This window comes from Citrobacter sp. 50677481, assembly GCF_001463265.1.
Taxonomy (GTDB): domain Bacteria; phylum Pseudomonadota; class Gammaproteobacteria; order Enterobacterales; family Enterobacteriaceae; genus Citrobacter_A; species Citrobacter_A sedlakii.
In genome coordinates this window covers 1-55,588 of record NZ_LNHZ01000033.1, presented here as the reverse complement: position 1 = coordinate 55,588, position 55,588 = coordinate 1, and the positions used below count along the sequence as shown (strand labels likewise).

Sequence of the window (55,588 nt, the reverse complement as noted above, 5' to 3'; positions counted from 1 at the left end):
GCGATGTGCTTATCATCCCGGTACAGGATCGCCATATCCTTCAGCTTATTCGTTCCTGCCAGATCGAGAAACTGGTAAGCAAGGTGCGGTTCGGGTGATTCGATGTATGGCAAGTGCCAGTTATCAGCGATGGCATACGCATCGTCATCCCACAAAAATAAATGTTCGCATCCTGAGTCCATAAGGCATTCAAGGCTGGCATTTTTCGATGCGACAATCCCAAGTGACTTATCGTGCCGGATTAACTTGCACCAATCCGGCACTTTTGCTGGAGGGTTGGACCCGTCATCGATGACGAATACCACAGCGCCGGTAGGTAAATGTTTACGATGTTGCTCAAGTGAATTTGCGAGTACCTGCGGCCTGTTATGCGTAGTTATCGCGATCCCGATTTTATTGTGAGAAACGCTATCGGCGCGGACATAAGGAACCCCATCAACAATGACGTCCATTATTTCCCCTCAAATTCGCAACGTGCTTTTTCAACCGCAGCCGTTGCTTCTGATAATGTTTCAAATTCCTTTTGGAAAATGATATCGCCATTTCTTGTCAGTCTTGCCCTGAACTTTCCGCTTTCCCTGAGAGATACACCCATCACTCCAGTGGAGCTAACTGGCTTTACTCGGTTCCAAACATTTACTGTATGTGTTACCACTCTTAGATGTTTTGGGTTGACACACTTTCGGTTATGGCAGGTGTGATCAATTTCAAAACCCTCAGGAACATCCTTGACCAGTAGTTCATAACTGGCTTTGTGAGCCAGGGTCATCATCCCTTTATGTTTGAACATTCCATAGCCGTCTGGATTTATGTATGCAAGCCAGTTCCAGCATCCGGTTGACTCATCAACCATATACTTTCTTCTCAATCTATCGAGTGGTGATTTTGCTTCGTGGGATCCGGTTTTATAGAGTCGCAGATAATGCATCTGGCACATGCCTTTGCAATGCGCTGGCCGTTCACATGAATTAACGGAACAGGTTTTCCCTGCATTTCTAACAAGTCCGCTCATCGGAATTACCTTTTAGTGATGAACCTTGTCGCACAGGAGATCCGGCCCTCAGAAGGCTCCGACGCCAGCCGGTTCCTCAAGGGTCATCCTGAAAGGTTCTGAGTAGAATGTGCGCGTGCGATGCGCAGAGATGTTATTACCAGGAACTTTCGTATGTGATATTCGTCAGCTCATCTGACAATTCGCTAATGGAGTAAGCGATAGCCATCTTCTGTTCCCTGTTGAACGAAGACCATAGATGACGCAAAGATTCGCTAAGATGATATTGCCAGTGCCCGTCACCGCTTAGATCTTCCCAGCCATCAGGCAGAAGACAGAGCCCACGACCATAAAGCTCCTCTTCCGGGGTAAGGGGGGGGCGAGCGGCTGCCGTATTTACTGAGCCATCACCCCAATTGCCGACAACTATTTTCCCGCCACCAGCCATATTGACTGTCATCCCAACCTCACTGATCTCAATTGTTCCGCCCATGGGTTACCTCTCTGTATACTGGTGTAGAGTGCTCATCTGCCCACGAGCACTGGCACAATCAACAAAGGAATGATTTATGAATAAGAAAATTTTCGATGAAATGGTTCTGCTTAATGAGCAAACATGGGAAAGGCTATCTTCGATAATGCAAAGCGAAGACGACATAGGTGTCGTCTTGCGCCTTCACCTGGTAACCGAGAAAATTATTGAAGCGTGGTGCTGTGCGGCATCAAACAACGTTAATTTTTTTGATGGTTTCGGCGAAAACTTAACTATGTCATACGCGGCAAAACTCAAGCTCGCTACAAATTTTGGTTTGAATGAGTTTTCCTACCAGGAGCTTAAAGTCGTAAACAAAATCAGAAATGCACGCTCACATCAAATTGATAATTCAGAAATTACCAATGAAGAGATAAATAAATTAATCACACTCATAAGCAAGGGCGATCAAAGAGAGCTAATTGAAAACCCCAAATTTGGCATCCTGATTGGTGACAAAGGAATACATCTCAATGACGAAGGGATTTCAAATCGTGAAAAGTTCATTGCCTCTATAGCTGCGGTAATTCTCAGGATTGCCAAGCAAGTTAACGACGGCGATAAATTTATAAAATTACTCTAACCGTCCATTTTACAGCAGGCATTCATTGAGTGCCTGCTGTAATGCCTAGTCTTCCAGTTGCAATACGCCGTGCTCTTCTGAACCTGAATAGGCGACCAGACCCGTGTATTCCGGGATAACCTCGCCATCATCGGCTTCAAAAGCCGGAATTGTTGCGTGGGCGATCGTATACGCCGCTTGACCTTCTGATTCTGCAAACTCAGCGAGCGATTTAATTTGTTCAGCTGTAAGCACTATCGGAGTCATTTTTTATCCTCAGTCCATATAGAAATCGTCATTAAGTCGACGACGGTTAGCGCTGCTGGCGTTGTGCGGGCAGGCGTTAGAATTGTGACCGTTGGCGCCGCAGTAGCTACAGCGCAGATTCACCCGGCGAGCGTTGCCGCTCCATGTATGCGGGCAAATCTCACGGGTGTGTAAACCCGAACCGCAGAAGGTGCATCGCGTATAACTCATGGGCTCACCTTCTGGCAGTTTTTCTGCCACGCTTTGTTATGCGCCAGGATGTCCTTCTTCGTTTGGCGGTCCATTAGGTCCCAGTCGTGAGCCGTCCCGTAGATGGGTTTAACCCAGTCGCAAGCCGTGTCCACTACCTCAACCCTTACGGGTCCAGTTGTCCCGCAGCTCGCGATCAACATCGTCATCAGGCATGCGGTTAACAGTCTGCTGTACATTGCTGGCCTCTTTCGTTGCTTCTACCCGGCGTTCGGCTACTGCCCCAGTGGCTGCGGCTTTTTCTTCGGTGCGCTGCTTATCGGCTTTCGCTTCCGCTTTGCTGGTGCCGCGTGAATGGCCCAAGCCAAACGCGGCAGCGATAGCAGCAAATACTGCTACAACGAGTCCGGTGATCATCTCAAGCGTCATATAACCACCCGTTCCTTTACCCAGCCATAAACAAACGTCTCGTTCGCGCTGCGCTGTTCTGCCAGTTCGAGATAACGCTGACCCTGGCTGCAATTCAGGGCACGAAGCATAACCAGCTCACCCTCTTTTCCGCGCCGGGAAAGATAGCTTTTTAACGCGCTGATAGTTCGCGGACCAATAAAACCATCTGCAATCAGATCGGGATAGAGCGTACCCTGAATGTTGAACACGTTCAGCCAACGCTGAAACCATTTGGTCTGCACCGATGGGCCCATGTTTACGCCTGTGTCGCAGAGTTCGGCAGCGATGGCTGGTGATACCTCAGAAACAAGGTCGAATCGTGGCCCTGTCCAGTAGTCAGCAGTCAGGATATCCAGCGCCTGCTGGCGGGTAAGGTTGCGCATATCACCGTTATAACCGTGGGCGCGAGCTACTGCTTGCGTGATCCCCCAGTTTGTTGGGCCGCCTTTGTCGTCGGGGTGATTAACGTACCCGCCCTCTTTGCCGAGGATGGCATTAAATATTTCGTCTTTGGTCACGTTGTGCTTTCCCCTGCGATTCTTGCGATGTTGCCCCTTGCTCGCCATACAGCAATGCAGACAACGAGATTGACTACCAGCTCTCCGTAGTCGACCTGCACGTAATCACCGTGCCAGATTCGGAAAGCGGTAAACGCTGGAGCGAGGATCAGCCCATACGCCAGAAACTCCATCAGACGGCGGCGCCGTAAGCTCCGCTTCCTGAAGAACATCAGGCGTATGCTGATGAGGATGCATGCAACAGCGTTAATGTTCAGGATCAGTGTTTGCCACGTCATTCTTCCCCCTTCAATCCGGGTAAGTCTCCCGTCTTCGAGCGCTTGAGAACGCGAAGCAGGACGGTGACAGAAACCGTTGAGGCCGCCAGCGCGCCAATGGCTGGAGAAACTTTCACGGCAACTGGCGGAGAAAGGTGACTTAATGCCGCATTGATAAGCGCTGCGATTATTTCTGATGCTGTTCCAGCGCAGTAAACCCCACCGATAAATGAGATAAGCGCAAACAGTATTTGCTTCCAGAGCTTGTGGTCCTCGCTGCTCAAGACGTAAAGAGCCGCCCCAGCTAGAGAGCAGAGCATTACAGCGGGTGTCGCTTCTGGAAACATCGTCGCGAAGGTTATTCCGGTAGTGCCGGCGGCCACGCCTGCCGTTACCGTTGCAGATATCGGTTCTGCGGACATTTTGCCCCCTCTTATTGCTGTTGATCCTCTCAGAAGGTTGAGGGGAAACAAAAAAGGCTACCCGAAGGTAGCCCGTAGTAATGATTGTGAAGGCTGGAGTCGAACCAGCTTCCATCGGTGCGCTGCCGATTGGGTTACGCGCGCCTTGTGGCTACTTATCCAGAATATTCACCGCAAAACTATTCCCTAGCTCGCCGCTGAGCTTCATCACAATGGGTATCGCTTTGCCGCGCCAGGGAAGTGTGCCTGGTCTCACCGGGATGTCGTCACATACTCAAAGCGATTTCCGTTGTGTAGAAACTAAATAGCCCCACTAATACAGGCAGGGCTTAATTTATTTTATTCGTGTAGGCGTTAACGCCACATTTCAGCTTTAGCTTTCATGTAAGCCTCGTGAGCCAACTCCGCAGTTTGGAAACTACCGAGATCTTTGCGTTTCCCGTTGACGCTAATCGCAGAACGCCACAGGCTACGAGCCTTGCACCAGTTTGCTCCAATTAGCCCAGATTTCGCACCTTTTCTGGCCTTATGCCTGTTCTGCTGATTAACAAACTGGGTAACGATACGTAAGTTGTCCCATCGGTTATCTTTGGGATTGCCATTGATATGATCGACACACTTATCAGCTGGCGGCAGCGCACCATCCATGTATAAAAAAGCCAACCGATGAGCGAAGATTAATTTCTTATCGATCATTATCTGGATATAGCCGTACGAATCTGCGTTCCCGGCTATATTGCCTGGCGTAGACCGAGAGTTTGTTCGCTTGACCCAAACGAATAAACCAGTCAAAGGGTCGTACTTCAGAACCTCTTTCAGCCGTTCTTGCGTGATGCTCATGATATGCGTATGCCTTACTTTGAAATGAACCTTTGCCGCACAGGAAACCAGCCCGTCGAGGCTCGCCAGCGCTAACTGACTTCCTCAAAGGCTCATTTCAAATAGATTGGTTCGACGTATTGAATGCGCGGGCGGTGCGCGGGAAATGAGGGTACAAAAAAACCCGCAACGTGGCGGGCTTTTCGAGGTTAATTATCTACAGGCGTTATACTCCATAATCAGAAGCATACAGGACAGTTTTATGCAAAGTCAAGACTAACGTGCAAAAAATTGCCGCTATTTGCTCCGATCACATTAATAAGTTGTTGCCTTCTCAAATTCTACAGCCGCATGACGCTCCCCCTGGCGCAGCGTGTCCACCAGCATTTCATAAAAGGGTTTCCAGTTGCGTGACCATGAGGACTGATGGAGGTCCGGGAGACGCTTCAGAATGGCACGGTGTACCGTCGCCGAGGAGATAGCAGAGAAGCCATTACCAGAGCAACGTTCACACGTTTTGAAAACCGGTGCGCCACGTTCTTTGGTAGCTTTGCGATCCAGCACTTCACCTTTACCGCCACACCGACAGCGGGCGCTGATCGTTCCTTTGCCTTCGCAAGCATCACAGACTGCCGGCACAACCTCTGTTACCTCTGTCCACTGCTCCCAGTCAGACGGACGAACGGCACGGGATCGGCTGGCCCAGTATGGCGCTTTACCCCATGGGTACGAAACCTTACGGGTGACCTGCTCGAGGGTTGTTCGTCCGGTACCACTGCAACTGTGACACGTCACACTGGTAGCCGCCGAACGGGAGTAATCAGCAAAGGCAAACTGCGCCAGCATCTGCATACACCATCCGAACTGCCCACCAGCTGCTTTGCGAACATTTTTCGGTGCGACATCCATCGCATATCGCGCCAGCGCCTGAACTGCGAGCTGTTCATCCGTTTTGCTGATTCCCGCTTTACCGAAGAAAGCGGCCAGGCCGAAGCGCGCACGGCTGCTGGTGGTACCAATGGCCGCCATAACATCGGTGCCGGTGATACGATCCGGAGAGGTTCCTTTCACGTCGTCGTTGATGTGCATTCCCTGAGGACTAAAATGTTTGAGTGATGCTTCCAGTTTCATGCGACCACCTGCTGTTTTCGTGTAAATACCAGTTCCCGAACCTGATTACCGCTCAGAAGTAAATCGTTAAAATCTCCGCTGTCGCACCATCTGACGCTGACTTTTTGCACGTCATTTTTTGCCAACAGATTTTTATGGGCGCAGGCGCATGCAGCTGCGTGACCTGTTGCAGAATGTGGGTCCATATCAGTGAAAATGATTAAATGCTTAACTCCGGTCGGGGCGATAAATTTTCCCATGAAATTGGCGTTAATAACTGACCACGTGTTAACGCCATATAGCTGTTTGCAAGAGAGTGCTGTTTCAATTCCTTCTCCAATTCCTAAGGTCGAGGAAACAGGAAAGAGCCTGATAGCCACTGACGAAGCAAACTCCAGCACATTGTTTTCTTGCAGGGACATTTGTTTTTTAGTAACGCTCACATCCGCTTTGCGACTCCCATCCAGCAAAGTTCGATGAAGGTAACAGGCGTTCGAATTGCAATCTGTCACCAGTGACCATATCGCCTGATACGATCCACCACCATTTACAGGTTGGTTTGCGCAGTACCTTGAAGCGTCATTTGACGGAGTAACAAAAATTCCACGACTACGTAGATAGTCCTGGGCTGGAGTATCTTTTAGTCCAGGCATCGTAAGAAAGCGACGCAGAACAGCCTCACGTTCCTGATCTACTTTTTTTCTCTGTTTTGCCGGAGCAATGGCGCTTCTTTCCCATACGTTACCGATGATCTGGTCAACCTCTGCGTATAGTTCTGCGATGGTTTTCTTTTGCGTCAGCGTCAGCAGCTTCCAACCATCACCCGTGTCACAGGTGCAAATCCAAGTACCACGGCCATCCTTATCATCACAGCGGAATTTTCCCTTCCCTCCACATAGCGGACACTCCTTTGACCAGTGCTTTTTCCCGGTGACCGGAGGAAGTCCAAATGCCTTGAATACTTCTGGCCAGCGACCAATTACTGCTTCCGTTGTTTTCATCAGGCAGCCCCCCGTGATTTACTGAATGCAATGAATTTTGATTTGATGTAACCCCAGACCTCTGGCCCTGTTTCTATTGGAAAGTTAGATAACCCGTTCGGCCATTCTCCAAATTTGTCCCGGAAGGTATGGGCGCACCATCCATCGCTTAGAGGCTTACCCTTCATCGCCCGCTGGCGTTGATAACCCTTAATCTGACTCCACCAGGATTGCTTGTCGCTGCGGGTATAGATTTTTTCTTTACGGCTTAGCCGCTGGAGTTTGCGGGTGCTGTCGGTTTCCACATTCTCCCCACCAATCGGCTTAAATCCGCACTTCGGACAGACGTAAACCCCGGCGGGTTTTATGTAGTGGCACTGGCTGCACTCCTTTGGTTTTTTCTCTGTTTTTTCGATGACATTGCGGCTGACGGCAGCGTTCATTCCGTCGCTTTTTCCCGGCAGTTCGTCATACTCGATATCGTCCGGATAGCCCAGTCGGTGAATGCTTCCGCTGTGATCGAAGATTAGGCAGTGATCTTTTCCGGGAGCGGTACGCAATCCGCGCCCTAATACCTGAAGCCAGCGCATCTCTGATTTGGTTGGCCGGGCGTAAATGATGCAACGGACATCACTATCGAAACCTGCGGTGAGTACACCAACGTTGACGATGATTTTTGTCGCTCCCTGCTCAAAGCGGTGGATAATCATGCGACGCTCTTCCGGCGGTGTAACGTCAATCATGATTTCAGCGGACACACCTGCACGGTTGAACTCTGTGGTGATAAACCCAGCGTGAGACTGGTTGACACAGAAGCATACCGTCGGGCGGTTTTCGCCGTTCTGGAGCCAGTTCTGTACGATGTCGCCCACCAGCGTTGAATCGCCCATGATTTTTGCCAGCTGGTCTTCATCGAAATCACGACCGAAACCACCTTTGGCTGAGGTTTTAACCCCTTTCAGATCCGGTGTAGTTGGCGCGTAGAACTCATAGGGACTCAGGTCACCAATCTGGATAAGCTCCTTCATCGTGGTAGGCTTGATCAGGCGCTCATAATACTGCCCCATCCACGGAGAAAATGGTGTGCCAGACAGGCCAACAACCTTGATGTCGCTGTCACGGATAACTTCCAGCAGCCCACGACGCTTCATGTGGGCCTCATCGACAATCAGGAGATCGATATTGTCCGGGAATTCACGGCGAATCAGCGTATCGGCGCTGGCAATCTGAATCAGGCGCTCCGGGTCATGAGGTTTGAAGTCACGCCATACGTAGCTGATCTCGTCTTCCGGAATGCCATACTGGATAAAGCGATCGGCAGTCTGTCTGACGAGAGTGAGATACGGAGCAACGAACATTGTGCGCTTCCCGCTCTCCAATGCCTTGTCGGCCAGATAAGCCGAGATGAATGTCTTCCCGTAGCCCACTGGCGCGTACAACAGGAATGTGCGATAGTTGTTCCAGTCATCGTGCAGCATCTGCAGACCGGTGACTTGCTTAGCTTTGGGTTTCAAATTAAGCATTGAGCTTAGGCTCCGTAGTACGGGCGGGTTGTGTTCCGAGCACTTCCCGCCCTTTGTTTTTGGTGTCGTCCGTGAGATTTACCTGCAGGATGTTTTGACTTTTCTCCTCATCAACCGGTGCGACCCCCACGTATGCAGGCACAAGGTTTTCTGATGCAGGGTTAAACACATAACGAACCTTCTTCGCCGACTTCTGGTCCATCGTCATGTACAGCGAAGAACGCATGGCATTGTCATATCCGCCCCAGATAATCGAGGGGTTGATAGCGAAGACTGTTGCCCCAGCACGTCGAACAAATCCACCTTCTTCCAGCGACTTGATCGCCCTGCGAACATGACGATCAGAGCAGTCCAATTCGTGCGCCAGCACAGCCTGGTCAACAGCTACTGCTCCACTGTTCATGTCGGCGTTCTCAGCGAGGTACAGGAATAAATCAGCAGCTGCTTTGTTTTCGCGCAACAGCGTGCGGATCTGCTTGCAGCCCTGACGAAACAGGCGAAGAAAATCGAGTTGTTTATTGCCGCTACCACTGCTCATTTTTCAACCTCGCCGCCGCATTTTGTCCGGATTTTGGACATACAGTGTCCGCTCAGCATATCTAAGTTGCTGTTTTTAAAGTGATGCTTCAAAATGTCCGGTGACCGGACATATAGCGTCCAAATTTCGAAAAAATAATCCATTGAATCAATCACTTGGAAGTCACCCTTCTTATATCTTTTACGCGCGTACACGTAGTCTCGATCTGCCTTTGACCTTTCCCATGGGTTTTGCCCTTGTGCAAACATCACCTCGGTAACACTTGCCAGGACACACATGCCTTCGCTTTCCTTCGCCTGATATCCCATGCTCACCACCACTTCTCAGTCGTCTGCTCTTGCTGGATCTCAGCAGCAGCTCCTGTCGGGGCGTGTGTGCTGGCTAGTGTCGCTTTTTCAGTCAGCCCCATCGCCGCCTTGTGATACTTACCGACAAACAGTCGCAAGCGTGTATTGGCCTCATGGCGTGCACGGTTCTCCTGTCTGTAGCTCACTGGTTCAGAATCGAATGCCTGCTGATATACCTCCGCATATTTCACTGCAGCCCGCTGGCGCATAGATACAGGTAACTGCTGCAACTGATCATGTATCCATGCGGCATCTGCAGATGAGTGTGTTGAAGGTAAGCCAATCAGGGGTGGCACATGTGACATGTCACACCTCAGTTCCTATCTTGAAAACCAACTGTTCTTTTGTGATAACGGGCTTATCCACGAATGACTTTGATGCGCTTTCGATCGCCAAGGCCAGGCGAGGAGAGGCATTGCGATAGCCGTAGGCAATGAGATTTAGGTATCCCGAAGACGTGCCTGATTTTTTAGCAAGATCTGCCCACTGCTCTTTTGTTGAAGACTTACGCCAAGCAAGTAATTGGTTGTTCATTACGTTCTCCTGTTGCAATGAATCAACTTTAGCTTTTTGCTAAATTAAATGCAATAATCATTTAGCAGTTTGTGTATTTACCACATTGCTAAATAATGAGATTATTTTGATATGGACATAAAAAATATACGTAAATCAAACCTTGAGCAGCTCATTGTTGAGTTCCTGAAGCGCGACAGACATACGACAAAAGCAGCATTCGCAGAATTGTGCGGGATAAGCCCTGCCCAGTTGAGCCAGTTGCTTGGGGGCAATAGTCATCGAAACATAGGCGACAAAATGGCCAGAAAGATTGAGCAGGCCTTGGATCGTCCGTTTGGGTGGCTGGATAGCCCACACAATGCTCCTGACAGTATTAAAAACGAGTTGGAGTATGTCGGAACAATCAGACCGGGATCAGTACCAGTTGTAGGGGAAGCGATTCTTGGGATTGACGGAATGATCGATATGCTAGAGATCCATGCTGGATGGTTACAAATATACAGCGCGGATAGGGATGCCTATGGGCTGAAAGTGAAGGGAGATAGCATGTGGCCGCGCATACAGTCTGGAGAATATGTCGTCATAGAGCCAAACACCCAAATTCATACAGGTGATGAAGTTTTTGTACGAACAAAAGACGGGCATAACATGATAAAAATCATGAGTAAAACTCGCGATGGTGATTATCAATTCTCAAGTGTAAACAGTGATCACAGGCCCATCACGTTAAGTCCTGATAGCATTGAGAAAATGCATTTTGTTTCGGCTATTGTTAAGCATACGCGCTATGTTGACAATGATGAAATGCCCACTCTGTAAGACCTATCTTCACCCCACCCCAACCGGCCTGATGGTCGGTTTTTTTATGCCTACCAAAGAATAAAATTAAAACAATCATTCTATTTATCAAAAACATAAAAGAGTTGTGTAAATAATTTAGCATTTACCGCTTGCGCGTTTTTTACCATTTTGCTAAATTCAATTCATCGGCAAACAACGGAGCCAATGAGATGAACTTATCAACAGCAACCCCAAACACTAAAAAGTTTTACCAGCTCGTCGACATTCGTGATTTTCGCTATGACAAGAATTGCTCGGATATTGACTACGGCGACATTGCATGTGACTGCGATACTAAAACCATTTCAATCCTTGAGGCTATTCAGCATATCAGCCTAAGCATTTTCACCATGGCTGATGAAAGCAATATCAATGGTGATAAATTAAGAAAGTTCTCTGGTGTAATATCGGACTTAACAGAGATTGCCCTCGCCACTAATAAAATATCTCAAACAGCCGCCTATCTTTCTGGTGTACAGGATGGCAATCATGAAGCGTGAATTTAACTTAGAGCAGGTAATAGAGAGAGCTCATCAGGCAGAAATTATAAGCAGAATGATGGAGTCTTATCCAGATAAGTTTGCCGATTCCGAAATAACTGCAATTTCATCTCTTCTGAGCCGTCTCACAGGTAATGTTGTTTGCTGGCTTATCGAAGAACAAGCAGAACAGGAGAAGCTAAAATGACTATGTGTCTGGCAGATGCGAGCTGCCGGGTATTACAAGCAGAGGCGGTTCTTAGTATGTGGCTCGAAAGTCCACGAGATAATTACGAGGCAAATTTAGTCGCTTCAATTATGACGATTCTTTCCGGGGTAAATGAAGCCATTGAAAATGCCGATAGCAAACTGATTACTAAAAAATCAGACTAATAAACTAAACATAATTTTCACGGCTTAACCGCCGGGGCATCACACACATCAAATTCCGCGGGGCGTTATTATGAGCTTTATTAAAGACAGGGCAGCATATAAAACAGCAATTCTATATGCCACCAGTGGTTACGAGGCAATAGCTCGGTTTTATCTCAAGAAAGCTTATGGGTACTAACTATGAATATTATCGATACCTATCGACGCCGAATTGCTTACGCGGCATTAGCGCGACTCAAACGTAAAACTGGTGGAAACCTACTGATTATAAAACTGCCAGATAACAAAATTGAAACCGTAGAAGTAAATGAGCGTTTCATGAATCAGTTGTTATTACGGTTTGAAGGGTTAACTCGCTGTGGGCTTAGCAGATATGAGGGGGATTCCACTATCAAAACCGCATATCAAAATGCCATAGGAATTAATAAACACACTGAATATCTGACAGATTCAGGGAAATTAATTATCGACGAACTTCTGAATGAGGTTGTTGATTACGTGAAAAACAAATATGCAAGCGGAGGAATTAACTGATGACAGGAAATTACGAAAACATCAAGCAGCTTGTCGCCAGGCTGAAAGATATCCACGAAAGGACAGGCATGAATTTTCCTGCATGGATGATGGATGAAAAACGCAGTGGAGATCACGAGCTTACTGCTGCCGAACAGCACGAGTGGGCTGAAATCATCTGTGAGTCCATGCGCGGAACTGTCGCCCTCCTCTACCTGATTGAATGCGAAAAGCGCTGGGGGCTGCGTGAGGGTGAGTATGTGTTCAGAAGTGAAGAGAGAGTCTTAGGCCTTACAAGAGCGCTGATTGAGAACGTACTAATCAAGTACGTGGAAGAAGACCTTCTCCTGCACAAGCCAACAGAGCGCTATATGGCCGTGTTCCAGTTCTACTGGGCAAATGACCAGCGCGTTCAAGCAGGTGAAGCGTCATGGTTCAACGAATTCCTGGATGGGATTTTTTTAGATGTCGCGCGCCGGTTGCGTGCCGGTGAAAAGCCTCCAGTAAAACCAATTTTGCATTAAGGAGAAACGAAAATGGCAATGAAAACTGAATTAACGCCAGTCGCGGCTCGTGACTTGCGGATCATTGAGTATCGCGGTCAGCGGGTTGTGACTACTGAGCAGTTGGCAGCGGGATATGGCACGGATGAGGTAAACATCCGTAAAAACCTGTCACGCAATCTGGAACGGTTCGAAGAGGGTAAGCATTACTTCCTTCTGACTGGCTCAGAGCTAAAGGGATTTAAGAACCTAGTACCTGAAAGTCACTTGGTTAATAAACATACAAGCCAGCTTATTCTCTGGACCGAACGCGGCGCGGCTCGCATGTCAAAAGTCGTCGATACCGATCAGGCATGGGGATATCACGAAGACCTGGTGGAATTTTACTTTACTCAGCGTGATGCCATCGCGGCACCGTCAACACAGGTGGCTCTCAGCCGTAAACAGCTGGCGCTGATGGTGATTGAGGCTGAAGAACGAGCAGAAGCCGCTGCGCTCGAAAATAAAACCCTGAGCGTGACGGTTGAGAATCTAGAGAAGCACTTTACCAAAGGAATGACTCTGCCTGCGTTCGGCAAGGCGCTCAATGGTGTTAACACCAGCAAAATTACCTGGTGGGCATATCAGCGAGGATGGATTTACAACGAACAACCAGATCCAGAGAAAGAACCACGTTGGCGCGTTAAATCTTATGCCCGTGACAAATACCTTACTGAGCAGGACATACAGATTAAGGACGTGGGCAAAGAGCCATTCACCAAAAAGAAAATTGTTCTGCTGCAAAAAGGCACGCATCGGATTTATCAGCTCTACCTCAAAGGTGAGTTGCCGATGAAAACCACCTGGAACGGCGAGTTCAGCCACGACAAAGCGATTTATACGCCGGAGGAAAAATAATGCTCATTCATACCGATATTCTCCGTGCTGCCCTTTGCTGCGTGGCTGATGAAAGTGAAGTACGTAAATACCTGCGTGGGGTGAATATAACCCCTACTCACATTCAGGCATGCAGTGGGATTGCAATGGTTTCGATGGAACATGGTGACAACACTGAAATTGAGGGTGTTTTTCTCTTCGATGGCGAGATTCCTGATAGCGCGGAGGGAACTTACATCAACCTGTTTGATGATGGATGGATGGCGATCCACATTGATGAATTCGAGCATCCTGTTGGATCAACGAAATTAACAAAAATTGAGTGCCGTTATCCTGATTTCAGCAAGCTGTTACCTCCAGAGCCTGAGTCATTTAATGAGTTACCTATGTTCTCTTCGTCACTTCTTGAGCTTCCGTTTCGTATGTTCGGGAAGTCCGTGGTGAAGTTTAAGCCGTTCGGAAAAACCGCACCATGTCAGATCCTGCTCGACCCGGTGGTAAGTGAATTCTTTGGTAATCCATTTATGGTGATGATGCCATTACGCGAAGATGCCTTTGAGCAAGTTGCAGAGGTGCTGAATGAAAAAAATCTGTGATCTGGTGCTAATTACCTTCGTTTTCTTCAGTGTCGCTGGCATGGGGGTTACAGCAGGGTTCTTCTGCTTTATCACCGTATGCAAACTTCTTTGGAGGATTGTTGGATGAAAGCTGAATCCATTGATGTTAACCAACTGGTCACAATAAACGACCACCTGCAGGCGCTGGTCACGGCTGAAGATGTCATTGCCAGTATCAGCTCGCAGCTTGAAAACGTGATCGACAACGAATGCGGCTGGCGGCACAGGGCAAATGTAGCTCTGGTTAAGTGGCAGAACACACGAAAACGCATTACTGCCCGCCTGGCCGTACTGCGTCAACTTGAGCGAGAGAAAAATATTGAGCGTCAAAAATCGCGGGATGCATTGCTCTTCAGAGCTCTGAGAAATGAGGTTTCAGCTGAAGTTTTTCGCCGCTGCTGTGAGTCTGTAGAAAGGGAAATGGAGGTGTGTTGTGACTGAATCGAATCTGTTTGAGCTGGTTCAATTGATTAAATCTGCTGCCGGTGATCCATCGGCAATGACAGATGCTATCTGGGAGGCTGGTTATCGCCAGCCTGAACGGACTGCCGAGGAAGCCGCGCAGATAACTATCGACACGTTCTTCTACTGCAACTCCTACGATATGCCCACGGAATTCTGGCCGCGCAATTATGACAGCGTTCTCCAGAATGAACTGATGAAAGCAGTTATCGGTGAGGATGGTGAGCTTGACGGTGCTGATGCGGCAATCATCGCTAAAAACGTAATCAGCGCGGGATTCAGCAAGGAGGCGGCCAATGGGTGAAATGGTTGACATAAACGACGAGCTGGTTCGCTCAGTCGTCACCGTTGACGATGGCCGGGACTATACCGCACAGCTGGTATGGAGGATGGGTAACCGCAGAGATATGCGTAATGGTGTTTCAGTACCGATCCCTCCAGCGCCAAAGGTTTCAGCAGTGCGAGTTGAAGCGAAGAGAAAGCCCCGGAAACGGGGTTATCGGGTAGTTCAGAAAGCAATTGGTTCGGTGTGACGATGAACAGAGAATTCGAAATATGGATGCGCCTGAAATATGGCGCCCGCTACGACCTGACCCGGGACGGACACGGCTACTACTGCCGGGAAGTAGTGAAGCGCATGTTTGAGGTCTGGTGTCACTGCCGTGGCCTAAGTGTGGTGTGAGGTGGGTATGGCTGATATTGAAATGATTGACGAAAAAGAAGTGATGCAGATGATCCGGGTTTCGTCTCGTATGACTATCTGGAAGTACACCAAAAATCATAACTTCCCGAAACCGATACGTACCCACCCCAAACAGTACCTACAATCTGAGGTGGAAGCGTGGATTTTAAACGGCGGTATTAACCAGAAATCTTCCTGATGTGCCAGAATATTTTTTCTGCGTACAGCTCATAGGCGGCTTTCTGTTCTGCGATCCAGTCATGTTTGTTGTAGACAGAAAGTACGCCGCCCAGCTCATGCCCCAGCATTTTTTCAATTACGTGCGGGGCTACACCTTCCTCTGATAACCTCGTCGCCATAGTACGCCTGAAGTCATGAGCCGTAAATTCACCAATACCAAGTGACGTTTCAATTCTGCCGAGGTATCGGTTAGCACCAGCAAGGGTCATTGATTTTTTCAGATCCGGACCAGGAAAAAGAATTTTTCCGTAGGTCATTTCCGCTTTTTTAAGCAAATCATCAGCCGCGCCGAATATTGGCCGCCGTATAATCCTGTTAGTTTTGCTTTTCTCTGCTGGCACCGTCCAGACTCCTTCCTCCCGATCAAATTCATCAGTAACGGCCAGGCGAAGCTCGCTATTTCTGGCGGCATAAAGCATCAACAATTGGTGAAGAAGCTTATTAGAGGTTGATCCCCTGCTCCGTTCTATAGCCAGCCATATTTTCGCCAGTTGGTTATAGCTGAGAGTGACCTCACCGACTGATGCTTTTTTTCCGACATCTTTTGGCTGCAGCAGCATAAGCTCCACAGGGCGAATAAACTGTCTCCTGGTACACCAGCCAACAGCGGAACGAAGTTGCACCAGCAACTGCCGAGCGCGCCGTGGGTTAATACGTTCTTCTTCTGTGAAACGTTCTACCCAGAGACGAACGGGAATGTCCTCAATCGGAACGCCAGAGAAAGCAGCGCTCATATGCTTGATAACTGTCGACCTGTAGAGCGCTCGTGTTTTTTCACGGAGTGCGACGTCAACGTAGTTTTTTTCCCAATAGTCCAGGCAGTCTTTTACTGTTGGTTTTTTTTGTGCCTTATTGCCAGTTGCCAGCGTACGAGGGTCAATTCCCTTATCGACCGATTCCCTTAAATCTGCAACCATGTTGCGAGCATCACGAAGCATTATCGCCGGATAACGGCCAAGCCCAAGACGGTGTTGCTTCCCATCCCAGCGGAAACGGAACTGAAAGCTGATAATGCCTTTTGGTGTGATGCGTATACCGAGCCCGTCGGAATCAGTAATTTCAGATGGGCCGGAATATGGTTTACCATAGATAGAGCGAAGCTTAGTGTCACTGATCGCCATTTTAGTTTTCTGTACTCAATGATTTTATGGTTTATGTACTTAATCTGTACTCAATATGGCATGTACGAACATAAACAACAATATTTAATCGTGTACAGTCACAATCAATCAATGACAAAAACAGCGTTAAAAACATTTTAAATCAGTTACATATAACATCAGGCGTGTACATCAGGTGACAGTTAAAAACGATAGCATACAGAGCACATTCCTCTTTCACGACTACGAAACCTTCGGCACGCATCCGGCGCTCGACAGACCCGCGCAATTTGCCGCTCTTCGCACAGACAGCGAGTTTAACGTTATCGGCGAACCTGAGGTGTTTTACTGCAAGCCTGCAGACGACTATCTGCCGCAGCCAGGGGCCGTGATGGTTACGGGTATTACGCCACAGGAAGCGCGGGAGAAAGGCGAAAACGAGGCAGCGTTTGCCGCCCGCATCCACGCGCTGTTCACCGTGCCAAAAACCTGCATTATTGGCTATAACAACGTGCGCTTCGACGACGAAGTCACGCGTAACGTCCTGTACCGCAATTTCTACGATCCTTACGCCTGGAGCTGGCAGCATGATAATTCGCGCTGGGATTTGCTGGACGTGATGCGCGCCTGTTACGCCCTGCGCCCGGAAGGGATCGTCTGGCCGGAAAACGAGGAAGGGCTTCCCAGCTTTCGCCTGGAACACCTGACAAAAGCGAACGGGATTGAGCACAGCAACGCCCACGACGCCATGGCGGACGTGTATGCGACGATAGCGATGGCGCAGTTAGTGAAGGCGCGGCAGCCGCGATTGTTTGACTACCTCTACACGCACCGCAGCAAACACAAGCTGGCGGCGCTGATCGACGTGCCGCAGATGAAACCACTGGTGCATGTCTCCGGCATGTTTGGCGCCTGGCGCGGCAACACCAGTTGGGTCGCGCCGCTGGCATGGCATCCCGAGAACCGCAACGCGGTGATTATGGTGGATCTGGCGGGGGATATTTCACCGCTCCTCGAACTCGACAGCGACGCCCTGCGCGAGCGGCTGTACACCGCCAAAGCCGATCTCGGCGATAACGCCGCCGTGCCGGTGAAACTGGTGCACATCAATAAATGTCCGGTGCTGGCGCAGGCGAATACGCTGCGTCCGGAAGATGCCGACCGGTTAGGGATTAATCGTCAGCACTGCCTCGATAACCTGAAAGTGCTGCGCGACAACCCGCAGGTGCGTGACAAAGTGGTGGCTATCTTCGCCGAAGCGGAGCCCTTTACGCCGTCTGATAACGTCGACGCCCAGCTATACGATGGCTTCTTCAGCGATGCCGATCGCGCGGCCATGAAGATTGTGCTGGAAACGGACCCACAAAATTTACCTGCGCTGGACATCACCTTTGTCGACCCGCGTATTGAGAAGCTGCTGTTCAATTACCGCGCGCGCAATTTCCCCGGCACGCTGGATGAAGCGGAGCAGCAACGCTGGCTTGATCATCGTCGCCAGGTCTTTACGCCGGAATTTTTGCAACGCTATGCCGAAGAGTTACAAATGCTGTATCAGGAATATGCGAATGACAGTGAGAAGCAGGCGTTACTGAAGTCGTTGTGGCAGTACGCGCAAGAGATCGTCTGAAGGTTTCCCTCTGCGCGAACGCAGAGGGAAGCATGGGTCACGCTTTCTGTACGGTGATGCTCCAGGCGGCATCGCCAACCTGTTGGTAATCGGTAATAGTATGCCCCTCTTCCGCCGCCCACTGCGGGATGGCTTCCGTGGCCTGGGTGCAGTCAAACTCGATCACCAGTTCGTCGCCGCTCGCCATTTCCGCCAGCGCCGCTTTTGCTTCAATCAGGGGGAACGGGCAAACCTGCGTTACCACGTCCAGTTTTTTAATCGCCATCATTTATCCTTACGTTTAATTCGCCGCAGCGGTCGCCAGTCGGGCTTTACGCTGCGGTCGTACATACACTATCCAGGATGCGGTCCACACTCCAAGGATCATAAAGGCCAGACCAATCCAGCCCTGCCAGGTCATCATCGCCGTCATCACCAGGCCGTTACCGATCGAGCATCCTCCGGCGATGCTGGCGCCAACGCCCATCAGGATCCCGCCAAACCCGCTGCGTAGCGTGGTTGGCGCATCGGCAGCGCGTACGCGAAATTCCCGGCTGGCTTTTGCGGCAATAAACGAGCCAAGAAAGATACCGAGCACCAGGAACACGCCCCAGTTAAGGAATTTGCTGTCGCCTGCCACCAGGAATTGCAAAATATTGGCGGTCGGCGAGGTAATGCCCAGGCCAAACATCCTGCCGGTCGCTTCGCTCAGCGGCCATGCCAGCAGCGCGATCAGCCCGATAAGGACTGCGGTGACAAACGGATGCCAGCGCTTTTCAAACAGAATGTGCGCCAACCCGCGACGGCGCGGCGGTAGCGTCGCTACCTTCAGCTTCGGCTTTTTCAGCTCTTTCGCCACCACCCACAGCGTCAGCACCAGCAATAAGGCAATCAGCGGCCACACGGAAAGGTTGAGCGTGTCGGCAATCGAATTGTGTTCAGTGCTGTAGGTTTTCAGCGTCTGGTTAAGTCCGCTTGCGTGCGGTGAACGCATTACCGCACTCATTACCATATAGGTAAACAGCGCAATCCAGCTGCCGATCAACCCCTCGCCCGCGCGATACCATGTACCGGTGGCGCAACCGCCCGCATAGACAATACCAATGCCAAAAATGTAGCCACCCGCCACGGTGCCGAGCCACGGAAACGTCCCCGCGTCATAGCTGACAACCCCGGTCTGGATCAGCGTAAACACGCCCACGCTCTGAACGCAGATCGCAATCAGCAAGGCATAAAACATACGGTTGTTTTTTGCGATGTACATATCGCGGAATCCGCCGGTCAGACAGAACCGTCCACGCTGCATGACAAAACCCAGCAGCGCACCGCAGAACAGTCCGCTTATTATCATTGAAAGCATAAATTAATTAGCCTGAAGAACATTTGTCAGGAAATTATTCATGACGCGGTTGTTCATAACCAATAACCAAATTCTCTAAATTAGAACGAAAGGTTATTAAGCCAGACAGGGAATAAAACGCAGGCATAAAAAAACCGGAGAACAGGTCTCCGGTTTTATTGGATTACACGATTAAGCGATATCTTCGTATTGCGGAACCGGATTGCGGAAGCTTTTAGTCACGCAAGCCAGATACACCAGACCAATGCCGGCCCAGATCAGCCCCAGAACCATCGAGCTTTCTTCCAGGTTGATCCACAGAGCGCCCACGGTCAGCGCGCCGCAGGTCGGCAGAATCAGGTAATTGAAGTGGTCTTTCAGCGTCTTGTTACGTTTTTCGCGGATCCAGAACTGTGAAATCACAGACAGGTTCACAAAGGTAAACGCCACCAGCGCGCCGAAGTTGATCAGCGCCGTCGCCGTCACCAGGTCAAAATTGATCGCCAGCAGCGCGATGGCGCCGACCAGCAGCACGTTCCATGCCGGGGTACGCCATTTCGGGTGTACGTAGCCAAAGAAGCGCGTCGGGAACACGCCGTCACGGCCCATGACGTACATCAGACGAGACACGCCCGCGTGTGCCGCCATACCGGAGGCCAGTACGGTTACGCTGGAGAAGATCAGCACGCCCCACTGGAAGGTTTTACCCGCCACGTACAGCATGATTTCCGGCTGAGACGCATCCGGATCCTTGAAGCGGGAGATATCCGGGAAGTACAGCTGCAGGAAGTAAGAGGCGCCAATGAAGATCAGGCCGCCAATCAGCGCGGTCAGGAAGATCGCCTTCGGGATCACGCGCTCTGCGTCTTTGGTCTCTTCAGACAGCGAAGAGATGCCGTCAAAGCCGAGGAACGAGAAGCACAGAATGGTCGCGCCAGTGATCATCGGCACCACGTGCGCGCCTTCAGACCAGAACGGACGTGAGCTTACCAGCGTACCCGCGCCTTCACCGTGGGAAACACCGTAGATAATCAGGCCGACAATCACCGCCACGATGCCCATCTGCAGGATCACGATCAGGGTATTGAAGTTCGCTACCGTTTTGATGCTGCGCAGGTTAGAGATGGTCATAAAGGCCACCAGCGCGACAACAAAGATCCATGACGGTACTGACGGCACCAGCGCTTCGAAATAGATTTTTGCCAACAGGATGTTGATCATCGGCATGAACAGGTAGTCCAGCAGAGATGACCAACCCACCATAAAGCCAACGGTCGGGCTAATGGATTTCTGGGCATAGGTGTACGCCGAGCCAGCGGACGGGAAACGGCGAACCAGTTTACCGTAGCTCAACGCTGTAAAAAGAATCGCGACCAGCGCAAAGGCATACGCCGTTGCCACGTGACCGTCAGTGAGGCCCGAAACGATACCGAATGTATCGAACAGCGTCATCGGCTGCATATAGGCAAGACCCATCATTACAACCGGAATCAACGTAAGGGTTTTACGTAATTCCACGCGAGAGGTGTTTGGAGTAACGTTATGCGACATGGTCATTCCCCTTTACGGCGAATGCCGTCGCGTAAGCAAAAAATTGCCCCATTTTCTGGATTCCTCAGCGACAACAACTGTCGGTTTTTAGTAAATATCTATCCGGTACGAAGCCCGGCCTCTTGGTATGAATGATTGGTTTGATGCAAAAAAATAACCGACGCGTAGTAAAACGTCGGTTAATGTCATTTTTTGCAAGCGGCGCATTGTGCCTTAAATTGAGGCGAAATGACAAGAGAATGAGAGCCTTGTCATAAAAAATTTTTTCTTAACTGCTTGATTTGCTGGACTCGCCGCTTGTGTAAACACCAGCGATAGCACTATTTGCTAAAATCTCATCCCGCCACCAGGCGCTGGCCAGCCCGGCGGTGCGCACATTCCAGCCAACCCACACGGGTTCAGACAGTACCTGCGCGTCCACTTTCTTTTCGATGAGCGCGCCGCTTTCAAGGAATCGCTGGGCCAGATAGCGCGGCAGATAACCGCAACCCAGGCCGCTGATTTGCAGCTCCAGTTTGGTTTTAAAATCGAAAACGGTTATCGCGTCCTGATCGTCCAGTAGCTGCGTTGCCGTTGAACAGGCGGGATGTGCGCCGTCACCAACCACAATTGCCCGGTGGCGTCTGATGGTGCCGCGGCTCAACGGTTCGCTTTCTTCCGAAAGCGGATGATGAGGCGCAACCGCGAAAACGTGTTCCAGATCGCCAAGACGCGTATAGCCAAATTCGCTGGATGGCGGCGGTTGATGCATGGCGCCGACAATAATATCCGCCCGTCCCTGGGTCAGCGCATCCCACGAGCCGCCCAGCACCCCGTTAACAAATTTCAGCCGCGTGACGCTGTGATGTTGATAAAATAACTCGATCAGCGGGGCGAGCAGGGAAAACGGAAAAGTGTCGTCAACGCCAATGATCAGCTCATTTTCCCAGCCTTCGTGCAGTTTCACCGCCTGTTTTTCCAGCTCCCGCACGGTATGCAGCACTTCACGCCCTTTTTCCAGCAGCATCTGTCCGGTGCGGGTGAAGCGGGCGCGATGGCCGCTGCGATCGAGGATCTGAATATTCAGGTCGCTTTCGAGGCGGTGAACGGTATAGCTGAGCGCCGACGGCGTCTTATATAACCGCGCCGACGCTGCGGCAAAACTGCCCTCTTTTTCCAGCGCATCAAGAATGATCAGCACGTCCAGCAGTGGTTTCATACACGCCCCCTTGCGATGGATGGCAAAAGACCGCTGGCGATATGCATTACTCCATCGGCATCAGCAGCGGGTCGGGATACTGATATTCAAATCCTAGCTCATTGCAGATCCGGCTACCGTCAATAATTTTGCCTTTACCGTTGTCCGGCGAGTCCAGGAATTGCGGCGGCTCGGTGCCCAGCAGTCGCGCCATTTGCGGATAAAACACTTTTCGAGCAGGGTGGACGGGGGCACAGATATTATAGATGTGCCCCCCTTTCGGCGCCTGAAGCAGAAGCGTGATGGCGGCAATGACATCTTCAAGATGGACGAGATTGACGCCGTGTTCGCCATTTGGCGCGGTTTTTCCGGCAAAGAAACGCCCCGGATGCCGCCCGGGTCCGACCAGCCCCGCCAGGCGCAGAATATCCACTGAGGTGCCCGGCAGATGATGCAGCCAGTCCTCCAGCTCCTTCAATACTCGCCCGCTGGCTGTGACCGGATGACGCGGCGTGTTTTCTTTCACCGTGCCCGATGTATCGCCATACACCGAGGTCGAACTGGTAAAGATAATGCGCGGAATGCGCCAGGCCAGCGCGCTGTCGACCAGTTCCTGCATTGCCTGTAAATAGAATTCTTCTCCAGGACCGCTACGACGAGCCGGTAACGTGATCACCAGCGCGTCGACGTCCATCAGCGCCTCCAGATCGTCCGCCTCGCAGACCAGCTCGGGCTCCAGACGCAGTGGATACCCTTCAATACCGCTCATTCTGGCCGCTTCCACCCCATCCAGGGTGGTTTTGCTCCCCTTCACCTGCCAGCCTCTGGCCGTCAGCGACATTGCCAGCGGCATTCCCAACCATCCTAAACCGACAATTGCGACCTTTTTCATCCGTTTTCTCCTGACTCCGGCACTATTTATATAAGGCTACGCCTGCGTATTCAGACTGACAATTCATACTATAAATAGGAATGTAAAAAAGCGCTTGCTTTATCACGCCAAAGTGGTTTAGGTTAAAAGACATCAAATGAATAAGCATTCATCGAGAATTTTATGACACGCGTTCAATTTAAACACCACCATCATCACCATCATCCTGACTAGTCTTTCAGGCGATGTGTGCTGGGAGACATTCAGATCTTCCAGTGGTGCATGAACGCATGAGAAAGCCCCCGGAAGATCATCTTCCGGGGGCTTTTTTTTGGCGCGCGTTTCAGACCGGTTCAGACAGGATAAAGAGGAAATAAGAATGTTAGATAACACCCGTTTACGCATAGCTATTCAGAAATCAGGCCGTTTGAGTGATGATTCACGCGAACTGCTGGCACGCTGCGGCATTAAAATTAACTTACACACCCAGCGTCTGATTGCGATGGCCGAGAATATGCCGATCGATATTCTGCGCGTGCGTGACGACGATATCCCAGGTCTGGTGATGGATGGCGTGGTCGATCTTGGCATTATTGGCGAGAACGTGCTGGAAGAGGAACTGCTCAACCGCCGCGCTCAGGGTGAGGATCCGCGTTACTTTACTCTCCGTCGCCTCGACTTTGGCGGCTGCCGCCTTTCCCTGGCGACCCCGGTTGACGAAGCCTGGGACGGCCCGGCCGCTCTCGACGGTAAACGCATCGCCACCTCTTACCCGCACCTGCTGAAGCGTTATCTCGACCAGAAAGGCGTCTCCTTTAAATCCTGTCTGTTAAACGGTTCTGTGGAAGTCGCGCCGCGCGCGGGCCTCGCCGATGCCATTTGCGACCTGGTCTCTACCGGCGCCACGCTGGAAGCTAACGGACTGCGCGAAGTGGAAGTCATTTACCGCTCAAAAGCCTGCCTGATCCAACGCGACGGCGACATGGCCGACGCCAAACAGCAGTTAATCGACAAGCTGCTCACCCGTATTCAGGGCGTGATTCAGGCACGCGAATCGAAATACATCATGATGCACGCGCCAAGCGAACGCCTGGAAGAAGTGATCGCCCTGCTGCCAGGCGCAGAGCGCCCAACGATTCTGCCGCTGGCGGGCGACCAGCAGCGCGTGGCTATGCACATGGTCAGCAGCGAAACGCTGTTCTGGGAAACCATGGAAAAACTGAAAGCGCTTGGCGCCAGTTCGATCCTGGTGCTGCCGATTGAGAAGATGATGGAGTGATGGCCATGAGCTTTAGCACAATCATTGACTGGAACGCATGCAGCGTTGAAGAACAGCGTAACCTACTGATGCGCCCGGCGATCTCCGCGTCGGACAGTATTACCCGCACCGTGAGCGAGATCCTGGATAACGTAAAGGCGCGCGGTGACGCTGCCCTGCGTGAATACAGCGCGAAATTTGATAAAACCGACGTTGGCGCGCTGAACGTGTCCGCTGATGAAATTGCCGCTGCCGGCGCCCGCCTGGGCGACGATTTAAAACAGGCGATGGCAGTCGCGGTGAAAAATATTGAGACGTTCCACACAGCACAGCAACTGCAGACCGTGGATGTGGAAACCCAACCCGGCGTACGTTGCCAGCAGGTCACGCGCCCGGTCGCCTCAGTCGGCTTATATATTCCGGGCGGGTCCGCGCCGCTGTTTTCAACCGTACTGATGCTGGCAACGCCGGCGCGCATTGCGGGCTGCAAAAAAGTGGTGCTCTGCTCGCCGCCGCCGATCGCCGACGAAATTCTGTATGCGGCGCAATTGTGTGGAGTGCAGGAAATATTCAACGTCGGCGGCGCGCAGGCCATTGCCGCGCTGGCGTTTGGCAGCGAGTCGGTGCCAAAGGTGGATAAAATTTTCGGTCCGGGTAATGCGTTTGTCACGGAAGCGAAGCGGCAGGTCAGCCAGCGTCTGGATGGCGCGGCGATCGATATGCCTGCCGGTCCGTCTGAAGTGCTGGTGATTGCCGACAGCGGCGCGACGCCGGATTTTGCCGCCTCCGACCTGCTTTCGCAGGCGGAACACGGCCCGGATTCACAGGTGATTTTACTGACCCCGGACGCAGACATCGCCAGACGCGTTGCCGATGCGGTAGAACGCCAGTTGGCGGAACTGCCGCGCGCGGAAACCGCACGCCAGGCGCTCAGCGCCAGCCGCCTGATTGTCACCCGCGATCTGGCCCAGTGTGTCGAGATTTCGAATCAGTATGGTCCGGAGCACCTTATCGTACAGACACGTAACGCCCGCGATCTGGTGGATGATATCACCAGCGCCGGTTCGGTTTTCCTTGGCGACTGGTCGCCAGAGTCAGCCGGGGATTACGCTTCCGGCACCAATCACGTGCTGCCGACCTACGGTTATACCGCGACCTGTTCCAGCCTTGGACTGGCGGATTTTCAGAAGCGTATGACGGTGCAGGAGCTGTCGAAAGCGGGCTTTTCCGCTCTGGCGTCCACCATCGAAACGCTGGCGGCGGCAGAACGCCTGACCGCTCATAAAAATGCCGTCACCCTGCGCGTCAACGCCCTTAAGGAGCAAGCATGAGCACTGAAAACCGTTTTAGCGTCAGCGAGTTAGCCCGTGATAATGTCCGCAATCTTACGCCGTATCAGTCTGCCCGTCGCCTGGGTGGCAACGGTGATGTCTGGTTAAATGCCAACGAATTCCCGACGGCAGTCGAGTTTCAACTGACGCAGCAAACGCTCAACCGCTATCCGGAATGCCAGCCCAAAGCGGTGATTGAAAACTACGCCCAGTACGCGGGTGTTAAGCCAGAACAGGTGCTGGTTAGCCGCGGGGCGGACGAAGGCATTGAACTGTTAATCCGCGCCTTCTGCGAGCCGGGTAAAGACGCGATACTATACTGTCCGCCGACCTACGGCATGTATAGCGTCAGCGCGGAGACAATCGGCGTCGAATGCCGTACCGTACCGTCGCTTGCCGACTGGCAGCTGGATATGCAGGGCATTTCGGACAAGCTCGACGGTGTTAAAGTGGTTTACGTGTGCAGCCCAAATAATCCGACCGGCCAGTTGATCCATCCGCAGGACTTGCGCACGCTGCTGGAACTGACGCGTGGCAAAGCGATTGTCGTCGCCGACGAAGCCTATATTGAGTTTTGCCCACAGGCGACGCTGGCAGGCTGGCTGTCTGAGTACCCTCACCTTGTCATTCTGCGCACCCTGTCGAAAGCGTTCGCGCTGGCCGGGCTGCGCTGCGGCTTTACGCTGGCCAATGAAGAGGTCATCAACCTGCTGTTGAAAGTGATCGCCCCGTACCCGCTTTCAACGCCGGTCGCCGACATTGCCGCTCAGGCGCTTAGTCCGCAGGGAATAAACGCGATGCGCGAGCGCGTGGCGCAGATTCTGCTGGAGCGTCAGTACCTGATTAATGCCCTGCGCGATATCGCCTGCGTGGAGCAGGTGTTCGATTCGCAAACCAACTATATTCTCGCGCGATTTACGGCCTCCAGCCGCGTATTTAAATCTTTGTGGGATCAGGGCATTATCTTACGAGACCAGAACAAACAACCTTCATTAAGCGGCTGTCTGCGCATTACGGTTGGAACACCGGAAGAAAGCCAGCGCGTCATTGACGCTTTACGTGCGGAGCAAGTATGAGCCAGAAGTATCTCTTTATCGATCGTGACGGAACCCTGATCACCGAACCGCCCAGCGATTTTCAGGTGGATCGCTTCGACAAACTGGCCTTTGAGCCAGAGGTGGTGCCGGTCCTGCTGAAACTGCAAAAAGCGGGCTATACGCTGGTGATGATCACCAACCAGGACGGTCTGGGAACCCAGAGTTTCCCTCAGGCCGACTTCGAGGGTCCACATAACCTGATGATGCAGATTTTCACCTCGCAGGGCGTGCAGTTTGACGAAGTGCTGATTTGTCCGCATCTGCCCGCCGACGCGTGCGACTGCCGGAAGCCGAAAACCCGGCTGGTTGAGCGTTATCTTGCCAGTCAGGCAATGGACAGCGCCAACAGCTATGTTATCGGCGACCGGGAAACCGATCTTCAGCTTGCCGACAACATGGGCATTCGCGGCTTACGCTACAACCGGGAAACCCTGAACTGGGCCATGATCGGTGAGCAGTTGACGAAACGCGACCGTTACGCCCACGTGGAACGTAAGACCAAAGAGACGCAGATTGATGTGAAGGTGTGGCTGGATCGTGAAGGCGACAGCAAAATCAACACCGGCGTCGGCTTTTTCGACCACATGCTGGACCAGATCGCCACCCACGGTGGTTTTCGCATGGAGATAATGGTCAAGGGCGATCTCTATATTGACGATCACCACACCGTTGAAGACACCGGCCTGGCGTTGGGCGAAGCATTAAAGCTGGCGCTCGGCGACAAGCGCGGGATCTGCCGTTTTGGTTTTGTCCTGCCGATGGATGAATGCCTGGCACGCTGCGCGCTGGATATTTCCGGGCGTCCGCACCTGGAATATAAAGCTGAATTCGCTTATCAGCGCGTGGGGGATCTGAGCACCGAGATGATTGAACACTTCTTCCGCTCGCTCTCTTACACCATGGGCGTGACGTTGCACCTGAAAACCAAGGGCAAAAACGACCATCATCGTGTGGAAAGCCTGTTTAAAGCCTTTGGCCGCACGCTGCGCCAGGCTATCCGCGTGGAAGGTGATACGCTCCCCTCCTCCAAAGGAGTGTTGTGATGAACGTAGTGATTCTGGATACCGGCTGCGCCAACCTCCATTCGGTGAAATCTGCCGTGGCGCGGCATGGATACAACCCGCAGGTCAGCCGCGACCCGGACGTGGTACTGATGGCGGACAAACTGTTTTTGCCCGGCGTCGGCACAGCGCAGGCGGCGATGGACCAGCTGCGCGAGCGCGAACTTATCGATCTGATCAAAGCCTGTACGCAACCGGTGTTGGGCATATGCCTGGGGATGCAAATTCTGGGACGTCGCAGCGACGAGACACAGGGTGTGGATCTGCTGGGAATTATTGAGCAGGACGTGCCGAAAATGACCGATTTCGGACTGCCGCTGCCGCATATGGGCTGGAATAGGGTTTATCCGCAGGCCGGAAACCGGCTGTTTCAGGGGATTGAGGACGGCGCGTACTTTTACTTCGTGCACAGCTATGCCATGCCGGTGAACCCGTGGACTATCGCACAGTGCAATTACGGCGAACCGTTTACCGCCGCGGTGCAAAAAGACAACTTCTACGGCGTACAATTTCACCCTGAGCGTTCGGGTGCCGCAGGCGCGCAATTACTGAAAAACTTCCTGGAGATGTGATGATTATTCCGGCATTAGATTTAATCGACGGCACCGTGGTACGTCTCCACCAAGGCGACTACGCAAAACAGCGCGACTATGGCAACGATCCCTTACCGCGTTTGCAGGATTACGCGGCGCAGGGCGCGGAGGTACTGCACCTGGTTGACTTAACCGGGGCGAAAGATCCGGCAAAACGCCAGATCCCGCTGATCAAAACGCTGGTGGCGGGCGTTAACGTTCCCGTCCAGGTTGGCGGCGGTGTGCGCAGCGAAGAAGACGTTGCCGCCCTGCTGGCGGCGGGGGTCGCCCGCGTAGTGGTCGGCTCAACCGCAGTGAAGTCACCGGAGGTGGTGAAAGGCTGGTTTGAGCGCTTTGGCGCGGACGCGCTGGTGCTGGCGCTCGACGTGCGTATTGATGACGCAGGCAATAAGCAGGTGGCGGTCAGCGGCTGGCAGGAAGATTCCGGCGTTTCGCTGGAAGAGCTGGTTGAAACTTATCTGCCCGTCGGCCTGAAGCACGTGCTGTGCACCGATATTTCTCGTGACGGCACGCTGGCAGGGTCTAACGTCTCGTTATACCGTGAAGTGTGCGCAAAATATCCGCAGGTGGCGTTTCAGTCCTCTGGGGGAATTGGCGGCATTGAAGACGTGGCCGCCCTGCGCGGCACCGGTGTCAGCGGCGTGATTGTTGGACGCGCGCTGCTGGAAGGGAAATTTACCGTGAAGGAGGCTATCCAATGCTGGCAAAACGCATAATCCCGTGCCTCGACGTTCGTGATGGCCAGGTAGTGAAAGGCGTGCAGTTCCGCAACCATGAAATCATCGGCGACATTGTACCGCTGGCGAAGCGTTATGCGGACGAAGGCGCCGACGAACTGGTGTTCTATGATATCACAGCCTCCAGCGACGGACGCGTTGTCGACAAAAGCTGGGTGACGCGCGTCGCGGAAGTGATCGACATTCCTTTTTGCGTGGCGGGTGGGATTAAATCGGCGGAAGACGCCGCGCAGATCCTCTCCTTTGGCGCAGACAAAATATCCATCAACTCCCCTGCGCTGGCGGACCCGACGCTGATTACCCGCCTGGCGGATCGTTTTGGCGTACAGTGCACCGTGGTCGGCATTGATACCTGGTACGACGCCGAAACCGGTAAATATCACGTGAATCAGTATACCGGCGATGAAAGCCGTACCCGCGTTACCCAGTGGGAAACGTTGGATTGGGTGCAGGAGGTGCAAAGGCGCGGCGCCGGTGAAATCGTCCTGAATATGATGAACCAGGACGGTGTACGTAACGGCTACGACCTCGAGCAGCTGAAAAAAGTGCGCGACGTCTGTCATGTCCCGCTGATTGCCTCCGGCGGCGCCGGCACCATGGAGCACTTCCTTGAGGCCTTCCGTGACGCGGACGTCGATGGGGCGCTGGCCGCCTCCGTCTTTCACAAACAAATTATCAATATTGGTGAGTTAAAAACGTACCTGGCAACACAGGGCGTGGAGATCAGGATATGTTAACAGAGCAACAGCGCCGCGAGCTGGACTGGGAAAAAACCAACGGACTTATGCCGGTGGTCGTACAGCACGCGGTATCCGGCGAAGTGTTGATGCTGGGCTATATGAACCCGGAAGCGCTGGATAAAACCCTTGAGACCGGCAACGTGACCTTTTATTCACGCACGAAACAGCGGCTGTGGACCAAAGGTGAAACCTCCGGCCATTTTCTGAAGGTGGTGAGCATCGCGCCTGACTGCGACAACGATACCCTGTTGGCGCTGGTTAACCCGATTGGTCCAACCTGCCATAAAGGCACCAGCAGTTGCTTTGGCGAAGCCAGCCACCAGTGGCTGTTCCTGTATCAACTTGAACAGCTGTTAGCCGGGCGTAAAACTGCCGATCCGGCCAGTTCCTACACGGCAAAACTGTACGCCAGCGGCACTAAGCGTATTGCGCAGAAAGTCGGCGAAGAAGGCGTTGAAACAGCGCTTGCCGCCACGGTGCATGATCGCGATGAGTTGACCAACGAGGCTTCTGATCTGATGTACCACCTGCTGGTGCTGTTGCAGGATCAGGAACTGAACCTGACGACGGTGATCGAAAACCTGCGTAAGCGTCATCAGGAAACTTCATATGTAAAAAACCGGGCGCAAAGCCCGGTTTTGTATTTACTGGCCTGAGAAGTTGCCCCCTCCGGCAAAATCACGTTTACTGCGCTTTCGGCTTATAGTTACGCAGCGCGTTCCGTCCAAGCACCACACCCGCGCCAATCATACCGCCCAGCAGCACCGCCAGCACCAGGGTGATGGCTTTTTTCGGGCTGTCACGGCGAATCGGCAGCGTCGGTTTCATCACGTAGCGATAGGCGTGAACACTGTCCGGTTCGATTTTCAGCGCTTTCACCGCCAGCAGATTCTGGCGCGTCTGGTAGTAACCATCCGAAAGGGCTAACGGCCGGGTCGCTTCGTTCTGCACCATTGAGGAAAGCGCGTCGCTGCCCAGCATAAACATCGTATCCTGCGAAACCTGATCGGCCTGCTGAACCTGCGGCAATTTGATGTTCGCTTCTTTGGCGACGGACAGCGCCTGGCTTATCTGCGCGATACGCAACGCTTTTTGCTCCTGGGCGACTTTTTCCTGCGCTTCAAGCGATTGTTCAAAGTCTGAAGTGCGGGTAGTGATGCTTTTCGCCAGGTCCGCGTTGACTTCTTTGGAGACTGTTTCATCTACCTGCTGAATATATTCCGCCAGCGTTTTCTGCGCATCTTCCGCAGTCGGCGCCTGATACGACACTTTCAGCGGTAGCGGCTGACCTTTCACAGAGGCGTCAATGGTGAGCTTTTCGGGTTTTTCCTGATTTTCCAGTGTTTCAGATAAAGCAGAAAATGCCGAATTAAAACGACCAATCATGTTTGACTGCAGTTCATTAATCCGTGGTGCGTTGCCGCCGTACAGCACGTTCATCGCATTAGAGTAGGTCGCTAACTGGCCCGCATCAGGTTGGGTGATGATGGCAGTCGACGTCCACTTCTCTTTCGCCACGGCCAGATAACCGACAGCCAGTAAGATAGCGATAATGACACAAGCAAAGATAGTGACTTTACCGCGCCATAACTGCACAACTAAATCAATTAAATCAATCTGTTCCGGTTCGTTATTGCGACCGGTGAGGTTGTTATTTTCCACTTATATCAATACCCTGAATAGGAAAAGACTTATGGTGGTACAGTGTAACGATAAAATGCCGGGATGCTATAAGAAATTTGATAAAAAACGTAATTTTACGAGGCTTTATGAGGGATTCCTTTCCCTGGTTACAAATCCTTTAATCACTGCCAAACAGATCGCGGGTGTAGACTTTTTCTACTACATCCTTTAATTCTTCAGCCATACGGTTAGAGATAATGACATCCGTTCGCTGCTTAAACCGGGTTAAATCGCGTTCTATGCGCGAATTAAAAAAGGTGTCCTCTTTTATCACCGGTTCATAAATGACCACTTCCACCCCTTTCGCTTTAATGCGCTTCATGATCCCCTGGATGGAAGAGGCGCGGAAGTTGTCCGATCCGCTTTTCATGATCAAGCGATAGATGCCCACGACTTTTGGCTTTCTGGCCAAAATAGCGTCGGCGATAAAGTCCTTTCTCGTTCTGTTAGCATCGACAATCGCGGAGATAATATTGTTGGGAACGGACTGGTAGTTCGCCAGGAGCTGCTTGGTATCTTTTGGCAGACAGTAACCCCCATAGCCAAACGACGGGTTGTTATAGTGATTACCAATTCGCGGGTCCAGACATACGCCTTCGATGATCTGACGCGTGTTCAGTCCCAGACTTTCGGCATAGCTATCCAGTTCATTAAAATACGCAACCCGCATGGCCAGATAGGTATTAGCAAAAAGCTTGATCGCTTCCGCTTCCGTGGAGTCGGTGAACAAGGTCGGGATATCTTGCTTAACGGCGCCTTCCTGAAGAAGCGCTGCAAAGCGCTCGGCCCGTTCGGAGCGCTCGCCGATCACGATTCGGGAAGGATGCAGGTTGTCATAAAGCGCCTTCCCTTCTCGCAGGAATTCCGGTGAGAAAATGATATTTTGGGTGTTGAACTTCTTGCTCATCGAGGCGGTAAAGCCTACCGGAACGGTAGATTTTATAACCATTACCGCATCGGGATTGATTTCAAGAACATCCTGAATGACAGATTCAACGCTGGTGGTATTGAAGTAGTTCGTTTTAGGATCGTAATCTGTCGGCGTGGCGATGATAACGTAATCCGCGTTTTTATAGGCTTCATTTTTATCTAATGTCGCCTTAAAGTTAATTTTTTCAGACTGCAAAAATTGCTGTATTTCTTTATCGACAATCGGAGATATCCGATCATTTAACATTTCTATCCGGGAAGGAACGATGTCTAACGCAATAACATCATGATGCTGTGCGATAAGCAGACCGTTGGACAGGCCAACATATCCGGTACCGGAAATGGTGATTTTCATTTCATGCTCTCAGAATTAACTTATAATGATGTCATGACTAGTTGTAGCCCTGACGCGTTATTATTGTTTTAGCGTCCGAACGAATAGAGTGTCAACGAAGCCTGGCACAATTAAGATTTTCTTTATCAGACTAAAGCAATAATATTAAGTTAATATGAAGCAACAGAAATAAAGCAATAAGAATTCGGATAAAAAAAACCCGGTTAAAAAACCGGGCTTTGTAAGCTAAAAGGAATTAATCCAACCATTCGGTGTGGAAAACGCCTTCTTTATCAGTACGCTTATAGGTATGTGCGCCAAAGTAGTCACGCTGCGCCTGGATCAGGTTAGCAGGCAGGACTTCCGCACGGTAACTGTCGTAGTAAGCGACTGCCGCAGAGAACGTAGGTACAGGGATACCGTTCTGCACCGCGTAAGCCACGACGTCACGCAGTGCCTGCTGATATTCATCCGCAATGTTTTTGAAGTACGGATCCAGCAACAGGTTGGCGATACCGGCATTTTGCGCGTAGGCATCGGTGATCTTCTGCAGGAACTGCGCACGAATGATGCAACCCGCACGGAAAATCTTCGCGATTTCACCGTAGTTGAGATCCCAGTTGTACTCATCAGACGCAGCGCGCAGTTGTGAAAAGCCCTGAGCATAAGAAACGATTTTACCGAGGTACAGCGCGCGGCGCACTTTCTCGATAAATTCCGCTTTATCCCCTGCCGGCTGCGCTTTCGGCCCCGTTAATACTTTTGAAGCAGCAACGCGCTGCTCTTTTAGCGAAGAGATATAACGCGCAAAGACCGATTCGGTGATCAAGGACAGCGGTTCGCCGAGATCCAGCGAACTCTGGCTGGTCCATTTACCGGTACCTTTGTTGGCCGCTTCATCCAGGATGACATCAACAAGGTATTTACCGTCTTCATCTTTTTTGGTGAAGATGTCTTTGGTGATGTCGATCAGGTAGCTGCTCAGTTCACCGTTGTTCCATTCCGTAAAGGTGCTGGCCAGCTCTTCATTGCTGAGATTCAGACCCCCCTTCAGCAGTGAATAGGCTTCAGCAATCAGTTGCATATCGCCGTATTCAATACCGTTATGGACCATCTTCACATAGTGGCCTGCGCCGTCAGCACCGATATAGGTTACACAAGGTTCGCCATCTTCCGCTACTGCAGCGATTTTCGTCAGAATCGGGGCAACCAGTTCGTACGCTTCTTTCTGGCCGCCAGGCATGATAGATGGCCCTTTCAACGCGCCCTCTTCACCGCCGGAGACACCGGTACCGATAAAGTTAAACCCTTCTGCGGACAGTTCGCGGTTACGGCGAATGGTGTCCTGGAAGAAAGTGTTACCGCCGTCAATGATGATGTCGCCCTTATCAAGATAAGGTTTCAGCGAATCGATGGCTGCATCCGTGCCCGCACCAGCTTTCACCATTAACAGGATGCGACGAGGCGTTTCAAGGGATTCAACGAACTCTTTCACCGTGTAATAAGGCACCAGTTTCTTACCGGGATTTTCGGCAATCACTTCTTCGGTCTTTTCACGGGAGCGGTTGAAAACAGAGACGGTATAACCACGGCTCTCGATGTTGAGCGCCAGGTTGCGCCCCATCACTGCCATACCGACGACGCCGATCTGTTGCTTGGACATTACATACTCCTGTCAGGGGTGGTACTGCGATACATTATCGCAGATCAATATTGGTATCATGTTAACTCAGAATACATAAAAATTGATTATTCTTGCTATTAGCTAAAAATGCTTTCGGCTTATTTAGTCCTTTTTATAACCATTTGGATTCTTTTGCTGCCAATTCCAAGAATCTCGAATCATATCATCCAAGCCTCGCCTCGCTTTCCATCCAAGCTCTTTTTCTGCTTTCGCAGGATCGGACCAACATTCGGCGATATCTCCAGAGCGTCTTTCACTTAAAGTATAAGGTACAGTGCGAGAGGTTACTCGTTCAAAAGCGGTTAAGAGTTCCAGAACTGAATAACCTTTACCCGTTCCGAGATTATAAACTTTATGATTTGGTCCTTCGTTTCTATGATCTAACGCAGCAATATGACCTTCAGCGAGATCCATAACATGTATAAAATCACGGACTCCAGTCCCATCCTTTGTTGGATAATCGCTTCCATATACTGACACTTGCTTATGCTTACCGACAGCAACCTGACAGATATACGGCATAAGATTATTTGGGATGCCATTAGGGTCTTCACCTATATTTCCAGAGGGATGAGCTGCAACTGGATTAAAATAGCGCAAGATTGTCACTCTAAAGTCAGGATATGCACGCGCTATATCCTCAAGTATCTTCTCAACCATGAGCTTCGATGTACCGTAAGGATTTGTAGTTCCTCCAATACGTGAGCTCTCAGTTAAAGGAATTGTTTCTGGTTCACCATATACAGTTGCAGAAGAGCTAAAAATTAAATTATTTACATTTTGTTTAATCATCTCATCTATCAAGCATAAGGTTCCGGATATATTCACCTCATAGTATTTTAGAGGATATGATATTGATTCACCAACTGATTTAAGTCCTGCAAAGTGGATAACATCGGTGATATTATTTTCACTAAATATTCTTTTTAAGAGGTGTTTATCAAGTATTGAGCCCTCATAAAAGGTAGATTTTACATTAGTGATATCTTTAACTCTTATTAACGCTTCAGGTGAGGAATTATTAAAATCGTCAATGATAACAACGCTTTTACCTTTTTCAAGCAGTCTCACTACAGTATGAGAACCTATATAACCAGCACCACCTGTAACTAAAATACTCATAAACACCGACCTTATTAATTATAAAACAATTGCAATCAAATAAACCACATGATTTTATTAAAATATTTTCAGCATATAAAGCTAATCTTTATATAGAAAAAATTCATCAAATTGATTGCCTTGTGTCCACTATTTCCTTTCACATTGCTATTATTTCTTGATCAGAACGAGGAGAAATTATTTTTTACGTACAAATAAAACCCTCTGAAAGTTGAGAATAAGAAATGCAATTATTTTATTTGAAGTGCTTATATATCGAAGGCATATCATCAAACTTATTTATAATCCTTTCCATACATATACATAATATTATGCATATATTAATAATATGTAGCTATCTTTGACTGCTTATTGGATTGAGTAATTGATTAATATATTCAAAAATTACTTTTGTAAACATTTAGCCAATGATTAACTATAGAGTTTATTGAGAAATGATCAACGACTTTTCTCCTGTTTTCCTTTTCTATCTCATTTATTGATGATATTGGTAAATTACCGACTTCAATGATTTTGTTAGCCAGGGCTTTAGCATCTGAGGTAGGAACGATATAATCAGAATTCGTAAAAGCTTCTTTCACTCCGCCAGCATCTGTACAAACGGCTATTCGCTGACATGACATGGCTTCAATAACAACTAGGCTAAAACCTTCCCAAGCGGAGGATAAAACAAATATATCGCATGCAGAATAATAATCAGAAACATTACTTATACTTCCAAGTAAATTAACACGAGCCTCTAAATTGTGATCTTTAATTATCTTTTCAATTTTCGGTCGAACCTCTCCCTCACCTATTATAATAAGCTTATAGTCATCAGGTAAAAGCATGAAGGCTGATAATAAATTTGGATAATCTTTTGCAGGATTTAATCTTCCCACGCTAAGAATCAACTTATCATTAACATCGATAGACAATATTTTTCTTATGGAAAGACGTTTTTCGATGCTGAAAGAAAATTTTTCAGTATCAACACCATTATAAACAACAATAGATTTAGCTTCAGAAAAAAATTTTTTATCGATGTATTCACGGAGAGCCTCTTTACTAACGTTTGTATTTATGTCACTTAGATAATCAGTAAAGCGGTAACTGAGCATGCGTAATTTTCCACCTTCATATTTACTATGAGCTGTACATATGAGTTTATACGTACAATGTCCAAATAGCTTGGATAATCTCGACATAATATTGGCATGGAACATATGACTATGAACAACATCAGGTTTAAGTATAGAAATTATATTTCGCAGTTTAATCACACCTAATAACAATCCTAATGGATTTTTTTTCATATTAACATTGTAAATAGTGATATTTTCATTATGAGGTAGAACCGTATTTTCCCCAGTAAGGGTAATTATTGAAACGTGATGCTTCGCTTCAGTAAGTCTATCCGCTAATAAACATACCTGCTTTTCTGCACCTCCCAGACCCAAGCCTGTAATTACTAATACAATTTTCATTTTCTAAGCTCGTATAATTTACATTGGAAATAACGGATCAACATTTTCATTTTTCGGATGTAGCTCGTCTCACGCTTAAACTGATCTTTATAATAGATACCAAATCCTTTTGGATTTGCTAATAGTTGAGACTTAAAGTTCAAAGATAATCCATCTTCGAGATACTCACAGAGGTAAACTGCTTTATTTTTATGAAACTTTACTAAGGCATGATCTGTAATTTTATTCCAGATATATAACTCTGGTACAAATTTTTCATTGTGAAAGTGGGGGAATGGATGCTGCATCAATATCTCTTTCTTAAAGCAATATGCAAGATCTCCTTTAAATAGGTGACCAGCATCAGTCGCTGGAAGATAACAGATGCTGTCAGATGCTTCATTAAAAGAAATGCCTATAATGGTTTTATCTAAATAGGCTTTACGAAATGCCACGCCTGATATTTTTTTAAGATCTTTATCCGCTTGATTTAGACTATCTTCGACACAAGAAATAGCGTCATATGTTAAAATATCATCGCTATCAACTATCAGGATATGATTTCCCTCACATAATTGCACACCAGCATTAATAGCTTGTGATTTCCCTGTATTTGTCTGATAAAAATAAAAAATTCTGATTAGATTTTGTTTCTGAAATTCTTTTATTAATTTTTCAGTATCATCTATACTGCCATCATCAATAACAACCCATTCAAATGATTTAGCCGATTGGTTAATTAACGAAGTGTATAACCTCGTTAGCGTATAGGCACGATTGTAAGTAGGTGTTAATACTGAGATCATTGGCTAAAGGTCCTTCTTACTATACATTTTAACAATAGTTTTATTCTGCTATTGTTTAAGCGGAAATCATGCTTCAATAATATTATTATTTGGGAAAACTTGCTTTTTGTGTCACAAAATTTGAAGAAGATTTCAAAATCTTTTTTAATATCATCTGTTAAGAGATGGTAGTAATTTTCATAAAACGCTCTCTTCACTAAAAAATGCTCTTTCGATAGGAGGTAATTGACCTTAGATGTCAACATTGAAATGAATCTATTATTAAATTTTTTTTGCCCAGTCACAGCACCCATATGCTGTCGATATAGCATTAACTTTTTAGGTAAGAAATATACGTGTCCCATCGAATGCGCAACCAGACTAACGACATCATCATGTAAGTGAACATAACCGTGATAATCGGCCACTATACCGACCATTGCTTTATTAAATAAAATCGAACATCCCTGATAACCAGCATTGAAAAATAAAAAATCTTTCAATCGATTGGCGTGGTTATGAGATATACCACTAAAATCGATATGCCCCGTATTGTCATCAAAAGCGTACCCATCAGCATATACTATCGATGGTAACTTACTGGTTCCCATTCCTTTATTGTCAGCATAAGCAATGATACTGCTTAATTTGTTTTCGAGCCAAATATCATCTTGATCGCAAAAAATTGTATAATTTGTATTCGAAAACTTTACTAATGATAGAAAGTTTTTACCCGCACCAAGTCCTGTTATACCATCCTCAATAAGATTAATACGACTATCAATTAACTGCATTCTTTTTATAATATCAAGGGTGTTATCTGATGAACCATCATCATGAATATAAAGTATCCAGTTTTTATATTTCTGTTGCTGCAATGAAAGAATTTGGTTCTCTATAAATGCGCTTCCATTATAAGTTGCCATTAAGATCGTTACTGTTTTATCTTGCATTTGACTGTAAATCTCCATAATAAATACATGCAAATAACCACTTTAATATTACCAGCAAGATTGGTTATTAAAGTTTCAGCGAAAAATGAGGTAAACAGACCAATAGCAAAACTAGCATAAATAAGTAACGCAAGAGGATTACCTTTTTTGGCCAACAAATATATTGTTGAATATATAACTCCATATAAAATCGCGCCGAAAGCTACGCCTAACAAAGAATAATCTTGGTAAAATGGTTGCATAACTGTAAATACATTGGTCGGAACCGGTACGTTCACGTAATCTAAAATCGTTTTAACTGGTTCAGTCGATGATAATCCCGTTTTGTATAAAACTGCGATCAGAAACCTAAAAGTATATTCACCGGCTTCACCATTTGTATTCAGCTCAGATAATTTGCTTAATGCCAAAAGTGGAGAGTAAATATATATACCCAACACAGAACTCACCGTTGTGCTCTCCCCACTGGACATTCTCATAAAATGCATAAAAAGAATAGCGAAAATTATTGCAGGCGCTATAAAAAACAACTTCTTTTTATTTAATCCTACTGTCATTTCACGTATCACTAAGAAAATCAAAATTGGGGTGATTAAAGCAAATTTTCCCATAGTCCCTATACAAAATAAAATCATCCATAGCCATAATGTATACTTGTTCTTTTTGTTTCTTTCAGTAATGCAAACGATTGAAAACATTGCTATCAAAACTGGATAGACAGTTGTCATCAAGGTGAATTTTTCACCTTCATAATCTTCAATAATATTTGCGAGACGTAAGTTGAGGAGAAATGATGCAGGTCCGTTATTCCCAACGTTATATATTTCATACACTGTATAGATAGATAGTGGTATTACTATAATCCAATATCGTCCGCAAACATATTCTCTGTTTTCATAATATAAAGTGCTATTTATTTTTAAGGAGACCAGTTCGCCAGTAATTAAAATAATGTATACAATTGTATACCAAATCATTAACGCATAGAAACTAATTTCGGGAAACTCTATGAACTCATCATAAGCGAACAATCCTGTAGATGTAACAAGAAACCAAGCGAAACAATGTAATGACAGGGGTGATGTAAAATTAGATTTAACTAAATAAAGTGCAACAAAAAGCCCTAGCGTTGATATAATAGCAAGAGTGATAACATATATCATAATAAGTCAGTTCCTACTTTCTTTGAAAGCTATTATAAGTAGATTATTTTGTTACCTATCAAAGCATCTATCGATGAATGACAGCAATATGTAATCCACTGTAACTCTTATGCTCCAGGCATATGCTGCACCAACCACCCCAAAGCTCTTAATAAAATAAAACAGAACTAACAAATACGGTATCAACTCAAGCATGTGTATATAAGCGGTAATTTTTGCATAACCCCGGGATTGTATACTTGCAAAAGGAACCTGTGCTAATGAATTGAAGACAAAGCCAATTAAAAGAATAATTAAAATCGTGGCTGAAGTCCCGGAAAATTCAGGTCCCATCCACAATATCATAAATTTATCACTGACAATACTCCCAACTACAAATATTGGAAAAGTAATTAAAAACAAAATTACCGTGACGAGATTTTTATTTTTTTTCCTATCGTGGACATTCTTTGAAGAACTTAAACGAGGGAAAATGGCCCGCGCAAATGCACCGGGAACAATACCTAATCTTGCGATAATTTCTGAGGGAGCAGTATAAAAAGCAACCATAGCCGCTCCTAGCTGGTTAGAAACAATAAATCGGTCAAAGTATGCCATTAATGGGCTTATGATATTGCTTATAGTTATCCATCCGCCAAACATAAGCATCCGCTTTAATGTTATTTTGCTGAACCTAAAAAGTGACTCAACAAGTATTTCTCTGCACAGAAAAAATGCAAATACCAGACAGATTAATCTTGATATAACAAGACCGGAAATAGCATATTCTATTGTAGGAGAAACTAAAATGAAGCCGACAGGAAGAAGTGAAAGAAGGGAGCCTGTCACAGATTTGTATATGTTTAATACGCCAAATCTTTCCTCACCTTCTAGAATTGCAAGCCATATTTGAGTTATTAAAAATACAGGAATCGAGAGAGAAAGTATCTTCAAAGAATTGACAACACTTAAATGTAAACCAATACTTATTTTTAATAAATTAGTTATAGCATCGCTTGAGGAATATAAGATAAAAGAGGCGATAACGCCCATTACCATAACCAATAATGTTGCTGTAAAGATTATTTTTCTTTTTTCTTCATTATCATTTCGGAATAGCGCTATTTCACGGATAACAGCCCTCGACAATCCCACATCAAAAATACTTGCATAGCCAACAATCGCCATTGCAAGGGTAAATATACCAAAGGTTTCTGCTCCTAAGACCCTCCCCAGAATGCCTAATGCTGGTACCGTTATAATCGCTGGAATAATATAACCAGCAACGTTCCAAAGGCTGTTTTTTATAACACTCATTCAAAAAACTCATTTTTTATAATAAACGCCAAATCCGGTGCAACTTCGTCTTTAGGAGAAAGTTTAAAAGTTATATTTGGCGGCCATTTAATATTAATCTGAGGATCGGCATAATTTATTGATCGTTCCGCTTCAGGACTGTAATAATTCGTGGTCTTATAAACAAATTCTGCCCTCTCGCTCAATACCAAGAAACCATGAGCAAATCCCTCAGGTATCCATAACTGTCGTTTATTTTCCGATGATAAATGAACACCAATCCATTTACCGAAGGTCAATGAAGATTTTCGAAGATCGACGGCAACATCAAAAACTTCACCAGCTACACATCGCACAAGTTTACCCTGAGCGTGTGGATTTAGCTGATAATGTAAGCCACGCAATACCCCTTTATGTGATTTCGAATGATTATCCTGTACAAAATTAACACTTCTACCTATCGCATCTTCAAAAGTTCGCTGGTTAAAACTTTCAAAAAAAAATCCACGATTATCACAATAAACAGTAGGCTCTAAAATAATTACATCTGGTAATTCTGTCTTTATAACTTTCATTTTTTAATAACCTTTAATTATTTTGATAAGATATTTCCCATAATCATTTTTATTCAATGGCCCAGCTAGTTTTTTAACCTGCTCTGCGCCAATAAAGCCTTTGCGAAAGGCTATCTCCTCGGGGCAAGAAACTTTCAACCCTTGGCGTTCCTCGATTGTCGCAATAAAGTTACTCGCCTCAATCAAACTTTGATGCGTTCCGGTATCCAGCCAGGCATAGCCACGGCCCATCATGGCAACAGATAATCTTCCCTGTTCCATATAAATACGGTTGATATCGGTGATTTCCAGTTCACCACGCGCGGAAGGCTTCAGATTTCTGGCCATCTCAACAACACTGTTATCGTAGAAATAAAGCCCCGTTACCGCATAATTGCTTTTTGGCTCAAGCGGTTTTTCTTCCAGGCTGATAGCAGTACCATTTTTATCAAACTCCACCACGCCATAGCGCTCGGGGTCGTTCACATGATATGCAAAAACAGTCGCCCCGCTTTCTTTATTCACGGCAGCGTCCATCAGTTTCGGAAGATCGTGACCGTAGAAAATATTATCCCCAAGTACTAATGCACAATCATCATTACCAATAAATTCTTCGCCAATGATAAATGCCTGCGCCAGACCGTCAGGGCTTGGCTGCACTTTATACTGAAGATTTAATCCCCACTGACTACCATCGCCAAGCAGTTGCTCAAAGCGTGGCGTGTCCTGTGGAGTGCTGATAATGAGAATATCCCGAATACCCGCTAGCATCAGGGTAGAAAGCGGATAGTAAATCATTGGCTTATCATAAATAGGCAGCAATTGTTTACTCACAGCCATTGTAACCGGGTAAAGACGAGTGCCGGAGCCACCAGCGAGAATAATCCCTTTACGCGTTTTCATATCTTCTTCTCTTAAACACAAAATGCCCACATTCGGGCATTAAAAATTGTTAAATTGCTGTCGTTGTAAACAACTCATCCAGCATACGTTTGACACCCGTTTCCCATTGCGGGAGGACTAAATCAAAAGTTTTCTGGAATTTATCCGAGTTCAGTCTGGAGTTAGCAGGACGTTTCGCTGGAGTCGGGTATGAGCTGGTTGGGACCGCTTTAAGCTTGGTCAGAGCTAAATTTACTTCCGATTTCTGCGCTTCGGCGAAAACAAAAGAAGCATAGTCATACCAGGTGGTTGTACCACTGGCCACCAGATGATAAAGCCCTGCCACTTCCGGTTTAACCATGGCAACACGAATGGCATGTGCAGTACAATCCGCCAGCAGCTCAGCCCCCGTTGGCGCACCATACTGATCGTTAATAACAGCCATTTCAGCGCGTTCTTTCGCGAGACGTAACATGGTCTTCGCAAAGTTATTGCCCTTACCTGCATAGACCCAACTGGTGCGGAATATCAGATGCCGGGAACAATGCGTCTGTAGTGCCTTTTCACCTGCCAGCTTTGTTTCACCATAGACATTTAGTGGAGCCGTTGCATCTGTCTCGCGCCATGGTGTCTCGCCAGTACCCGGAAAAACATAGTCGGTGGAATAATGCACTACCCAGGCCCCTACCTCTTGCGCAGCTTCCGCTATCGCTTCGACACTCGTTGCGTTCAGTAACTGGGCAAACTCAACCTCTGTTTCTGCTTTATCCACGGCGGTATGCGCTGCTGCATTGACAATGACATCGGGGCGGATGCGGCGAACTGTCTCTGCGACACCTTCAGGATCACTAAAATCGCCACAGTAGTCGGTAGAATGAACATCAAGCGCAATCAGGTTTCCTAATGGTGCGAGTGAACGTTGCAACTCCCAGCCCACCTGCCCTGTCTTACCGAACAAAAGGATGTTCATTACTGACGTTCCCCATAGTTTTGTTCGATCCAGCTCTGATAAGCACCGCTTTTAATGTTTTCAACCCACTGCGCGTTTGCTAAATACCACTGCACAGTTTTACGAATCCCACTCTCAAAGGTTTCCTGCGGTTTCCAGCCCAACTCGCGGCTAATTTTATCAGCATCAATCGCATAGCGGCGATCGTGACCCGGACGATCCGTAACGTAGGTGATTTGATCGCGATACGATCCCTCTTTGGGCACAATCTCATCCAGCAAATCACAGATGATATGGACGACATCGAGATTTTTCTTCTCGTTGTGACCGCCAATATTATAGGTCTCACCAGGCGTTCCCTGGGTGACAACGGTATAGAGCGCGCGGGCGTGATCTTCAACATACAGCCAGTCACGAATCTGATCGCCTTTACCATAAATAGGTAACGGTTTTCCTTCCAGTGCATTGAGGATAACCAACGGGATCAGTTTTTCCGGGAAGTGATATGGACCGTAGTTGTTTGAACAATTGGTCACAATAGTTGGCAAACCATATGTCCGTAACCATGCACGAACAAGATGATCGCTTGACGCTTTTGATGCTGAATACGGACTGCTTGGCGCATACGCTGTTGTTTCAGTAAACAGCGGAAGTTTACTACCCACTTCCACTTCATCCGGGTGCGGTAAGTCCCCATAGACTTCGTCAGTTGAAATGTGGTGAAAACGGAAGGCTGTCTTTTTCTCACTATCAAGCGACGACCAGTATTCGCGTGCCGCTTCCAGAAGCACATAGGTACCGACGATGTTGGTTTCGATAAATGCAGCAGGTCCAGTGATAGACCGATCTACATGACTCTCAGCAGCCAGATGCATCACAGCATCTGGTCGATATTCATTAAAGATACGCTTCATTGCTTCTGAGTCACAAATATCTGCATGTTCAAAAGAATATCGTTCATTATTCGCGATAAAGGTTAGTGACTCAAGGTTTCCAGCATAAGTTAACTTATCTACATTAACAACGCAATCCTGTGTATTATTTATAATATGGCGAATGACGGCAGAACCAATAAAACCGGCCCCGCCAGTAACTAATATTTTCATTTGAGATCCTGGGGATAACACTATGACTATGATAGAATTATTTCTTTATATTGTTCAATGTAATTTCTAAATTCAAATTTTTCTTTTTCAGCTTGCGCTTGAAAAAAATAACTGTCATATTCATTAATGATTTTAAGTAATTTTTCTTCAATATCTTTTTCGGTATTTGTAACCAACAAACCGTTACCATCCACTAACTCCCTACATCCCCCAACATCGCTCATTAGGAGAGGTATACCAGCGTTATGTGCTTCTAATGCTGACATTGGAAGGCCTTCACTATCTGAAATAAGTGAGAAGATATCATAGTTTAAATATTCGTTAAATGAACAGATTTCTCCAAGAAAAGTTATGTTATTATAGTTTTTAAAATCTTCTTTTAGTTTTTCCAAGTATTCCCCTCCCCCCGCGACATCAAGATATATATCAGGATGTTTAGAAATAACCTGAGCTAATAACTCAGGACGCTTCGGATGAGTCAACCTGCCTACGAAAATAACTTTTTTGTTTTTTTCTAAATGTAGTTTCTTAGGTATGCCTGATACGGAGTTGTGTACTGTTTTAATCTTTTCACTTTTGATGCCTATTTTCTCTATAGCATTTTTTTCATCGCTATACGAAACACACCAAATAATGTCTGTTAAATATGAGAGATATTTTTCGACTTTAATAAATATTGGTTTAAGAACGCCACCATTATAAACGCATGACCATCCATGAGATACATATATACATTTAAAACGGTGAAACAGTTTACACATTCTCGAAAAAATACCTGCATTAGCAGAACTAGCTACCATTATCTCTATTTTATTTTTTTTTAGATATTTAAGCAGTTTCAAGTAGCCAAACAAGCTAAATTTATTCTTTAGTTGTGGAAATATAAAGCAAAAATCATAATTGTTTTGATCAGTCAACCATCCTTTTTCCGATGTAATTAAATGCACATTATTACCTTTGCGGACTAAATTCATCATATCGTTCGTCCAGGTCTGTGCCCCACCTATCTCGGATTTCGTCACTATAAAGGCTATGTTGCTCATATGGATTTTTAATTTTTTGTTGATGAGTATTGTATAATAGTTAAATTATCTAAAACATAATTAACAGTGTCTAAGCACGCTACCGCCCCTGGCTTAACAGCTACCAGTGTACTGCGTACTTAACAGGCTTGATGAGCTAAGCGTTGTGCCACCTAGCCATAAAACATAAACACTAATTGTCTTACCTATTGAGGTTAGAAACAAGAAAAAATCTTGTTAAAACATTTCCCCGCGTTCTTGAGCAACTTATTGATAACACGTAGACTTCCCAAAAACTAAAAACGGCTAAAACATTTTCAGTATATTGACAGCAATACTATGAATGTTTAGTGCCGTTTTCAGTTTGATAGCCCAAAAGACCATTGCTTTTTTAAGATTACTCGCTAAGCAACTTCTCAATGCTCTTACGGAACTTCGGTCCTTCTTTCAGGTTACGCAGTCCATATTTCACAAACGCTTGCATGTAGCCCATTTTTTTACCGCAGTCGTAGCTGTCGCCGGTCATCAGCATCGCGTCAACCGACTGTTTTTTCGCCAGATTAGCAATCGCATCCGTCAATTGAATTCGGCCCCAGGCGCCCGGTTCGGTGCGCTCCAGTTCTGCCCAAATATCTGCGGAAAGCACATAACGCCCCACGGCCATCAGATCGGAATCCAGGGTCTGCGGCTGATCCGGTTTCTCAATAAATTCGACAATGCGGCTGACTTTACCTTCGTTATCCAGCGGTTCTTTGGTCTGGATGACGGAGTATTCAGAAAGGTCACCCTTCATACGTTTCGCCAACACCTGGCTGCGGCCGGTTTCATTGAAACGCGCCACCATTGCTGCGAGGTTATAGCGCAACGGATCGGCACTGGCATTATCAATGATGATGTCCGGCAGGACGACGACAAACGGGTTATCGCCGATCACCGGGCGGGCACAAAGAATGGAATGGCCCAACCCCAGCGGCTGCGCCTGACGGACGTTCATGATCGTCACGCCCGGGGGGCAAATGGATTGCACTTCCGCCAGCAGTTGGCGTTTCACGCGCTGCTCGAGGAGTGACTCTAATTCATAGGAGGTGTCGAAGTGGTTCTCAACGGCGTTCTTGGACGCATGGGTCACCAGAAGGATTTCTTTGATCCCTGCAGCCACGATCTCGTCAACGATGTATTGAATCATCGGCTTGTCGACAATGGGTAGCATTTCTTTTGGTATGGCCTTTGTTGCCGGTAACATATGCATACCGAGCCCGGCTACTGGTATAACTGCTTTTAAATTCGTCATTCTTTTTCCTACCCTGAAATGGCTGATAAAGTATAGGCCTTAACCACATGATAGCCAGAAACTGGCTCATTTCTCGTCTTTTGTGTTTTAAGTCACACATGCGAGTCAAAAGTGTCTTTTAACACTACACTCCATCAGCGGCAGTTTTACTCAGACTTCTCGGAAAACCCTGACTAAAATGATTACCAAAGCGCTTTCCGAATTATCGCAGGTAGCGACACCATAACGTTATAGTATTACTCAGAAACAAACGTTATGTCGTCTTTCTTGTCATGAACAAATTCATACTTCAGCGTCCGATCCAGTCCTTGCGACAAAGAATAAGGTGCTACAAAACCGGATGAATGCACTTTTGTGGCATCAAATTGCGTAGTCGCGCAGAACTTTTTGACACGTACCGAACTGACAGCAAATTTCTTACCAGAAAGCTTACTCAGCACATCAAAACAGTAGCCGCCCAGCATCCCCAGCGGGTATGGCAGATGTACTGAAGGGATTTTTTTACCCAAACTTTGCTCAACCTCAGTAACCAACTGGTTCATGTTGAGATCGGGTTTATCCACATAGTTGTAGACTTCGTAACCAGCTTTAACGTTTTTGAGCTTGTATTTGATGAATTCGACGATGTTACCAACGTAAGCCATAGACTTATAGTTCGTACCAGAACCTACCATCATGAATTTACCCCCAGCTATCTGTTTAAGCAGGTTGTAAACGTTCCCCCGGTTACGTTCGCCGAAAATGACGGTGGGACGAATGATCGTGAGAGAGCGCTCATCAGGTTCTTTTGCATGCCATTCACGAAGCACTTCCTCCGCTTGCCATTTACTTTTCCCATAATGGTTGAAGGGATCATGCGGGTGCGTTTCGTCTGGATTTTTTTTGTTCAATCCATAGACCGCAACGGAACTGGTAAAGATGATGTTTTTCACACCATTTTTTTCCATAGCAGCAAGGACGTTGCGTGTTCCCTGAACATTTACATCATAATAAAGCGACGTTGGACTGACATCGTCACGATGTTCTGCAGCCAGCAGCACTACGGTGTCAAAACCGCCGAGCGCCTGATCAAGCGCATGCTGATCGCGGACATCTCCAATCTGGGTGATTTCTGGATAGAAATGACTCTGCTGCTTATCCAGATTTTTGATGTTAAAGTCAGCTACTGCTGTTTCCAGAAGACGAGTCCCAACAAATCCTGAAGCCCCGATAAGCAAAACGTTATTGTTCATAAATCACTTAATCTGGTTATCAAACAAGAACATAAGATAAAGATGAGAACCTTCCCTGAGTAGTCAATGCTGCCCAGCCCCAGCTTTAACGGTAATCAGGCAATTATAATCTTTTAACACATGAGATCCAGTGAGATTATGGTAGCTTGCGCTACCCCCTCCCCTCCGGCAACCGGAAGTTAATCGCGTCCACATTCACGACCTGATGATTTATCCGGTCAATGTCGACCGAACTTTGACCTTTTTCGTTGACCGCCTGCACGTTCGCCAGCGACAGCAGGGTGTCGTTTTTGGCCATAAACTTCCCGCGCACGTCTTTGCGCAGGTCAAAATGCATCTTCAGCGCCGGGCCAACGGTGGATTCCTGCATCACCTTGATATTGCGTAAGAAAAGGTGCTGAGGCTTGTTGTGTAACTCCAGCGTTGCCCGCTTCATGTCGATGTTGGTGAGGGCGACAAACGAAGTCGCGTTGCCGGATGAAATTTGTATTCCGCGCAGTTTATACGCAAGTTGGGTATTATCCAGGCGGATATTATTCAATTTAAAATTTTGCGGAATCGACAGGTAGTTGCCTTTTACCACCCCGTAGCCAATCAGCATGCCGGCGCTATTTACCATATCGATATTATCAATGACGAAATTATCACAGCCATAAATAGCCACCGTTGCGTTATCAATCCCGGCCTTTTTACTGAAATCGGGGGTGATATTTTTCGCCTTTACGTTGCGAATGACAAAATGCTTGCCGTTCTCGACGTGTACCAGTTGGCGGCAGTCGGAACCGGTGATGTTGGCGACGACAAAATTTTTAACCGTCTGCGTTTCTGGATAGGTGTTGTCGTAAGTGCTGCCCGCCAGGCCAATCCCAATACCCCAGTTGATCTTGCCGTTGGTACAGTTAATACGCTCAATCACATGGTCAGAAATGAGGATGTTGCGGTCATTAATCGCCACATTCCACTCAATGGCGTCTCCCTGTAAGTCAGTGAATGTCCCGTTGGTGATCCTCGCGCCGTCAACCTGATTATGAAAACCCTGGCGCAGGATGGCATAGTTCGCCTGGGTCACGGTGATGTTGTCGATGACCAGATTACGCATCACCTGCGGTTTTTTCCCACCGATATAAATTTGCGTCACCGGGCCGAAGCCGCTCATCGCAATATCCCTGATGACACAGTCAGAGCCGCGCACGTCCAGCGTGATATTGTGCAAACTGCCGCCCTTCTCACCGGTAACCTGGCTGCCGTCCTGAAGAACAAAACGCCCACGTCCATTGCCGCGCAACGCCCCTTCTACCCGTAAGGTCTTACCCGGCGGAATAAAAATAGCGGCGTTGATGTTGTCGCAAACCAGACCCGCCGGAACCCGCACGGTTTGTGCGTCGGCAAAGGCCTGCCTGAAGGAAGCGATCCAGTCTTTGGGGTTATAGTCCTGGATGTTGACAGTGTTACCCGCGGTCACGGCGCGGGCAAAAGGAGAATGGAGTGCAGGAAGCGCGGCAAGCACGGAGCCTGCCGCCAGGAAGGTGCGTCGGGAGAGCGTCGTTTCTGGCATACAACCTCGGTTTACATCGTTTGCAGCAGGCTGGCTAACTGACGGTTGATCACCTGCTGGTTAAAATCGTGTTCAACTTTTTCACGTGCGTGCTTCACCACTGGCTCAAGCGTTGCGCGATCGATCTGGCTAAACCCGGCAAGCTGTGCCGCCAGCGCCTGCGCATCGTTTTCCGGCACCAGCCAGCCTGACTTTCCGGCTTCGACCAGTTCCGGAATACCGCTGTGGACGGTGGAAACAACGGGGATCCCCACCGCCATCGCCTCCATCAGCGCGACCGGAATGCCTTCCATATCGCCATCCGCCCCGGTAATGGAGGGCAGCAAAAAAAGATCCGCCTCGTCGAGCATCGCCTTCACTTCGTGGCTCGGTTTGAAGCCCGGCATCTCAATCACGTCCTCAAGCTGATACTGTTCGATAAGCGTCCGCAAACGCCGTTCCCAGGGCCCCATCCCGAGGATGCGGTAACGAAACGCGACGCCCTGCTCTTTGAGCTGGCGACAGGCTTCTATCGCCACGTGCAGCCCTTTTTTCTCGGTCAGACGCGCCACAGAGATCATCTCCAGCGGCGTGCCGGGCGCTTTCACCGGGCGATGGCTGAAGCGCGCCATGTCCACCCCCATCCGCGAGACGGCGATTTTTTCCGCCGGGCAGCCCATGCTTTTCAGGCGCTTAGCCCACAGGTCGCTAATAGGCAGCATCAGGTCGCCACGCTGAAACAACTGCTGGTATTCAGGGACGTAGTGATTCAGAACCTCACGGCTGGAGATATCAATGCCGTGGAAAATGGTCGCAATTTTGCCCCTGATCACCCCCAGTTCACGCAGCTTGGTCGCCGTCACGCCCGCAGGGCCAAAATGCGCGATAAACACATCGGCCTGCAAAGGCGTGCTCACCTGCGCGCAAATAGACGACAGGATCAGATTGCGTGATTCGTCGCCATAGCGGGAGAAATTCAGTGATTTCCACGTCGCCGCCCGGTGCAGTCCCGGCAGCGTTTTCAATGCCCGGTAACGCAGTTTCGCCAGCCGACCCTGCGGTTCATCCTGCAGCCAGCGGGTCTTCGCCGCCAGGTTGTATTTTTCCCAGGCGGCATGGGTGTTTTGCGTATCACCTTTTTGCAGGGCGACGATGTCCACATCAAATCCCATATCAATAAACGCCGTGATCTGATTAAGAACAAACGTCTCTGATGAGAGTGGGAATTTCAGCAGAAAAAAGCTGACCTTCATCGCCCCTCCCGAATTCTGTCGAGAACGGATTTAATCATGGCAAACCCCTTGGTTCGCTCCTGCGTGACGGCGTTATCCACTTTTTCACTGAGCGCGGGCAGTTGCGCCAGCGTATCTGCAACCACGCCTTGCAGCGACCCGTTCAGCAGGTGACGAATATCAATCGCCAGCTCTGGCAGGCCTAACTGCTGCATGATCCCGGCGGATTTGTGCTCGTAGTTAATCGCGATAGCGGGCGTGCCAAAGTTCATCGAAATGATGGCGGAATGCAGACGAGTACCGATGGTCAAAACACAGGATGCAAGGATCTTGCCCAGTTCCACATCGTTCAGTTCATCCATCGCGATATGGAAATGCGCCGATGGCTTCACAAATTTCGCCATCCGGAGCGCCACCATGCGGTCATCGCGGTTATAGCGGTCAATACTGGTACAGGTTGAAAGCACCAGCACCTGATAGCCATCGTCAATCAGTCTGTTCACAACGTCCGCAAAAGCCTGCTCATACGCTTGCTGAGTCGTGCCCAGACGTTTGTCGAAGGGCTCGAGATCGCGCAAGGTGATGGCCACGGTTTTTCTTCGCGCGGTGACATCCAGCCAGTGCTGTACCGCATAACTGGCGACAAAATCATCATGGCGGCGCTCTACGAGCCATGCGGTATCCACGCCTTGTTCCACTTTACGGGTGTCGATTTGGGCGGCGGTCATCAAATCGCGGCTGACCGTTTCACGCAGGATCAGCGCATCAGTGCGCCCAAAAACGTAATGAGCCAACTGATTAAAGTCCGGGTTCTGGAAAGGCCCGACGCTATGGCCGACCATATAAATCGGTTTGTTCGCCATAAACGCGCATAAGGGATACTCAAAATGGGTCAGGCCGTACAGGTCCACGTAGTTAGAGCCGCCAACCTGAATGACCGCGTCATACTGGGCGATAAACCGGGCAAAGTCGGCAAATTCCGGCGCTAGCGCAAAGTTACGCAGCGATCCTTCCTGCGCAACCTTCGCCAGTAAAATCTTGTGTTGAAAGCGACGGCGCAACACTTTTTTGACCCGGCCATTCAGCCCGGTCATCTGCTGCTGTTTCTGGCTTAGTTGATACAGCGGATCGGCAATAATTGGCCGTCCCTGTAACCAGGCGGAACTGACCGGGAAACGGCTCATCACATCCATGTCGACTTCAGGTTCTTGTTGGCGGATGGCATCGAGTAAACCGCGCATAATGGCGCTATCACCACGGTTCCCACAGGTGTGATTGCCTAATACTAATAATTTCATAAGTTGCCTCTTATCGATTTATTTACCTGTCATCCGACACGTAATATTTTTTTCATTCTTGCACTGCCGAACAGCTGTCTTTTCATTTCCATGACCAGCGCGTTGCGTGAAAAAATAAGCATTAAAATAAAACTCACTATTCCGACCACGACCTGTAAAGTGAAGACACCGGACAGCGGCAAGGCTTTGTCAAATAACTTCCCTGCGCCGTAGGCGGTGATAAATGTGGGCAACGAGAGATAAAACGGCAGCCACAGACTCAAAATGTACTGGCGGTAGCTGGAACCGAGCACCGGCTTAATCATGATGAAATAGCTCAGTACGGTATTCACGATCTGCACCAGCAGGAAGCCCAGCGTCACGCCAATCGCCCCCCCCATCTGCCCGCCGATAATGATTGCCGGAATAAAGAGAAAAGTTTTGAACACATTGAATTTAAAACTGATATCCACCCGCGCTTTCGCCATCAGTAAGGAACCAATCGGGTTGCCCACCGAGCGCAGCAGACCGACGATGCACAGCAGTTGCAGCACCGGGATAATACTGTTCCACTTTTCGCCAAACACCAGCGGCACGAAGTTATCCGCAACCACCATCAGCCCGAGCAGCGCCGGAAAGTTAATGATTCCCACAACGGACAGCAGTTTGTAAAAGTTCACGCGCAGCTTTTCCGTGTCGTCCTGAATCTTGGCAAACGCCGGGAACAGCACGCGGGTGATGATCGGGTTAAGCTTCATTGGCGGCACCACCGCCACGTTATAAGCCAGATTGTAGCCACCCGCGACGCTGGCGCCGAGAATGCGCGCCAGTACCAGCGTGGAAAGGTTAGTATTGACGTAGTTGACGATGCTGTCCGCCGTCAGCCAGGCGCCAAAGCGCAGGTTTGACGAGACGGACTTCAGGGAAAAATGCAGACCCGGGCGATAAATCTTGCGGCCAAAATAACCGAACAGCAGGGTGCGCACGACACTGTTGACCAGATACCCCAGAATCGCGGTTAACGCCAACGGCGAGAAATGGGCGCTGACTACCGTGAAAGTAAAGCCCGCCAGCACCGCGCTGGTTTCGATCATACCGATCTTGTTGAACTCCAGCTCTTTTTGCATCAGCGCGCGGAACTGCTGCCCATGCGGGATCACGACAAACACCAGCGAAAGGGTTTTTATCAGCGGCGACAGATCCGGATTATGCAACACGCCCGCGATAACATCGCTCAGCAGATATACCGCCACGCACACCACAATCCCCAGCCCCACGTTCAGCCAGTACAGGGTGGTAAGCTCGAGGTGACTGATCGTTTTGCGCTGGATAATCGAGTTGGCAATGCCGAAGTCGCACAGGGTATCTGCCAATGCGATGATGACCAGCGAGACGGTCAGCAGGCCGAACTGATGATTATCGATAATCCGCGCAAGCACGGTCATCTGAATCAGCCCAAGACTGATGATAATGACCGTGGCGATGGCCGACCATTTGGCGCCGCTGATGGTTTTTTCTCGTAAGCTCATCTTAATACGCCGCTTTGTTAACGAAACCTTTGAAAACGGTCAGAAAAACGATTTTGATGTCGAACCAGATGCTCCATTCGCGGATGTATTCCAGGTCGAATTCGACACGTTTTTCCATTTTCTCCAGCGTGTCGGTTTCGCCGCGCCAGCCGTTGATCTGCGCCCAACCGGTAATGCCTGGCTTTACCTTGTGGCGCAGCATGTAGCCTTCAATCAGTTGTCGATACTGTTCGTTGTGCGCCACCGCATGTGGACGCGGGCCGACAATCGACATCCCGCCGGTCAACACATTGATAAACTGTGGCAGCTCATCAAGCGAAGTGCGGCGCAGGAAATTACCCACTTTCGTCACGCGCGGATCGTTCTGCGTCGCCTGCGTAACCACCTTGTCGTTTTCCATCACCTTCATTGAACGGAACTTCCACACGTTGATCGGCTTGCCGTCCATACCGTAGCGGGTCTGGCGGAAGATCACCGGACCTGGCGAGGTCAACTTCACCGCCAGCGCGATACCGCACAGTACCGGTGAAATCAGCAGCAGGATCAGCGAGGCGAGCACAATATCCTCCGCGCGTTTCAGCAGTCGGTTAATGCCCGACAGCGGCGTGTCATACAGCGGCACCACCGGCACGCCGCTCACTTCTTCAATGCGCGAATGCAGGATGTTGAAGGTAAAGACGTCCGGGATAAGGATCACCGAGCAGGTGGTATCCGCCAGTTCGCGCACCAGCTTTTTGACCTGCGCGCCGTCGCTCATCGACATGGCGATATAGACGTTATGGATGCGTGAGGCTTTGGCATCCTCAATCAATTGTTCAAAATTTCCGGCCCAGTCGGAAGATACACCGCCCGGTTTCGGGTCGTGATAGACGCCGACCACCTCAAAGCCCAGCCACGGTTCGTTGCGAAAACTGTCGAGCAGCGCCTGTCCGGCGGGCAGGTCGCCCGCTACCGCCACCAGGCGTTTGTTATAGCCGCGGTTGCGCAGCCAGCCCGCGCCGTAGCGGATAAACGAACGGCAGATCACAAGGCCGATGCTGCTCAACAGATACCACGCCAGCCAGGTGCCCAGGCGATTATCGAAATCCTGGTTAAACGCCACCAGACCCGCGCAAAAAACGAGGCTCAGCGTCCAGTTTTGCAGCAGGAGCGTCAGTTCTGTGGAAATTTTGACGCCGCGCCAGGATCGGTAAAAATCGGTCATGCCGCCCAGCATCTGAAAAACAACCAGCGTAATCAGCGCCACCAACAGGTGCATATACAGGAAGGGCCGTCCACTCACTTCGCAGACCAGCCACAGCCCGCCAAACATGATGGTGATATCTGAAAAGCGTTGCACCATAGAGATTAACGATGCATTGGTTTTCGCTCGTTCGCGCTTTTTTAGATTTGTCATCGTTGTTCCTGTTATTAGCCCCTTACCCGCGACCGGGTAAGGGAAGACCTGACCTTACTGATTCAGCAGCGTCAGCAGAGTGCGCGTTTGTAGCGCGGCGATTTTTTTTGCACCAAAACGCGA

General features: G+C 48.7%; 67 protein-coding genes, 1 pseudogene and 1 other annotated feature (1 of these 69 cut by a window edge). Of the genes and pseudogenes, 23 read left to right on the top strand and 45 right to left on the bottom strand.

From position 1 onward, the window contains the following. From APU02_RS08855 to APU02_RS08845, 3 genes are all read right to left on the bottom strand, one after another. Positions 1 to 452, bottom strand: partial view of a glycosyltransferase family 2 protein gene (locus tag APU02_RS08855; protein WP_060569849.1) — the 5' end (the start) only. It extends 1,009 nt beyond the left edge of the window; the window shows 452 of its 1,461 coding nt (coding positions 1–452); its start codon is at positions 450 to 452; the stop codon falls past the left edge of the window. Next, positions 452 to 1,012 (bottom strand): HNH endonuclease signature motif containing protein, encoded by a 561-nt coding sequence (locus tag APU02_RS08850; RefSeq protein ID WP_082636805.1) that lies wholly within the window; start codon positions 1,010 to 1,012, stop codon positions 452 to 454. Before APU02_RS08850 ends, APU02_RS08855 begins: the two co-directional genes overlap by 1 nt. A 136-nt stretch (positions 1,013 to 1,148) precedes the next feature. Then, positions 1,149 to 1,484: a hypothetical protein gene (locus APU02_RS08845; protein WP_060569847.1), complete on the bottom strand. Its 336-nt coding sequence runs from the start codon at positions 1,482 to 1,484 to the stop codon at positions 1,149 to 1,151. 76 nt (positions 1,485 to 1,560) lie between these two features. Here APU02_RS08845 and APU02_RS08840 point away from each other — a divergent pair, with 76 nt between their 5' ends. Continuing rightward, positions 1,561 to 2,106 carry a hypothetical protein gene (locus APU02_RS08840; RefSeq protein WP_032636956.1) on the top strand — a complete coding sequence of 182 codons (546 nt, stop codon included), beginning with the start codon at positions 1,561 to 1,563 and terminating at the stop codon, positions 2,104 to 2,106. A gap of 45 nt (positions 2,107 to 2,151) precedes the next feature. Here APU02_RS08840 and APU02_RS08835 read toward each other — a convergent pair whose 3' ends face one another. From APU02_RS08835 to APU02_RS08765, 14 genes are all read right to left on the bottom strand, one after another. After that, entirely contained in the window at positions 2,152 to 2,352 is a 201-nt protein-coding gene (locus tag APU02_RS08835; protein WP_060569846.1) for a hypothetical protein, read from the bottom strand. 9 nt (positions 2,353 to 2,361) lie between these two features. Further along, complete coding sequence (locus APU02_RS08830) at positions 2,362 to 2,562, bottom strand: hypothetical protein (RefSeq protein WP_060569845.1); 201 nt, start codon at positions 2,560 to 2,562, stop codon at positions 2,362 to 2,364. 138 nt (positions 2,563 to 2,700) lie between these two features. Next, positions 2,701 to 2,970, bottom strand: a complete 270-nt coding sequence (locus tag APU02_RS08820) for a hypothetical protein (RefSeq protein WP_060569843.1) — start codon at positions 2,968 to 2,970, stop codon at positions 2,701 to 2,703. After that, a complete protein-coding gene (locus APU02_RS08815; RefSeq protein WP_173647450.1) occupies positions 2,967 to 3,557 on the bottom strand; it encodes a glycosyl hydrolase 108 family protein in 591 nt (196 codons plus the stop codon). Before APU02_RS08815 ends, APU02_RS08820 begins: the two co-directional genes overlap by 4 nt. Next, positions 3,506 to 3,787: a phage holin family protein gene (locus APU02_RS08810; protein WP_033146313.1), complete on the bottom strand. Its 282-nt coding sequence runs from the start codon at positions 3,785 to 3,787 to the stop codon at positions 3,506 to 3,508. The genes APU02_RS08815 and APU02_RS08810 overlap by 52 nt, the downstream gene beginning before the upstream one ends. Next, the gene (locus APU02_RS08805; RefSeq protein ID WP_033146314.1) at positions 3,784 to 4,188 is read right to left on the bottom strand and encodes a putative holin; all 405 of its coding nucleotides are present in this window, start codon (positions 4,186 to 4,188) and stop codon (positions 3,784 to 3,786) included. The genes APU02_RS08810 and APU02_RS08805 overlap by 4 nt, the downstream gene beginning before the upstream one ends. 354 nt (positions 4,189 to 4,542) lie before the next feature. Next, the gene (locus APU02_RS08800; RefSeq protein WP_053528453.1) at positions 4,543 to 5,028 is read right to left on the bottom strand and encodes an HNH endonuclease; all 486 of its coding nucleotides are present in this window, start codon (positions 5,026 to 5,028) and stop codon (positions 4,543 to 4,545) included. Positions 5,029 to 5,322: 294 nt separating this feature from the next. Next, positions 5,323 to 6,138 carry an antitermination protein gene (locus APU02_RS08795; protein WP_060569842.1) on the bottom strand — a complete coding sequence of 272 codons (816 nt, stop codon included), beginning with the start codon at positions 6,136 to 6,138 and terminating at the stop codon, positions 5,323 to 5,325. Beyond that, the gene (locus tag APU02_RS08790; protein WP_060569841.1) at positions 6,135 to 7,118 is read right to left on the bottom strand and encodes a primase-helicase zinc-binding domain-containing protein; all 984 of its coding nucleotides are present in this window, start codon (positions 7,116 to 7,118) and stop codon (positions 6,135 to 6,137) included. Before APU02_RS08790 ends, APU02_RS08795 begins: the two co-directional genes overlap by 4 nt. Further along, positions 7,118 to 8,620: a DEAD/DEAH box helicase gene (locus tag APU02_RS08785; RefSeq protein ID WP_060569840.1), complete on the bottom strand. Its 1,503-nt coding sequence runs from the start codon at positions 8,618 to 8,620 to the stop codon at positions 7,118 to 7,120. Before APU02_RS08785 ends, APU02_RS08790 begins: the two co-directional genes overlap by 1 nt. Continuing rightward, positions 8,613 to 9,158, bottom strand: coding sequence for a replication/maintenance protein RepL (locus APU02_RS08780; RefSeq protein ID WP_060569839.1), 546 nt, complete (start codon positions 9,156 to 9,158; stop codon positions 8,613 to 8,615). Before APU02_RS08780 ends, APU02_RS08785 begins: the two co-directional genes overlap by 8 nt. Next, positions 9,155 to 9,466 carry a hypothetical protein gene (locus APU02_RS08775; RefSeq protein WP_060569838.1) on the bottom strand — a complete coding sequence of 104 codons (312 nt, stop codon included), beginning with the start codon at positions 9,464 to 9,466 and terminating at the stop codon, positions 9,155 to 9,157. Before APU02_RS08775 ends, APU02_RS08780 begins: the two co-directional genes overlap by 4 nt. Before the next feature lie 2 nt (positions 9,467 to 9,468). Next, positions 9,469 to 9,810: a hypothetical protein gene (locus tag APU02_RS08770; protein WP_060569837.1), complete on the bottom strand. Its 342-nt coding sequence runs from the start codon at positions 9,808 to 9,810 to the stop codon at positions 9,469 to 9,471. Between the two features lies 1 nt (position 9,811). Beyond that, a complete protein-coding gene (locus APU02_RS08765) occupies positions 9,812 to 10,039 on the bottom strand; it encodes a hypothetical protein (protein WP_060569836.1) in 228 nt (75 codons plus the stop codon). Positions 10,040 to 10,150: 111 nt separating this feature from the next. Here APU02_RS08765 and APU02_RS08760 point away from each other — a divergent pair, with 111 nt between their 5' ends. From APU02_RS08760 to APU02_RS08700, 12 genes are all read left to right on the top strand, one after another. After that, positions 10,151 to 10,840, top strand: a complete 690-nt coding sequence (locus tag APU02_RS08760) for a S24 family peptidase (protein WP_060569835.1) — start codon at positions 10,151 to 10,153, stop codon at positions 10,838 to 10,840. Between the two features lie 191 nt (positions 10,841 to 11,031). Beyond that, positions 11,032 to 11,361, top strand: coding sequence for a hypothetical protein (locus APU02_RS08755; RefSeq protein ID WP_060569834.1), 330 nt, complete (start codon positions 11,032 to 11,034; stop codon positions 11,359 to 11,361). Next, entirely contained in the window at positions 11,351 to 11,548 is a 198-nt protein-coding gene (locus APU02_RS08750) for a hypothetical protein (protein WP_060569833.1), read from the top strand. The genes APU02_RS08755 and APU02_RS08750 overlap by 11 nt, the downstream gene beginning before the upstream one ends. Then, positions 11,545 to 11,733: a hypothetical protein gene (locus tag APU02_RS08745; RefSeq protein WP_060569832.1), complete on the top strand. Its 189-nt coding sequence runs from the start codon at positions 11,545 to 11,547 to the stop codon at positions 11,731 to 11,733. The genes APU02_RS08750 and APU02_RS08745 overlap by 4 nt, the downstream gene beginning before the upstream one ends. A 180-nt stretch (positions 11,734 to 11,913) precedes the next feature. Further along, positions 11,914 to 12,267, top strand: a complete 354-nt coding sequence (locus tag APU02_RS08740; RefSeq protein ID WP_060569831.1) for a hypothetical protein — start codon at positions 11,914 to 11,916, stop codon at positions 12,265 to 12,267. Then, positions 12,267 to 12,770, top strand: a complete 504-nt coding sequence (locus APU02_RS08735) for a hypothetical protein (RefSeq protein WP_060569830.1) — start codon at positions 12,267 to 12,269, stop codon at positions 12,768 to 12,770. Before APU02_RS08740 ends, APU02_RS08735 begins: the two co-directional genes overlap by 1 nt. 12 nt (positions 12,771 to 12,782) lie before the next feature. Then, positions 12,783 to 13,646, top strand: coding sequence for an ORF6N domain-containing protein (locus APU02_RS08730; protein WP_060569829.1), 864 nt, complete (start codon positions 12,783 to 12,785; stop codon positions 13,644 to 13,646). Continuing rightward, complete coding sequence (locus tag APU02_RS08725; RefSeq protein WP_060569828.1) at positions 13,646 to 14,221, top strand: hypothetical protein; 576 nt, start codon at positions 13,646 to 13,648, stop codon at positions 14,219 to 14,221. The genes APU02_RS08730 and APU02_RS08725 overlap by 1 nt, the downstream gene beginning before the upstream one ends. 105 nt (positions 14,222 to 14,326) lie before the next feature. Next, positions 14,327 to 14,683: a hypothetical protein gene (locus APU02_RS08720; protein ID WP_060569827.1), complete on the top strand. Its 357-nt coding sequence runs from the start codon at positions 14,327 to 14,329 to the stop codon at positions 14,681 to 14,683. Continuing rightward, complete coding sequence (locus APU02_RS08715; RefSeq protein ID WP_060569826.1) at positions 14,676 to 15,008, top strand: hypothetical protein; 333 nt, start codon at positions 14,676 to 14,678, stop codon at positions 15,006 to 15,008. Before APU02_RS08720 ends, APU02_RS08715 begins: the two co-directional genes overlap by 8 nt. Before the next feature lie 231 nt (positions 15,009 to 15,239). After that, positions 15,240 to 15,386, top strand: coding sequence for a hypothetical protein (locus APU02_RS26670; RefSeq protein ID WP_060569825.1), 147 nt, complete (start codon positions 15,240 to 15,242; stop codon positions 15,384 to 15,386). Positions 15,387 to 15,393: 7 nt separating this feature from the next. Continuing rightward, positions 15,394 to 15,585 carry an AlpA family phage regulatory protein gene (locus APU02_RS08700; RefSeq protein WP_053528447.1) on the top strand — a complete coding sequence of 64 codons (192 nt, stop codon included), beginning with the start codon at positions 15,394 to 15,396 and terminating at the stop codon, positions 15,583 to 15,585. Here the strand turns inward: APU02_RS08700 and APU02_RS08695 are convergent. Further along, on the bottom strand, positions 15,566 to 16,747 hold the full coding sequence (locus APU02_RS08695; protein WP_053528446.1) for a site-specific integrase: 1,182 nt from the start codon (positions 16,745 to 16,747) through the stop codon (positions 15,566 to 15,568). The genes APU02_RS08700 and APU02_RS08695 overlap by 20 nt on opposite strands. Positions 16,748 to 16,922: 175 nt before the next feature. On the opposite strand from APU02_RS08695, the gene sbcB reads away from it, so the two are divergent. Next, a complete protein-coding gene (sbcB, locus tag APU02_RS08690) occupies positions 16,923 to 18,353 on the top strand; it encodes an exodeoxyribonuclease I (protein ID WP_060569824.1) in 1,431 nt (476 codons plus the stop codon). Between the two features lie 37 nt (positions 18,354 to 18,390). Here sbcB and tsuB read toward each other — a convergent pair whose 3' ends face one another. From tsuB to APU02_RS08665, 6 genes and pseudogenes are all read right to left on the bottom strand, one after another. Continuing rightward, positions 18,391 to 18,618, bottom strand: a complete 228-nt coding sequence (gene tsuB / locus APU02_RS08685; protein ID WP_042284219.1) for a thiosulfate utilization sulfurtransferase TsuB/YeeD — start codon at positions 18,616 to 18,618, stop codon at positions 18,391 to 18,393. Between the two features lie 15 nt (positions 18,619 to 18,633). Further along, entirely contained in the window at positions 18,634 to 19,692 is a 1,059-nt protein-coding gene (tsuA, locus tag APU02_RS08680) for a thiosulfate utilization transporter TsuA/YeeE (protein ID WP_060569823.1), read from the bottom strand. A 171-nt stretch (positions 19,693 to 19,863) separates the two neighbouring features. After that, a complete protein-coding gene (locus APU02_RS08675; protein ID WP_042284225.1) occupies positions 19,864 to 21,222 on the bottom strand; it encodes an APC family permease in 1,359 nt (452 codons plus the stop codon). After that, positions 21,212 to 21,274 carry a membrane protein YoeI gene (gene yoeI, locus APU02_RS26155; RefSeq protein ID WP_099433339.1) on the bottom strand — a complete coding sequence of 21 codons (63 nt, stop codon included), beginning with the start codon at positions 21,272 to 21,274 and terminating at the stop codon, positions 21,212 to 21,214. The genes APU02_RS08675 and yoeI overlap by 11 nt, the downstream gene beginning before the upstream one ends. 161 nt (positions 21,275 to 21,435) lie before the next feature. Continuing rightward, positions 21,436 to 22,420: pseudogene (locus APU02_RS08670) on the bottom strand (LysR substrate-binding domain-containing protein). A 46-nt stretch (positions 22,421 to 22,466) separates the two neighbouring features. Beyond that, positions 22,467 to 23,291 (bottom strand): SDR family oxidoreductase, encoded by an 825-nt coding sequence (locus tag APU02_RS08665; protein ID WP_042284230.1) that lies wholly within the window; start codon positions 23,289 to 23,291, stop codon positions 22,467 to 22,469. A 162-nt stretch (positions 23,292 to 23,453) separates the two neighbouring features. On the opposite strand from APU02_RS08665, the gene hisL reads away from it, so the two are divergent. The 9 genes from hisL to hisIE all read left to right on the top strand — a co-directional run bounded on the left by hisL (position 23,454) and on the right by hisIE (position 30,743). Next, positions 23,454 to 23,504 carry a his operon leader peptide gene (gene hisL, locus APU02_RS26150; RefSeq protein ID WP_001364200.1) on the top strand — a complete coding sequence of 17 codons (51 nt, stop codon included), beginning with the start codon at positions 23,454 to 23,456 and terminating at the stop codon, positions 23,502 to 23,504. Continuing rightward, positions 23,480 to 23,603, top strand: a sequence feature (His leader region). It overlaps the preceding gene by 25 nt. A 46-nt stretch (positions 23,604 to 23,649) precedes the next feature. Then, positions 23,650 to 24,549 carry an ATP phosphoribosyltransferase gene (gene hisG / locus APU02_RS08660; protein WP_042284232.1) on the top strand — a complete coding sequence of 300 codons (900 nt, stop codon included), beginning with the start codon at positions 23,650 to 23,652 and terminating at the stop codon, positions 24,547 to 24,549. 5 nt (positions 24,550 to 24,554) lie between these two features. After that, positions 24,555 to 25,859 carry a histidinol dehydrogenase gene (gene hisD, locus APU02_RS08655; RefSeq protein ID WP_060569852.1) on the top strand — a complete coding sequence of 435 codons (1,305 nt, stop codon included), beginning with the start codon at positions 24,555 to 24,557 and terminating at the stop codon, positions 25,857 to 25,859. Further along, positions 25,856 to 26,935, top strand: a complete 1,080-nt coding sequence (hisC, locus tag APU02_RS08650) for a histidinol-phosphate transaminase (RefSeq protein ID WP_060569821.1) — start codon at positions 25,856 to 25,858, stop codon at positions 26,933 to 26,935. The genes hisD and hisC overlap by 4 nt, the downstream gene beginning before the upstream one ends. Then, positions 26,932 to 27,999 (top strand): bifunctional histidinol-phosphatase/imidazoleglycerol-phosphate dehydratase HisB, encoded by a 1,068-nt coding sequence (gene hisB / locus APU02_RS08645; protein ID WP_060569820.1) that lies wholly within the window; start codon positions 26,932 to 26,934, stop codon positions 27,997 to 27,999. The genes hisC and hisB overlap by 4 nt, the downstream gene beginning before the upstream one ends. Then, positions 27,999 to 28,589 carry an imidazole glycerol phosphate synthase subunit HisH gene (gene hisH, locus APU02_RS08640; RefSeq protein ID WP_060569819.1) on the top strand — a complete coding sequence of 197 codons (591 nt, stop codon included), beginning with the start codon at positions 27,999 to 28,001 and terminating at the stop codon, positions 28,587 to 28,589. The genes hisB and hisH overlap by 1 nt, the downstream gene beginning before the upstream one ends. Continuing rightward, a complete protein-coding gene (hisA, locus tag APU02_RS08635; RefSeq protein WP_060569818.1) occupies positions 28,589 to 29,326 on the top strand; it encodes a 1-(5-phosphoribosyl)-5-[(5-phosphoribosylamino)methylideneamino]imidazole-4-carboxamide isomerase in 738 nt (245 codons plus the stop codon). Before hisH ends, hisA begins: the two co-directional genes overlap by 1 nt. After that, complete coding sequence (gene hisF / locus APU02_RS08630; protein WP_060569817.1) at positions 29,308 to 30,084, top strand: imidazole glycerol phosphate synthase subunit HisF; 777 nt, start codon at positions 29,308 to 29,310, stop codon at positions 30,082 to 30,084. Before hisA ends, hisF begins: the two co-directional genes overlap by 19 nt. Beyond that, positions 30,078 to 30,743 carry a bifunctional phosphoribosyl-AMP cyclohydrolase/phosphoribosyl-ATP diphosphatase HisIE gene (hisIE, locus tag APU02_RS08625; RefSeq protein WP_060569816.1) on the top strand — a complete coding sequence of 222 codons (666 nt, stop codon included), beginning with the start codon at positions 30,078 to 30,080 and terminating at the stop codon, positions 30,741 to 30,743. The genes hisF and hisIE overlap by 7 nt, the downstream gene beginning before the upstream one ends. 28 nt (positions 30,744 to 30,771) lie before the next feature. On the opposite strand, the gene wzzB is transcribed toward hisIE, so the two are convergent. From wzzB to wcaJ, 21 genes are all read right to left on the bottom strand, one after another. Next, positions 30,772 to 31,749: an LPS O-antigen chain length determinant protein WzzB gene (gene wzzB / locus APU02_RS08620; RefSeq protein ID WP_042284258.1), complete on the bottom strand. Its 978-nt coding sequence runs from the start codon at positions 31,747 to 31,749 to the stop codon at positions 30,772 to 30,774. Between the two features lie 139 nt (positions 31,750 to 31,888). Next, a complete protein-coding gene (gene ugd, locus APU02_RS08615; protein WP_042284261.1) occupies positions 31,889 to 33,055 on the bottom strand; it encodes a UDP-glucose 6-dehydrogenase in 1,167 nt (388 codons plus the stop codon). A gap of 235 nt (positions 33,056 to 33,290) precedes the next feature. Next, entirely contained in the window at positions 33,291 to 34,697 is a 1,407-nt protein-coding gene (gene gndA / locus APU02_RS08610) for an NADP-dependent phosphogluconate dehydrogenase (protein WP_042284264.1), read from the bottom strand. A 123-nt stretch (positions 34,698 to 34,820) separates the two neighbouring features. Continuing rightward, positions 34,821 to 35,840 (bottom strand): UDP-glucose 4-epimerase GalE, encoded by a 1,020-nt coding sequence (gene galE / locus APU02_RS08605; RefSeq protein WP_060569815.1) that lies wholly within the window; start codon positions 35,838 to 35,840, stop codon positions 34,821 to 34,823. Positions 35,841 to 36,217: 377 nt separating this feature from the next. Then, entirely contained in the window at positions 36,218 to 37,306 is a 1,089-nt protein-coding gene (locus APU02_RS08600; protein WP_042284269.1) for a glycosyltransferase, read from the bottom strand. Then, entirely contained in the window at positions 37,303 to 38,091 is a 789-nt protein-coding gene (locus tag APU02_RS08595) for a glycosyltransferase family A protein (protein WP_042284272.1), read from the bottom strand. Before APU02_RS08595 ends, APU02_RS08600 begins: the two co-directional genes overlap by 4 nt. Beyond that, positions 38,088 to 39,023, bottom strand: coding sequence for a glycosyltransferase (locus APU02_RS08590; RefSeq protein WP_042284273.1), 936 nt, complete (start codon positions 39,021 to 39,023; stop codon positions 38,088 to 38,090). Before APU02_RS08590 ends, APU02_RS08595 begins: the two co-directional genes overlap by 4 nt. Further along, positions 39,005 to 40,186 (bottom strand): O-antigen polymerase, encoded by a 1,182-nt coding sequence (locus APU02_RS08585; protein WP_042284274.1) that lies wholly within the window; start codon positions 40,184 to 40,186, stop codon positions 39,005 to 39,007. The genes APU02_RS08590 and APU02_RS08585 overlap by 19 nt, the downstream gene beginning before the upstream one ends. Positions 40,187 to 40,237: 51 nt before the next feature. After that, positions 40,238 to 41,482, bottom strand: coding sequence for a flippase (locus APU02_RS08580; RefSeq protein WP_042284275.1), 1,245 nt, complete (start codon positions 41,480 to 41,482; stop codon positions 40,238 to 40,240). Continuing rightward, the gene (rfbC, locus tag APU02_RS08575) at positions 41,479 to 42,036 is read right to left on the bottom strand and encodes a dTDP-4-dehydrorhamnose 3,5-epimerase (RefSeq protein ID WP_060569814.1); all 558 of its coding nucleotides are present in this window, start codon (positions 42,034 to 42,036) and stop codon (positions 41,479 to 41,481) included. The genes APU02_RS08580 and rfbC overlap by 4 nt, the downstream gene beginning before the upstream one ends. Positions 42,037 to 42,039: 3 nt before the next feature. Next, positions 42,040 to 42,918, bottom strand: coding sequence for a glucose-1-phosphate thymidylyltransferase RfbA (gene rfbA / locus APU02_RS08570; RefSeq protein WP_042284277.1), 879 nt, complete (start codon positions 42,916 to 42,918; stop codon positions 42,040 to 42,042). A 49-nt stretch (positions 42,919 to 42,967) separates the two neighbouring features. Then, positions 42,968 to 43,867, bottom strand: coding sequence for a dTDP-4-dehydrorhamnose reductase (gene rfbD, locus APU02_RS08565; RefSeq protein ID WP_042284278.1), 900 nt, complete (start codon positions 43,865 to 43,867; stop codon positions 42,968 to 42,970). Further along, positions 43,867 to 44,952, bottom strand: coding sequence for a dTDP-glucose 4,6-dehydratase (rfbB, locus tag APU02_RS08560; protein WP_042284280.1), 1,086 nt, complete (start codon positions 44,950 to 44,952; stop codon positions 43,867 to 43,869). Before rfbB ends, rfbD begins: the two co-directional genes overlap by 1 nt. 26 nt (positions 44,953 to 44,978) lie before the next feature. Continuing rightward, a complete protein-coding gene (locus APU02_RS08555; protein WP_042284283.1) occupies positions 44,979 to 45,995 on the bottom strand; it encodes a glycosyltransferase in 1,017 nt (338 codons plus the stop codon). A gap of 376 nt (positions 45,996 to 46,371) precedes the next feature. Further along, positions 46,372 to 47,265 (bottom strand): UTP--glucose-1-phosphate uridylyltransferase GalF, encoded by an 894-nt coding sequence (galF, locus tag APU02_RS08550; RefSeq protein WP_060569813.1) that lies wholly within the window; start codon positions 47,263 to 47,265, stop codon positions 46,372 to 46,374. Positions 47,266 to 47,501: 236 nt separating this feature from the next. Beyond that, a complete protein-coding gene (locus tag APU02_RS08545) occupies positions 47,502 to 48,497 on the bottom strand; it encodes an SDR family oxidoreductase (protein WP_060569812.1) in 996 nt (331 codons plus the stop codon). Between the two features lie 151 nt (positions 48,498 to 48,648). Further along, positions 48,649 to 50,052: a colanic acid biosynthesis protein WcaM gene (gene wcaM, locus APU02_RS08540; protein ID WP_060569811.1), complete on the bottom strand. Its 1,404-nt coding sequence runs from the start codon at positions 50,050 to 50,052 to the stop codon at positions 48,649 to 48,651. Between the two features lie 11 nt (positions 50,053 to 50,063). After that, the gene (wcaL, locus tag APU02_RS08535; protein ID WP_060569810.1) at positions 50,064 to 51,284 is read right to left on the bottom strand and encodes a colanic acid biosynthesis glycosyltransferase WcaL; all 1,221 of its coding nucleotides are present in this window, start codon (positions 51,282 to 51,284) and stop codon (positions 50,064 to 50,066) included. Beyond that, positions 51,281 to 52,561: a colanic acid biosynthesis pyruvyl transferase WcaK gene (gene wcaK / locus APU02_RS08530; protein ID WP_042284295.1), complete on the bottom strand. Its 1,281-nt coding sequence runs from the start codon at positions 52,559 to 52,561 to the stop codon at positions 51,281 to 51,283. Before wcaK ends, wcaL begins: the two co-directional genes overlap by 4 nt. Before the next feature lie 29 nt (positions 52,562 to 52,590). Continuing rightward, on the bottom strand, positions 52,591 to 54,069 hold the full coding sequence (gene wzxC, locus APU02_RS08525) for a colanic acid undecaprenyl disphosphate flippase WzxC (protein ID WP_060569809.1): 1,479 nt from the start codon (positions 54,067 to 54,069) through the stop codon (positions 52,591 to 52,593). 1 nt (position 54,070) lies between these two features. After that, on the bottom strand, positions 54,071 to 55,465 hold the full coding sequence (wcaJ, locus tag APU02_RS08520; RefSeq protein WP_042284302.1) for an undecaprenyl-phosphate glucose phosphotransferase: 1,395 nt from the start codon (positions 55,463 to 55,465) through the stop codon (positions 54,071 to 54,073). Positions 55,466 to 55,588: the final 123 nt, after the last annotated feature.

Coding starts and splice junctions, on each gene's coding strand:
- APU02_RS08850 (WP_082636805.1), bottom strand. CDS start 1,012: ATGAGCGGACTTGTTAGAAATGCAGGGAAAACCTGTTCCGTTAATTCA.
- APU02_RS08845 (WP_060569847.1), bottom strand. CDS start 1,484: ATGGGCGGAACAATTGAGATCAGTGAGGTTGGGATGACAGTCAATATG.
- APU02_RS08840 (WP_032636956.1), top strand. CDS start 1,561: ATGAATAAGAAAATTTTCGATGAAATGGTTCTGCTTAATGAGCAAACA.
- APU02_RS08835 (WP_060569846.1), bottom strand. CDS start 2,352: ATGACTCCGATAGTGCTTACAGCTGAACAAATTAAATCGCTCGCTGAG.
- APU02_RS08830 (WP_060569845.1), bottom strand. CDS start 2,562: ATGAGTTATACGCGATGCACCTTCTGCGGTTCGGGTTTACACACCCGT.
- APU02_RS08820 (WP_060569843.1), bottom strand. CDS start 2,970: ATGACGCTTGAGATGATCACCGGACTCGTTGTAGCAGTATTTGCTGCT.
- APU02_RS08815 (WP_173647450.1), bottom strand. CDS start 3,557: ATGGCGAGCAAGGGGCAACATCGCAAGAATCGCAGGGGAAAGCACAAC.
- APU02_RS08810 (WP_033146313.1), bottom strand. CDS start 3,787: ATGACGTGGCAAACACTGATCCTGAACATTAACGCTGTTGCATGCATC.
- APU02_RS08805 (WP_033146314.1), bottom strand. CDS start 4,188: ATGTCCGCAGAACCGATATCTGCAACGGTAACGGCAGGCGTGGCCGCC.
- APU02_RS08800 (WP_053528453.1), bottom strand. CDS start 5,028: ATGAGCATCACGCAAGAACGGCTGAAAGAGGTTCTGAAGTACGACCCT.
- APU02_RS08795 (WP_060569842.1), bottom strand. CDS start 6,138: ATGAAACTGGAAGCATCACTCAAACATTTTAGTCCTCAGGGAATGCAC.
- APU02_RS08790 (WP_060569841.1), bottom strand. CDS start 7,118: ATGAAAACAACGGAAGCAGTAATTGGTCGCTGGCCAGAAGTATTCAAG.
- APU02_RS08785 (WP_060569840.1), bottom strand. CDS start 8,620: ATGCTTAATTTGAAACCCAAAGCTAAGCAAGTCACCGGTCTGCAGATG.
- APU02_RS08780 (WP_060569839.1), bottom strand. CDS start 9,158: ATGAGCAGTGGTAGCGGCAATAAACAACTCGATTTTCTTCGCCTGTTT.
- APU02_RS08775 (WP_060569838.1), bottom strand. CDS start 9,466: ATGGGATATCAGGCGAAGGAAAGCGAAGGCATGTGTGTCCTGGCAAGT.
- APU02_RS08770 (WP_060569837.1), bottom strand. CDS start 9,810: ATGTCACATGTGCCACCCCTGATTGGCTTACCTTCAACACACTCATCT.
- APU02_RS08765 (WP_060569836.1), bottom strand. CDS start 10,039: ATGAACAACCAATTACTTGCTTGGCGTAAGTCTTCAACAAAAGAGCAG.
- APU02_RS08760 (WP_060569835.1), top strand. CDS start 10,151: ATGGACATAAAAAATATACGTAAATCAAACCTTGAGCAGCTCATTGTT.
- APU02_RS08755 (WP_060569834.1), top strand. CDS start 11,032: ATGAACTTATCAACAGCAACCCCAAACACTAAAAAGTTTTACCAGCTC.
- APU02_RS08750 (WP_060569833.1), top strand. CDS start 11,351: ATGAAGCGTGAATTTAACTTAGAGCAGGTAATAGAGAGAGCTCATCAG.
- APU02_RS08745 (WP_060569832.1), top strand. CDS start 11,545: ATGACTATGTGTCTGGCAGATGCGAGCTGCCGGGTATTACAAGCAGAG.
- APU02_RS08740 (WP_060569831.1), top strand. CDS start 11,914: ATGAATATTATCGATACCTATCGACGCCGAATTGCTTACGCGGCATTA.
- APU02_RS08735 (WP_060569830.1), top strand. CDS start 12,267: ATGACAGGAAATTACGAAAACATCAAGCAGCTTGTCGCCAGGCTGAAA.
- APU02_RS08730 (WP_060569829.1), top strand. CDS start 12,783: ATGGCAATGAAAACTGAATTAACGCCAGTCGCGGCTCGTGACTTGCGG.
- APU02_RS08725 (WP_060569828.1), top strand. CDS start 13,646: ATGCTCATTCATACCGATATTCTCCGTGCTGCCCTTTGCTGCGTGGCT.
- APU02_RS08720 (WP_060569827.1), top strand. CDS start 14,327: ATGAAAGCTGAATCCATTGATGTTAACCAACTGGTCACAATAAACGAC.
- APU02_RS26670 (WP_060569825.1), top strand. CDS start 15,240: ATGAACAGAGAATTCGAAATATGGATGCGCCTGAAATATGGCGCCCGC.
- APU02_RS08700 (WP_053528447.1), top strand. CDS start 15,394: ATGGCTGATATTGAAATGATTGACGAAAAAGAAGTGATGCAGATGATC.
- APU02_RS08695 (WP_053528446.1), bottom strand. CDS start 16,747: ATGGCGATCAGTGACACTAAGCTTCGCTCTATCTATGGTAAACCATAT.
- tsuB (WP_042284219.1), bottom strand. CDS start 18,618: ATGGCGATTAAAAAACTGGACGTGGTAACGCAGGTTTGCCCGTTCCCC.
- tsuA (WP_060569823.1), bottom strand. CDS start 19,692: ATGCTTTCAATGATAATAAGCGGACTGTTCTGCGGTGCGCTGCTGGGT.
- APU02_RS08675 (WP_042284225.1), bottom strand. CDS start 21,222: ATGTCGCATAACGTTACTCCAAACACCTCTCGCGTGGAATTACGTAAA.
- APU02_RS08665 (WP_042284230.1), bottom strand. CDS start 23,291: ATGAAAAAGGTCGCAATTGTCGGTTTAGGATGGTTGGGAATGCCGCTG.
- hisG (WP_042284232.1), top strand. CDS start 23,650: ATGTTAGATAACACCCGTTTACGCATAGCTATTCAGAAATCAGGCCGT.
- hisD (WP_060569852.1), top strand. CDS start 24,555: ATGAGCTTTAGCACAATCATTGACTGGAACGCATGCAGCGTTGAAGAA.
- hisC (WP_060569821.1), top strand. CDS start 25,856: ATGAGCACTGAAAACCGTTTTAGCGTCAGCGAGTTAGCCCGTGATAAT.
- hisB (WP_060569820.1), top strand. CDS start 26,932: ATGAGCCAGAAGTATCTCTTTATCGATCGTGACGGAACCCTGATCACC.
- hisH (WP_060569819.1), top strand. CDS start 27,999: ATGAACGTAGTGATTCTGGATACCGGCTGCGCCAACCTCCATTCGGTG.
- hisA (WP_060569818.1), top strand. CDS start 28,589: ATGATTATTCCGGCATTAGATTTAATCGACGGCACCGTGGTACGTCTC.
- hisF (WP_060569817.1), top strand. CDS start 29,308: ATGCTGGCAAAACGCATAATCCCGTGCCTCGACGTTCGTGATGGCCAG.
- hisIE (WP_060569816.1), top strand. CDS start 30,078: ATGTTAACAGAGCAACAGCGCCGCGAGCTGGACTGGGAAAAAACCAAC.
- ugd (WP_042284261.1), bottom strand. CDS start 33,055: ATGAAAATCACCATTTCCGGTACCGGATATGTTGGCCTGTCCAACGGT.
- gndA (WP_042284264.1), bottom strand. CDS start 34,697: ATGTCCAAGCAACAGATCGGCGTCGTCGGTATGGCAGTGATGGGGCGC.
- galE (WP_060569815.1), bottom strand. CDS start 35,840: ATGAGTATTTTAGTTACAGGTGGTGCTGGTTATATAGGTTCTCATACT.
- APU02_RS08600 (WP_042284269.1), bottom strand. CDS start 37,306: ATGAAAATTGTATTAGTAATTACAGGCTTGGGTCTGGGAGGTGCAGAA.
- APU02_RS08595 (WP_042284272.1), bottom strand. CDS start 38,091: ATGATCTCAGTATTAACACCTACTTACAATCGTGCCTATACGCTAACG.
- APU02_RS08590 (WP_042284273.1), bottom strand. CDS start 39,023: ATGCAAGATAAAACAGTAACGATCTTAATGGCAACTTATAATGGAAGC.
- APU02_RS08585 (WP_042284274.1), bottom strand. CDS start 40,186: ATGATATATGTTATCACTCTTGCTATTATATCAACGCTAGGGCTTTTT.
- APU02_RS08580 (WP_042284275.1), bottom strand. CDS start 41,482: ATGAGTGTTATAAAAAACAGCCTTTGGAACGTTGCTGGTTATATTATT.
- rfbC (WP_060569814.1), bottom strand. CDS start 42,036: ATGAAAGTTATAAAGACAGAATTACCAGATGTAATTATTTTAGAGCCT.
- rfbA (WP_042284277.1), bottom strand. CDS start 42,918: ATGAAAACGCGTAAAGGGATTATTCTCGCTGGTGGCTCCGGCACTCGT.
- rfbD (WP_042284278.1), bottom strand. CDS start 43,867: ATGAACATCCTTTTGTTCGGTAAGACAGGGCAGGTGGGCTGGGAGTTG.
- rfbB (WP_042284280.1), bottom strand. CDS start 44,952: ATGAAAATATTAGTTACTGGCGGGGCCGGTTTTATTGGTTCTGCCGTC.
- APU02_RS08555 (WP_042284283.1), bottom strand. CDS start 45,995: ATGAGCAACATAGCCTTTATAGTGACGAAATCCGAGATAGGTGGGGCA.
- galF (WP_060569813.1), bottom strand. CDS start 47,265: ATGACGAATTTAAAAGCAGTTATACCAGTAGCCGGGCTCGGTATGCAT.
- APU02_RS08545 (WP_060569812.1), bottom strand. CDS start 48,497: ATGAACAATAACGTTTTGCTTATCGGGGCTTCAGGATTTGTTGGGACT.
- wcaM (WP_060569811.1), bottom strand. CDS start 50,052: ATGCCAGAAACGACGCTCTCCCGACGCACCTTCCTGGCGGCAGGCTCC.
- wcaL (WP_060569810.1), bottom strand. CDS start 51,284: ATGAAGGTCAGCTTTTTTCTGCTGAAATTCCCACTCTCATCAGAGACG.
- wcaK (WP_042284295.1), bottom strand. CDS start 52,561: ATGAAATTATTAGTATTAGGCAATCACACCTGTGGGAACCGTGGTGAT.
- wzxC (WP_060569809.1), bottom strand. CDS start 54,069: ATGAGCTTACGAGAAAAAACCATCAGCGGCGCCAAATGGTCGGCCATC.
- wcaJ (WP_042284302.1), bottom strand. CDS start 55,465: ATGACAAATCTAAAAAAGCGCGAACGAGCGAAAACCAATGCATCGTTA.